This is a genomic window from Taklimakanibacter deserti (genome assembly GCA_003574785.1).
The window spans coordinates 394175-451446 of record QORU01000002.1; the positions used below are offsets into that span (position 1 = coordinate 394175).

Here is a 57272-nt window from a genome sequence, read left to right on the forward strand (position 1 = left end):
CCTCGCCGCGGCGGCCACCACCATCATCAATTCGGAAGAATATGGCCGCGCCATCTATGAACTGGCGCAGCGCCGCAAGCTCATCGACATCGGCACCGATATCGTCAACACGTCTTTCGATACGCCGGTCGACATGTCGGCGCGGGACCTGATCGAGACGGCGGAACAGAGTCTTTACGAGATCGCCGAGACGGGCAAATACGGCCAGGGCTTCCAGGTCTTCGGCAAGGCGCTCACCGAAGCCGTCGACATGGCGGCCAATGCCTATCAGAGGGACGGCGGCCTCTCCGGCATCTCGGCGGGCCTGCGCGATCTCGACGAGAAGATGGGTGGCCTCCAGGCCTCGGACCTCATCATCCTCGCCGCGCGTCCCGCCATGGGCAAGACGTCGCTCGCCACCAACATCGCCTATCACGTGGCCAAGAACTACAAGGCCGACCACCAGCCGGACGGCTCGGTGCGCATCCTCGACGGCGGCATCGTCGGCTTCTTCTCGCTGGAAATGTCGCAAGAGCAATTGGCGACCCGCATCATCGCCGAGCAATCTGGCATCTCGTCCGAGCGCATCCGGCGCGGCAAGATCACCGAGGAGGAATTCCACCGCATCGTCGAAGTGTCGCGCGAATTGCAGGCGCTGCCGCTCTATATCGACGCGACGGGCGGCCTGACCATCGCGCAGGTCGCGGCGCGTGCCCGGCGCTTGAAGCGCCAGCGCGGCCTGGGCCTCCTCATCGTCGATTATCTCCAGCTCCTCGCCGGCTCGCAGAAGCGCGCTTCCGAAGGCCGCGTCCAGGAGGTCACCGAGATCACCGTCGGCCTCAAGGCGCTGGCCAAGGAGCTCAAGGTGCCGATCATCGCCCTCTCCCAGCTCTCGCGCCAGGTCGAGAACCGCGACGACAAGCGCCCGCAGCTCGCGGATCTGCGTGAATCGGGCTCCATCGAGCAGGACGCCGACGTCGTGCTGTTCATCTATCGCGAGGAATATTACCTCGGCCGCACCGAGCCCCGGCCCAACACGCCCGAGCATTTCGACTGGCAGGAGAAGATGAACCGGGTGACCGGCGTCGCCGAGGTCATCATCGGCAAGCAGCGCCACGGCCCCACCGGCATAGTCGAATTGCAGTTCGACGCCTCGCTCACCAAATTCCAGAACCTGGTCAAATCGGACCACCTGCCCGAGCAATTCCAGTAAGGCGCATCGTAGAGCCTCGCTCTTCCAGTTTTTCCCTTCCCCCGCGCACAGCGTGGGGGAAGGTGGCCGAAGGCCGGATGAGGGCTCTTTCGTACAATTCGCGTGGATCTCGACGAGTACTCTTTGCTGAGACAAAGAGCCCTCACCCGCCCTTCGGGCACCCTCTCCCATGCTTCCGCACGGGAGAGGGGGAAGACGCGAACCACTGAAGGGTTGCATCCTCAGCCGTTTACCGCTTTATGCGGTAAGCATTTCCAAGCGAAGTGGGTACCGGTTCGCGTGAAGGAAATGCGGCCAAAGAGAGAACATGACCGCCCATAACGCCCATATCAGCGGCCCGCCCACCGATCTGGCCGGCGCCGTCCTGACCGTCGATCTCGGCGCCATCCAGGAGAACTGGAAGCGGCTCGCCGCCAAGGCGGGCTCGGCCGAATGCGGGGCGGCAGTAAAAGGCAATGCCTATGGTCTCGGCGTCGATCACGTGGCCCCGGCTCTGTGGGCGGCGGGCTGCCGCACCTTCTTCGTGGCGCGGCCCATGGAAGGCGGCGAGTTGCGCCACCTCCTGCCGCGCGAGGCCGTCATTTATGTGCTCGACGGCCTGTTTCCGGGCCAGGCCGAATTCTATGCCCGCGAGGATTTGCGCCCTGCCCTCATCACCATCGAGGAAGCGCGCGAATGGGCCGCCTTCGGCACCGAATATGGCCGCAACCTGCCTTGCGCCATCCATGTCGATACCGGCATCAACCGGCTGGGTTTTTCGCCTTCCGCCTTCGAGGCATTGATCGCCAATAACGAGATCATGGCGCGGCTCAACCTGGCCTTGCTGATGAGTCATCTCGCTTGCGCCGACGAGCCGAACCATCCGCTCAATGCCCGCCAGAAGACGGCCTTCGCCGCCTTGCGCCGGCGGCTGCCCGGCGTCAAGGCAAGCCTCGCCAATTCGAGCGGCATATTCTTAGGAAGCGACTACACCCATGACCTGGTGCGGCCCGGCATCGCGCTCTATGGCGGCAATCCGGTGGCGCCGCACAGCAACCCGATGCTGCCGGTGGCGCATCTCGAAGGCACGGTGCTGCAGGTGCGCGAGATCGCGGCCGGCGAGAGTGTCGGCTATGGCGCTACCTGGCGGGCGACGCGCCAGACCCGCGTCGCGGTGCTGGGTGCGGGCTACAAGGACGGCGTGCCGCGCTCCTTGAGCTCGCGCGCCACCAACGGCCCGGCCCAGGCCTTCATCGGCGGGAGGCGGTGCCCGGTCATCGGGCGGGTCTCGATGGATATGATGGCGGTCGACGTCACGGCAGTCCCGGTCGATCTCTGCCAGCGCGGAACAAGAGCGGAACTGATCGGTCGCAATATTGCCATCGATGAAACGGCAGAATGGGCCGGTACCATCTCCTATGAGCTCCTCACCCGTTTAGGCCAGCGCTTCACCCGTCTATATTCGGGTGGCGAATCGATCATCTCCAAGGCTCCGCTATCGTGAACTTCCTCGCCAATCTGGGCAGCGTCGTGCTCGCCCTCCTCGCCGAGACCGGGCGCATCGCGATCTTCCTCAAGGACGCGCTGCTGCAGGGCCTGACGCCGACGATCTATGTGCGCCAGATCTTCGAGCAGATGCTGAAGATCGGCTACAACTCGCTGCCCGTCGTCGGCCTCACCGCCTTCTTCACCGGCGGCGCGCTTGCCTTGCAGATCTATCTCGGCGGCTCGCGCTTCAATGCCGAGAGCCTGGTCTCGACCATCGTGGCGCTCGGCATCACGCGCGAGCTCGGACCGGTGCTCGCCGGCCTCATGGTGGCGGGCCGCGTCGGCGCCTCGATCGCGGCCGAGCTCGGCACCATGCGGGTCACCGAGCAGATCGACGCCCTCACCACGCTCGCCACCAACCCTTTCAAATATCTGGTGGGCCCTCGCCTCATCGCCGGCGTCATCACCTTGCCGATCCTCGTCGGCATCGCCGACACGATCGGCATCATGGGCGGCTACATCGTCGGCACCCGCTCGCTCGGCTTCAACTCCTATGCCTATATCAAGAACACCGTCGATTTCCTGCAGCTCGACGACGTGACCTCAGGGCTGATCAAGGCCGCGGTGTTCGGCTTCATCATCACTTTGATGGGCTGCTATCACGGCTTCCATTCGAAAGGCGGCGCGCAAGGTGTGGGCCGTGCCACCACCAATGCGGTGGTGAGCTCGGCGATCCTCATCCTCGCCGCCAATTTCGTCCTTACCTCGCTGCTGTTCTCGGAGTGACGCGATGGAGGAAACCGGCCATATCGTCCTCAAGGATGTGCGCAAGGCGTTCGGCCCGAAGAACGTCCTGAACGGCGTCAATCTCTCGGTGCCGAAGGGCCGCTCGATGGTCGTCATCGGCGGATCGGGCACCGGCAAATCGGTGATGATCAAGACCATCCTCGGCATCCTGCGCCCCGATTCGGGCTCGATCACCATTGGCGGCGAGGAAGTGACGGGGCTTCGCGGCGCGGCGCGCGATGAATTCCTGCAGCGCTTCGGCATGCTGTTCCAGGGGGCTGCCCTCTTCGATTCGCTGCCCGTCTGGGAGAACGTCGCCTTCGGCCTCATCCAGGGCCGCAACACGCCGCGCAAGGAAGCCCGCGACATCGCCATGGAGAAGCTCCGGCAAGTCGGGCTCGGTTCGGAAGTGGGCGGCCTCTATCCGGCGGAACTGTCGGGCGGCATGCAGAAGCGTGTCGGCCTGGCGCGCGCGGTCGCCGCCGACCCTGAGATCATCTTCTTCGATGAGCCGACGACCGGCCTCGATCCGATCATGGCCGACGTCATCAACAATCTCATCGTCGATTGCGTGAAGCGCTTGGGCGCCACCACCATCTCGATCACCCATGACATGGTCTCGGCCCGCAAGATCGCCGACCGCATCGCCATGATCCATAAGGGCGAGATCATCTGGCAGGGCCCGGCCCGCGCCGTCGACACCAGCGGCAACCCCTATGTCGACCAGTTCATCCACGGCCGCGCCGAGGGGCCGATCCAGATGGAGATTTTGAAGGCTTAAGGGTACTCCTCAGCTTCTTCACAAGTGATAACTGGAACTTCGATTGTCTCCCCACGTTAAGCTGCACGATGTTTCGATTGTCGGCTTTTCTTTGGGCTTTATTGGTTGCTTCCACAACTCATGCTGAGACCGGGCTCAACCCGACAGCGGTCAACAAGGCGACTTATGCGGAAGGCGCCAAAGAGCTCAGCGGCCCTCTTATGGTCAAGCTTCAGATCCTCCTCGACCGCGCTCATGCTTCACCAGGTTTCATCGACGGCCGTGAAGGCGGGAATGTCAGGAATGCGCTTCGCATGTTCGAGGAACGATCGAACTTGCCTGCCGACGGCAAGCTTGACCCCGACGTGTGGGGCTTACTGCAGCGTGGCACAACAGACGATGTGATCGTCGCCTATGAACTCACGGCCGAGGATGTCAAAGGTCCGTTTGTCGAGAAGGTTCCGACGGATTACGCCGAAATGGCCAAGATGAAGCAGCTTTCCTATGCGAGCCCTCTCGAGCTCCTTTCAGAAAAATTCCACATCCACCCCGATCTGTTGAAGGCCCTCAACGCCGGCGCACAACTGACGGCGGGCAGCCGGATCTTCGTTCCTGACGTGATGGACAATGCACCGGCTGAAAGAGTTGCACGCATCGAAGTCGACAAGAAGCAAAGCACGGTGCGGGGCTACGCCTCGGACGGCAAGCTCGTCGTCTCCTATCCGGCGACCATCGGCAGCGGCGATACCCCGAGCCCTGAGGGAACGATGAAAGTGAAAGGGATCGCGGAAGACCCGAAATACTCCTATCGGCCTGAGAAGAATTTTCAGCAGGGCGACAATACGGAGCCGCTCGAATTGCCCCCCGGACCCAATAGCCCGGTTGGCTCCGTCTGGATCGATCTGACCAAGGAGACCTACGGCATACACGGGACCGATGATCCTGAAGCGATCGGCAAGACGGCCTCACATGGCTGCGTGCGCCTGACAAACTGGAATGCGAAGGAACTCGCCAGGCTGGTGAAGCCGGGCGTCGTCGTTTCCTTCACCGAAGGCAATCCGTAGGCCGAAGCCAAAAAAAGAAGGGCCGCGCGCGGCGGCCCTTCCCGTGAGATGCCTCGATCAGCATCCCGAAACGGGGATCAATCAGAAAAGGCCAGGAGCCTCCGCTGCGATCCGCTCGAGCCTGATCAAAGCAGTGAACTCACTCGACATCGGATCACCTCCTTTCGATTGTTGAAACCGGGGCATAGTGTGGGGGCTTGCGGGGAGAATTTCAAGCGGGCATTTTCGGGTCCCTTTCACTCTGGACCTATCATGCCTTCAGCCGACATCATCATTGTAAACGCCAAGATCCTGACCATGGACCGGGAAAGGCCGCGCGCCGAAGCGCTGGCGATTGCCGGCAACCGCCTTCTTGCGGTCGGCAGCAAGGACGAAATCTCAGGCCTCAAGGCCAAGCACACGCGGGTGATCGACGCCAGGGGCAAGAGCGTACTGCCGGGCTTCATCGAAAGCCACATGCATCTCTTCATGGGCGCGGTCGAGCTCGACAGCCTGATGGTAAGCGGGCTCGAAGGCATCGACACGCTGACCAAAGTGGTGCGCGACTATGCCGAGACGCGTCCCCACGACAGGATCATCGTCGCCAATGGCGCGAGCTATATGGCCATCCGCCCGAGCGGTGCGATCACGCGGCACGATCTCGACCGGATCCTGCCCGACCGCCCCTTGATGCTGGCCTGCTTCGATCATCACACCGTATGGGCCAACACGCCGGCGCTCACGGCGGCGGGCCTTCTCCATGGCAAGGAATTGCCGCCCGGCAATGAGATCGTCATGGGGCCTGACGGCCTTGCCACGGGCGAGCTCAAGGAGCCTGCCGCCCATGAGGCGGTCTTCCGGATGACGCCGACCCAGGGGCGCGAAGGGCTCGGCCTGGCAACCGGCGAGGATCCGGTGCCACCCGCGACCGCTGCCCAGCGCCGCACCGATATGGCGACCCTCAAGCGTGGCCTCGACTACTGCGCTTCGCTGGGCATCACCTCCATTCACAATATGGACGGCAATTTCTATCAGCTCGAGCTTCTCGACGCGCTGCGCCGGGACGGCGATCTCATCTGCCGGGTGCAAGTGCCGTGGCACCAGAAGAACTACTTCCCGCTCGAGCGCGTCGACGAGGCGATCGAGATGCGCCGGCGCTACAATGACGACATGCTCTATTCGGGCCGGGTCAAGATCTTCATGGATGGCGTGCTCGAATCCATGACGGCGCTCATGCTCGACGACTATCCCAACCATCCGGGCGAGCGCGGACAACCGCTCTTCACTCCGGCTGAGTTCAACGAGCTCGCGACCTGCGCCGACAGGCACGGTCTGCAGATCAGCGTGCATGCGATCGGCGACGGCGCGGTCCGGCGCACGCTCGACGGCTATCAGGCGGCGCGCCAGGCGAACGGCCAACGCGATTCACGCCACCGCATCGAGCATATCGAGGTCATCGATCCCGGCGACATCAAGCGCTTCAAGGAATTGGGCGTCACGGCCTCGATGCAGCCCATCGTGGGTTTGGGCGTGCCCGGCATTCCGCTCGAGCCCTGCCGCGAGCGCATCGGCCGGAAACTGCCCTTCGCCTATGGCTGGCAGACTTTGCGCGAGGCCGGCGCCCATATGAGCTTCTCTTCCGATTGGCCGATCTCGCCGCTCGATCCCTTGCTCGGCATGCAGTCGGCGATGACGCAAGTGCCGCTCGAGCCCGACTGTCCGCCGCAACGCCAGGGCCTCATGGACACGATCGCCGCTTTCACTTCCGACGGCGCCTATACCGAATTCGCCGAACACAAGAAGGGCCGGTTGAAACAAGGATTGCTCGCCGATGTGGTCGTGCTCGACGGTGATATCGAGGCGACGCCGGCAGAGCAGATCTCGGCGATCAAACCCAAGCTTACGATCTGCGACGGGCGGATCACTTTCGAACGGAACGCCTGACGCTCTGTTCAATTACCCGTGATCTTCTCGACGGCCGTAACAATGTCCCAGGTCCGGGCGTATTGATCGGCATGGCGGGTGCTCTCGCGCCCTTGCTTACAGTGGAGATCACGCATGGCCTTGGCCTATCCGTCTTTTTCAATGCGTCCGATCTGGCTTTTGGCTGCAGCGGCGGCCCTGCTCGCCGGCGGCACGCTGCTCGACACCCATAGAGCTTTCGCCCAGGAAGGCCTCACGATCCCCGCGCCTGCTCTCGATGAAACGGCGAGCAACGCCAAGTCGGAAACCGCCATCCTCGCCGGCGGCTGCTTCTGGGGCGTGCAAGGCGTGTTCCAGCGCGTCGCGGGCGTGAGCAACGCCGTATCGGGCTATGCCGGCGGCGAGGCGCAGACGGCGCACTATGAGATGGTGGGCAGCGGCGCCACGGGCCATGCCGAGTCGGTCAGGATCACCTTCGATCCGAGTAAGATCAGCTATGGCCGCATCCTGCAGATCTATTTTTCCGTCGCCCATGATCCGACCCAGCTCAACCGCCAGGGACCGGATGTCGGCACGCAATACCGCTCGGCCATATTTCCGTTGAGCGACGAGCAGGCCAAGGTTGCCAAGGCCTATATCGCGGAGCTCGATCAGGCCAAGGTCTATGATGCGGCGATCGTCACCAAAATAGAGCCCGGCCACGACTTCTATCCGGCCGAGGCCTATCATCAGGATTTCCTGACGCTCAATCCGACCTATCCCTATATCGTCTATAACGACCTGCCGAAGGTCGCCAATCTCAAGCGCCTGTTCCCCAAACTCTATCGCGACGACCCGGTGCTGGTCTCGGAAGCGGGTCTGTCGGACTGACATGGGGTGGGCGACAGCCCGGCGTAGCCCTTCCTTGACACCTCGTCTCAGGCTGCTAATCAGCGGGCCCCTCGCCGCTTTTACTCCCGCTGATGCCCTTTCCCGACAAGTTTCCGTGGTTCAAGCCCATTCTCGCCGGCGCGACGCTCGGCGAGCGCCTCATTGCGAGCCTCGGCTCGCTGATCGGCATTGGCCTCACCGGCCTTGTTTGCGGCCTCTGCTTCGGACCCGACCCCGCTCTGCCGCTGATCGTGGCGCCGATCGGCGCTTCCGCCGTCCTGGTCTTCGCCGTGCCGGCCAGTCCCTTGGCCCAGCCCTGGCCCGTCATTGGCGGCAACACGATCTCCGCTTTGATCGGCGTGACGGTCATGCAGGTCCTGCCCGATCCGCTCCTCGCCACGGGCGTCGCGGTGGCGCTCGCCATTCTCGTCATGTCGTTGACCCGGAGCCTGCATCCGCCGGGTGGTGCCGCGGCACTCACCGCGGTGGTCGGCGGCTCGGCCGTCGCCAATGCCGGCTTCCTCTTTCCCTTCCTGCCCGTCGCGCTCAATTCGGTGCTGCTCGTCCTCCTCGGCATCCTCTTCCGCAAGCTCACAAGGCGCGCCTATCCGCATGTGGCTCAGCCGCCCGTCGTGAACGAGCACAAGACCAAGGACCGCCCGGCCTCTTTGCGCGTCGGCGTGCAAAGCGCCGATATCGATGCGGCGCTCGCCAAGACAGGCGAGACCTATGACATCGATCGCCGGGACCTCGACCGCCTGCTGCGCGAGGTCGAGACCCAGGTCCTGTCGCGCATGCACAGCATGATCACGGTTTCCGAGATCATGTCGCGCGATGTGGTCACGGTCGACCAGAGCGCGCTCAGCGAACGGGCAAGGCGCCTGCTTCTCGACCACGACATCAGGACGCTTCCCGTCCTCGGCCAGGCGGGCAGGCTTGCCGGAACGATCGGCCTGCGCGAGCTCGCGGCGGGGGCGGAGCGCATCCGCGACAGGATATCGCCCGCCGTCACGGCGCGGCCCGACACGCCGATCACCGATCTCATTCCGCTCCTTAGCAATGGGAAGAGCCACGCAGTTGTCGTCACCGACCAGGATGGACGGATTGCCGGGATCGTCACGCAGACCGATCTCCTGGTGGCCGTGTCGCGCGCCTTGCTCGCGAAAGACCTGGCCGAGGCGCAAAGCTGGAGACCGCTCACCAGCAATTGGCCGGTCGCGGCGGCGTGAGAACTCAGCGAGGCCGGCTTGGTTCGAGCCTCACCTGTCGATTTCGCCGAAGACGATGTCGAGCGTGCCGATGACGGCCGACACATCGGCCAGCATATGGCCGCGACACATGGCATCGATCGCCTGCAGATGCGCGAAGGACGGCGCCCTGATCTTGCAGCGATAAGGCCGGTTGGTGCCGTCGGCCACGAGATAGACCCCAAACTCGCCCTTCGGCGCCTCGACGGCCGCATAGACCTCGCCCTTGGGCACGTGATGGCCTTCTGAATAGAGCTTGAAATGCTGGATCGTCGCCTCCATCGAGCGCTTCATGTCGGCGCGCAGCGGCGGAACGACCTTGCGGTCGTCGGCCGCGACCGGCCCCTTGCCGTCCGCAAGGTCGAGCTTGTCGAGACACTGCCGCATGATCCTGATCGACTGGCGCATTTCCTCCATCCGGATGAGATAGCGATCGTAGCAGTCGCCGTTCTTGCCGGTCGGAATGTCGAAATCGAGCTCGGAATAGCATTCATAGGGCTGCGCCTTGCGCAGGTCCCAGGCGGCGCCCGATCCCCTGAGCATGACGCCGGAGAAGCCCCAGCCCCACGCTTCGTCGAGGCTGACGACACCGATATCGACATTGCGCTGCTTGAAGATGCGGCTCTCGGTCAGGAGGCCCTCCATGTCGTCACAGCTCTTCAGGAAAGGCTCGCAGAACGCGCCGATATCGTCGAGGAGAGCCTGCGGCAGATCCTGGTGGACGCCGCCGACGCGGAAATAATTGGCATGCATGCGCGCTCCGGAGGCGCGCTCATAGAAGACCATCAGCTTTTCGCGCTCCTCGAAGCCCCAGAGCGGCGGCGTCAGGGCGCCGACATCCAGGGCCTGCGTCGTGACATTGAGCAGATGCGACAGAAGGCGGCCGATCTCGGAGTAAAGGACGCGGATGAGCTGCGCGCGTCTCGGAACAGCGAGACCCAAGAGCTTCTCCGCCGCCAGGCAGAAGGCATGTTCCTGATTCATCGGCGCGACGTAATCGAGGCGATCGAAATAGGGCAGCGCCTGCAAATAGGTCTTGTATTCGATCAGCTTCTCGGTGCCGCGATGGAGAAGGCCGATATGCGGATCGACGCGCCTGACGACTTCGCCGTCGAGTTCGAGGATCAGCCGCAGCACGCCATGGGCCGCCGGATGCTGCGGACCGAAATTCAGCGTGAAATCGCGAAGGGCCGCCTCTGTCATCGTCTTTGCCTGCTTTATCGAACAGCAACCCGCTCGCGGACAATCCTGCGAGAAGCCCGGGCGAGCTATGGCTCGACGCCCGGCATGCGCGAAGGTTCCAATTCCGTGTGCGGATTCATGTGGGGGCCGGTTGCTTCATCACATGTTGTTACGAATTGTTAGCCGGCAGGGGTAACCCCTTGAAGAAAAGCATATTCGGCAAACTCCGTTAAGGAACTGAATGAACGGGCATGGCTTAGCTCCTTGACGGCTTCTTAAATGAAGGAGATTGCCATGCGGCTCAAAGCCATACTTGTCTATTCGATCGCCACTGCGGCGCTGGCGATCATTTCACCATCGGCGACGCCGATTCTCGACATGCCCACGGTCGCGCAAGCAAGAACCAGCGTGTCCATCAGCACCTTCTATGACGACTTGGCGCCCTATGGGAGCTGGACCAACTACGAAGACACCTATGTGTTCGTCCCTGCGGACGTGCCGGCGGATTGGCGTCCCTATACGGTAGGCCACTGGGTCCAAACCAAGCGCTATGGCTGGCTCTGGGTGTCCAATGAGCCTTTCGGCTGGGCGACCTACCACTATGGCCGCTGGGGATATGCTGAAGACATCGGCTGGTATTGGGTTCCCGGCAAACGCTGGGCGCCGGCTTGGGTAAGCTGGCGGCGCAGCAATGACCATGTGGTCTGGGCACCATTGCCGCCCGGCCGCGGCGATGACGTAGACGTCGTGGTCGAGGTCAGCGACATCCCCGACATCTATTGGGTGGCCGTGCCTTCGCGGGATTTCCTCGATGACGATCTGTCGGTCGTCGTCGTCAGTGATGACACCGAGCGCGTCCGCTTCGTCGAAGCCGCCGAGCCCGTCGGCAGTGTGGTTATCCAGAACAATGTCGTCGTCAACAACGTCATCGATGTCGACTATGTCGAGAAGGTGACAGAAAAGAAGGTCGAAACTGTAGAGGTGAAGCAGACCGACGATCCGAAACAGGTCGGCAAGGGAACGCAAGGCGAAGTCGCGGTTTTCAGCGGCGAAGTGACGGAAGACAAGGACGCCAAGCCGTCCCAGGTCAAGGACGTCGAAGAGGTCAAGAAGCAGAAGGCCGAGACGGGCGAAACGCCGCAAAGCCAGCAGCCGGCCACCGAAGGCCAGGGCACGACCCAGGAGCCGGGAACAACGACGACCGAGGGCCAGGAGCAGCCTACAAAGAAGAAGAAGGCCACCGGTACGGAAGAACCTGCCCAGCAGCAGGAAGCTCAGCCCGAAGAAGGCCAGCAGCCGATGAAAAAGAAGCAGCAGAAGGCGAAGGGAACCGAAGAGCCCGCTCAGCAGCAGGAAGCTCAGCCTGAAGAAGGCCAGCAGCCGGTGAAAAAGAAGCAGCAGAAGGCGAAGGGGACCGAAGAGCCCGCCCAGCAGCAGGAAGCTCAGCCTGAAGAAGGCCAGCAGCCGGTGAAAAAGAAGCAGCAGAAGGCGAAGGGGTCCGAAGAGCCCGCCCAGCAGCAGGAAGCTCAGCCTGAAGAAGGCCAGCAGCCGGTGAAAAAGAAGAAGTCCAAGGCTTCGGAGCAGTCCACTGAGCCGGAAGGAGCCCAGTCCGAACGGGGCCACGGCGAGCCGCCGGTGAAAAAGAAGCAGAAGGCGGCGCCTGAAGCGCCGGCGCAAAGCGAACAACCGCCGGCGCAAGGGTGTGATCCGGCCTCCGGCCAAGGCTGCTGAAGGCAGATCGTACAACAATTCAGCGCGTGGTCCTGCCGGATCACGCGCTGACATTTTGAGGGAGACATAAGCGGCGGTAGAGGGTGGAGGCCTTGCCTCCCTCGCCCCGGCACGCCAAATAGGGGCGCATGGCCAAATCAGCGTCCCAATTCGTTTGCCAGTCCTGCGGCGCCGTTTCGTCGAAATGGGCGGGGCGCTGCGACAATTGCGGCGAATGGAACACCATCGTCGAGGAAGCGGCTGCGGCACCCGTCTCGGGCGCCAAGGGTGCCAGCCTGCCGAAAGGCCGCGTGACGCGGCTCGTTGGCCTCAAGGGCGACACGGCGGCGCCGGCGCGGATCGAAACCGGCATCGCCGAGCTCGACCGCGTGGCGGGTGGCGGTTTCGTGCCGGGTTCGGGCGTGCTGGTCGGCGGCGATCCCGGCATCGGCAAGTCCACCCTCCTCCTTCAGGCCATGGCGGCGCTCGCCAATAAGGGCCGCCGGGTGATCTATGTCTCGGGCGAGGAAGCGATCGCGCAAGTGAGGCTCAGGGCCGAGCGGCTCGGCATCGCCGACACCGCCGTTTTGCTCGCCACCGAGACCAATGTCTCCGACATCGTTACGACGCTCAATGAAGGCGATGCGCCGGCCATCGCGGTGATCGATTCGATCCAGACCCTGTGGTCGCCGGTCATCGAGGCGGCCCCCGGCACCGTCTCGCAGCTCAAGGCGGGCTCGGAAGCGCTCATCCGCTTCGCCAAGCAGAAGGGCACGACCATCCTGCTCGTCGGCCATGTGACCAAGGAAGGCCAGATCGCCGGCCCCAAGGTCATCGAGCACATGGTCGACACGGTCCTCTATTTCGAAGGCGATCGCGGCCATCAGTTCCGCATCCTCAGGGCGGTGAAGAACCGGTTCGGCCCGACCGACGAGATCGGCGTGTTCGAAATGTCGGATGGCGGCCTCAAGGAGGTTGCCAATCCCTCGCGCCTGTTCATGGGATCGGGCGAGCATCCGACCCCGGGCTCGGCGGTCTTCGCCGGCATCGAAGGCACACGCCCCCTTCTCATCGAGGTCCAGGCGCTCGTCTCGCCCTCGCCCTTCGGCAATCCGAGGCGGACCGTTGTCGGCTGGGACGCCAACCGGCTCGCCATGGTCTTGGCGGTGCTCGAGGCCCGCGCCGGCGTGCAGGTCGGCAACCACGATGTCTATCTCAATGTCGCGGGCGGGCTCAAAGTGCGGGAAACCGCCGCCGACCTCGCCGTCGCCGCGGCCATTCTCTCCTCGCTCACCGGTACGATCGTGCCGCATGGCACGACACTGTTCGGCGAGATCGCGCTCTCGGGCGCCATCCGCCCGGTGTCGCTCGCGGAAGCACGTGTCAAAGAGGCACACAAGCTCGGCCTGAGAGAGGCCGTGACCGCCGCCCGGCCTGAGCTTTCCGGGCCAAAAGGCTTTAGAATCAAAGCATTGGAGACAATCAGCGACCTTGTGGCCTGGGCCGCCTCACAGCCGAAAGGGCTCGCCCGAATCGCCTAGCCCATGCCACAAAAGCTGCCTATAAGATCGCCGATAAACGCCCTTAATGGACGGACTGGCTAATGCCATTTCAACTGCTCGATCTCATTCTCGCCGGCATCATGATCATCTCGGGCCTGCTCGCGCTGATGCGCGGCTTCACCCGCGAGGTCCTCTCTCTCATCGCCTGGGGCGCGGCCGCGGTCGCGGCCTATTTCGCCATCCACTCGCGCGAGCTTGTCGGCATGGCGGGCCAATATCTCCAGCCCGAGATCGTGGCCAAGATCGCCGTCGGGGGTGCTGTGTTCCTCGTCGTGCTGATCGTCGTGTCGCTCATCAGCGTCAAGCTCTCCGATGTCGTGGTCGATTCCGCCGCCGGCGCATTCGACCGCACACTCGGCTTCTTCTATGGGCTGGGGCGCGGACTGGTGCTGGTCGTCATCGCCTATCTCTTCTATGGCTGGCTCATTCCCATCGACCGGCAAGAAGACTGGGTGAAGAACGCCCGCTCGCTGCCGATCATCCAGTCGGTCGGATCCGTCATTCTGGATCTGGTGCCGCCTGATATCGCCGAAACGCTGACCAACTCATCGATCCTCACCAACCAGACGCCCGCGCAGCAGCCGCCCGCGGCGCAGACCGGGAGCGGCGAGACGCAAGCCTCGCCGAGCGACGAGGAAGGCTACAAGAAGAACGAGTCGCAAGGCCTCGACCAGCTGATCCAGGGAACCCAGGGCAGCCAGGACAACCAGAACAATCAGAACAACCAGAACACGCCGCCTCCCGACAACCAGGAGCAGCCTGATTTCGGCGGCCAGACCAATCCCAATTGAGGACAGACGCAATGACGGCGCCGACGCCTGAATTCAATTTCGATCTCGACGGCGACACGCTGCGTGAGGAATGCGGCGTCTTCGGGATATTCGGGCATGACGATGCCGCGGCTCTGACCGCGCTCGGCCTCCACGCCTTGCAGCACCGCGGCCAGGAGGCGGCCGGCATCGTCGCCTTCAACGGCGAGCGCTTCAATTCCGAGCGCCGGCTGGGGCTGGTCGGCGATCACTTCTCGAACGAAGCGACCATCAATCGCCTCAAGGGACGGATGGCGCTCGGCCATGTGCGCTATTCGACGACCGGCGAAACCATTTTGCGCAATGTGCAGCCGCTCTTCGCGGAGCTCGCGACCGGCGGTCTCGCGGTCGCGCACAATGGTAATCTCACCAATGGCCTGACTCTCAGGCGCGAGCTCGTGGCGCAGGGCGCCATCTGCCAGTCGACATCGGACACGGAAGTCATCCTGCATTTGGTCGCTCGCTCGCAGAAGCCGCGCCTCGTCGAGCGCTATATCGATGCGCTGAGGGCGCTCGAAGGCGCCTATTCCCTGGTCGCCATAACCAATAAGAAGCTCATCGGCGCACGTGATCCGCTCGGCATCAGGCCGCTGATCCTGGGCGAGCTCAACGGCGCTTATATATTGTGCTCGGAGACCTGCGCCCTCGACATCATCGGCGCCCGCTTCGTGCGCGAGGTCGAGAATGGCGAAGTGGTCGTCATCTCCGAAGACGGCGTCGAGTCGCTCAGACCCTTCCCGCGCATGCAGGCGAGGCCTTGCGTCTTCGAATATGTCTATTTCTCGCGGCCTGACAGCATCCTCGGCGGCCGCTCGGTCTATGAGGTGCGCAAGCAGTTCGGCCGCCAGCTGGCGCAGGAGGCGCCGGCCGATGTTGATGTGATCATCCCGGTGCCGGATTCGGGCGTGCCGGCGGCGCTGGGCTTCGCGCAGCAGGCCAAGATCCCCTTCGAGCTCGGCATCATCCGCAACCACTATGTCGGGCGCACCTTCATCGAGCCGACCCAGACCATCCGCGCGCTCGGCGTCAAGCTCAAGCACAATGCCAATCGCGCCGTGATCAGCGGCAAGCGCGTGCTTTTGGTCGATGACTCGATCGTGCGCGGCACCACCTCGGTCAAGATCGTGCGCATGATGTATGAAGCGGGCGCGCGCGAGGTGCATATGCGCATCGCCTGCCCGCCGATCCGGCATCCCGATTTCTACGGTATCGACACGCCGGAGCAGAAATCGCTTCTCGCCGCCACCCACACGCTCGAAGAGATGCGCGATTATATCGGCGTCACATCACTCGCCTTCCTTTCGGTCGACGGGCTTTATCGTGCCGTAGGCTATGACAAGCGCGATCCGATCCGGCCGCAATTCACCGATCACTGCTTCACCGGTGATTATCCGACCCACCTCACCGACATCGTCGGTGAATCGGCCAAACAGCAGCTTTCGCTCCTCGCCGAGGCCGGCTGAGCTTTCATGACCAGAGAACTTGAGAACCGCATCGCGGTCGTCACCGGTGCGTCGCGCGGCATCGGCAAATATGCAGCCATTGGCCTCGCCCGGAATGGCGCCCATGTCATCGCCCTCGCTCGCACCCAGGGCGGGCTCGAGGAGCTCGACGACGAGATCAAGAGCGCGGGCGGCTCGGCGACGCTGGTGCCCGCCGACATCAAGGACTTTCCCGCCCTCGACCGGCTGGGTGCTGCGATCTATGAACGCTGGGGCAAGCTCGACATCCTCATCGGCAATGCCGGGATCCTAGGCAAGCTTTCGCCCTTGGGCCATATCGAGCCCAAGACCTGGGACGAGGTGATGGCCGTCAATGTGACGGCGAACTGGCGGCTCATCCGCTCGCTCGATCCCCTGCTCAAACGCTCCGATGATGGACGTGCGATCTTCGTGACCTCGGGTCAGGCCTATAAGACGACCGCCTATTGGGGACCCTATTCGACTTCCAAGGCGGCGCTCGAGGCGCTGGTCGGCACCTATGTGGCGGAAAGCGCTCAGACGACGGTGAGCGTGAACATGTTCAGCCCTGGGCCGACGCGCACCCGCATGCGGGCGCAAGCCATGCCGGGCGAAGACCCGGAGATCGTGCCGAGCGCCGAAACGGTCGCCGAGCAACTGGTCCAGATGTGCCTGCCGGATTTCCGGGCCGTCAGGGGCGCTACCTACAGATATGCGCCCACGGGGCTGTTCAAGTTCAAGCGGCCTGCGGAACCGGCACAATAGGCTGTTGCTGAAAATTCATTAGGGCTTCCCCCTGGCTCGCGACATAGTCGCGGCGCAAGCGGCCGGCCGGAAGGTATGGAACTTTCCGCCGGTCACGCGCTTCATAAAGATCGATCTGCGCAATTCGCAATCCATCCCTCGGAGGCCATCCATGGACAAAGACGCTCGCGAGCGCCGAAAAGCTCCGCTCGCCACCCCCGGCAATCTGGGTGAGAACGCGGTCAAGGACATTTCCGCCGTCCTCGCTGCACTCCTCGCCGACATGTTCGCGCTCTATCTCAAGACCAAGAACTTCCACTGGCATGTCTCCGGCCCGCATTTCCGCGACTATCACCTGCTACTCGATGAGCAGGCCGCCGAGATCTTCTCGACGACGGACGAGATCGCCGAGCGCGCCCGCAAGATCGGCGGAACGACCATCCGATCGATCGGCCATATCGCCAAATTGCAGCGCGTGGCCGATAACGACGCCGACTTCGTCACACCGGACGACATGCTGGCGGAGCTGCGCGAAGACAATCTGGAGCTCACCCAGCGCATGCGCGAAACGCACGACGTGTGCGACGAGCACGGCGATGTCGCCACCGCGAGCCTGCTCGAGAACTGGATCGATCAGGCCGAGCGGCGCGTGTGGTTCTTGTTCGAAGCGGGCCGGCGGTAGGATCCGATCAGGCACAATCGGCTCAACACCTCACCCTGAGGTGCGAGCGTAGCGAGCCTCGAAGGGTGTGTCGCAGCGTTCTCGCTCTATCCTGATGGATGCTTAGAGGCCCGGCTTCGCCGGGCACCTTCAGCATGAGGGTATTGCTGGATAGATTCACGATCGGTCCTGCAAAGCTGAGACATCTGACCCCCAGTTCAAACATCTGAGGGAATGCAGGGTTTTGCTGAGCGAATCCCGTCAGCTTGCGACGGTCGCGTCTTGCATCAATCAAAATAGGACGACGCGGCGGGAAACGATCGCTCCGTATTGACGCCTTGCGATCAATCGCCTAGCTTTTGTCATACAAATAAACAGCAACATTTCTGCCGTCCGGTAAATCCCCGCGCGGCACTTCAGGGAGGAAAGCATGAAACGTTTGCTCATGGCGGGTGCCGCCTTGGCGATGGCTCTGTCGATGACGATGAGCGCCACGGCGCAAGACAAGAAGACGCTCGCCTTCGTCGTCAATGGCGCATCGGATTTCTGGAAGATCGCCGAAGCGGGCGTCAAGAAGGCGCAGGAGGAGCTCCCCAACTACACGCTCGAGCTCAAATATCCCGAGCAGGCGGCGGCCGCGATCCAGCAGCGCCTGATGGATGACCTCGTCGCCGCCGGCGTCTCGGCCATCATGGTGAGCGCCATCGATCCCAAGACCTCGACCGAAGCGCTCGACCGGGTCGGCGGCCAGGTCCCCCTCTTCACCACCGACAGCGACGCGCCGCAAAGCAAGCGCATCGCCTATATCGGCAGCTCCAATGTCGAACTCGGCAAGAATGCCGGCCAGTTGATGCTGAAGGCGCTGCCTGAGGGCGGCAAATGCGTCGGCTTCGTCGGCCTGCCCGGCGCCGACAATGCGCGCGAGCGCATCGAAGGCGTCAAGGAAGTCATCAAGGGCTCGAAGGTCGAGCTCGTCGACGTGCGCGGCGATGACATCGACCAGACGCGCGCCAAGCGCAATGTCGAGGACGCGCTCGCCGCCATGCCGGACGTCACCTGCATGGTCGGCTTCTATTCGTACAATACGCCGCGGATCTACGAGGTGCTCAAGGAATCGGGCAAGCTCGGCCAGATCAAAGTCATCGGCTTCGACGAGGACCCGATCACCTTGGGCGGCGTGCGCGAAGGCACGATCGAAGGCACCGTCGTGCAGAATCCTTATGAATGGGGCTATCAGGGCATGAAGCTAATGGCGAAATTTCTCGAGGGCGACAAGGCCGGCATCCCGGCCGACGGCCTCATTATCGTGCCCGGCCAGGTGATCGACAAGGCCAATGTCGATGCCTTCGAGACGGAACTCAAGGCCAGGGTCGGAAAGTAGATCCCCGGGGGCTATGGCGGCCGGCAGTTCGGGATGCCGGCCGCAGCCTCACTTGCATCTGCGATGAAATCGTCAGAGGATTCGAAAGCCAGGATCATCGAGATGCGAGGAGCTTGAGCCGGCAATGGCCGCGCCGTTTCTGGAACTCAGCGACATCAGCAAGGCTTATCCGGGGGTCGTCGCCCTCGACAATGTCAATTTCGCCATCGCTCACGGCGAGGTGGTCGGGCTCGTGGGCGAGAACGGCGCCGGCAAATCGACCCTGATGAAGATCCTGGGCGGCGTCGTGGCGCCGGATCACGGCATGATCCGCATTTCGGGCACGGCCCATGCGGTTCTCACCGTCGCCGAGGCGTCTCGCGCCGGCATCGCTTTCGTGCATCAGGAGCTCAATCTCTTCGACAATCTCGATGTGGCGGCCAATGTCTTCATCGGGCGTGAGCCGCTCAAAGGCGGTCCGTTTCGACTCGTCGACAACCGGACCACGCATCTGGAGACGCAAAAGCTCCTCAACCTCTTGGGCGCCGACTTCACGCCCGCGACATCTGTCGCCGAATTGTCGCTGGCGCAGCGCCAACTCGTCGAGATTGCCAAGGCCCTGTCGCTCGACGCGCGTGTCGTCATCATGGACGAGCCGACCTCGAGCCTCACGGTGGCCGAGACCACTCGCCTTCTCAAGATCATCGCCGATCTCAAGGCGTCGGGAGTGAGCATCATCTTCATCTCGCATCGCCTGCATGAGGTGGAACGTTGCGCCGACCGGGTGATCGTCCTGCGCGACGGGCGCAAGGTGGGTGAGCTCGACCGCGACCGGATCACGCATGAGGCGATGATCCGCCTGATGATCGGGCGTAGCCTCAAATCGCTCTACCTGCCGCCCGCCGCACCGCCGCGCGGCGACGCTCTCATTCTCGATGAGTTGCGCACCGCGGCCTTCCCCCACCGCAGTGTCAGCCTCACCTTGCGGGAAGGCGAGATATTGGGCCTTGCCGGGCTCGTCGGCTCGGGCCGCACCGAGCTCGCCCGGGTCCTCTTTGGCATCGATCGCAAGCTCGGCGGCGACATCAGGCTCCATGGCAAGATCCTGACGATCGCATCGCCGCGCGAAGCGATCGATAACGGCATTTTCCTCGTTCCCGAGGACCGCAAGCGCTCGGGTCTCCTGCTCGATGTCTTGATCTCGGAGAACATCTCGCTTCCCGATCTTGCCGCCTATTCCCGCAACTGGCTCATGCAGGCGGTCCCGGAAGCCGAGAATGCCGAGCATCAGCGCAAGCAGCTCAATATCAGGTCGCGTTCGATCCGCACCCTGGCCGGCACGCTCTCGGGCGGCAACCAGCAGAAGGTCGTGCTCGCCAAATGGCTCTCGATGGCGCCTAAGATCATCATTTTCGATGAGCCGACGCGCGGCGTCGATGTCGGCGCCAAACAGGAGATCTATGAGCTGATGCGGGCTCTAAGCGATCGCGGTGTCGCCATATTGATGATCTCGAGCGACATGGAAGAGGTGATCGGGGTCAGCGACCGCATGGCGGTGATGCATGAAGGCCAAATCAGCGGTTTCCTGGCGCGCGACCGGTTCAGCGAAGACAACGTGCTCAAGCTGGCGGTCGGCCAGAGGCTGCAATAGGATAAGCGATGCTGAAAAAAGATCTCGGTCTGTTGGTCTTCATCCTGGTGGTGGGCGCCATTGTCGCCTTCATCAATCCGCGCTTCCTCTTGCCGATCAATCTCTCCAACACCATGAACCTCATCGGCCTCTATGGCCTGTTCTCGATCGGCGTCGGTTTCGTCATCATCACCGGCGGCATAGAGCTGTCGGTCGGCTCGATGCTGGCGCTCCTCGGCGTCATCTTCATCGACTTGCTCTCTACCTATCAGGTGAACTGGGTCCTTGCCTTCCTCGTCATCATCCTCGCCGGCCTCATGCTCGGCTCGCTGCATGGCTTCCTGGTCACCCGGATGAACCTGCAGCCCTTTATCGTCACTTTATGCGGCCTCCTGATCTATCGTGGCATCGCTCGCTTCTATACCGAGGATGCGACAGCGGGCTTCGCCTTCGGCACCAGCTTCCCGACACTCGAATGGCTGGTGGCCGGCCGCACTTTCGGCATTCCGCACAGTTTCATCGCCTTCATCCTCATCGCGATCGTCATGGGCGTGGTGCTGCACCGCTCGGTCTTCGGACGCTATCTCTTCGCCGTCGGCAAGAATGAAGAGGCGGCACGCTATTCCGGCATCCGCACCGGGCGGGTCATCGCCTCCGCCTATATCATCTGCGGCGGCCTGACCGGCCTCGCCGCCATCTTCCTCGCCATGTATACGCGCTCGATCTCACCCGCTTCGCACGGCAATTTCTACGAGCTCTATGCCATCGCCGCCGCCGTTCTCGGCGGCTGTTCCTTGCGTGGCGGCGAAGGCTCGGTGCTCGGCATCGTGCTCGGCACGATCCTGCTGCAGGTGCTGCAGAACCTGGTCAACCTGCTGGGCATTCCGAGCTCGCTCAATTTCGCCGTGATCGGCACCGTCATCCTCATCGGCGCGCTGGCTGACCAGCAGATCGTGCAACGCGGTGGCTTCGGCCAGGTCTTCAAGCGCACGCGCCCTTCGGCGCAGCCGGTGCCCGAGAAGCAGGTCTGAGGCAGCACCGTTACCGTTCGCGCGCCAGCAACTGGTTGCCGATGCCGCGCAGGCGCCATGCGAAGGCGATGAGGGCCACGCCCACGACCAGGGCCGCAATGCCGATCAACAGCGCAACCGCAATGACGCCCCAGACCCAGTTGGCGACGATCGCGGCGCCGAACAGGATGGAGATGATGGCCGCTATGGCGAGCCATATCTCGCCTTCGAGTTCTTTGCGCAGCACGATGGCCGCCACGAGCTGCAGCACGCCCATGGCGATGTTCCACAGGCCGATGAGCAGGATGAGGTAGACCGCGATCTGGCCCGGGATGATCAGAGCCGCAAGGCCGACGATGGCGCTGATGACGCCATTGATCATCAGCAGGACACGGTTCGATCCTTCCGCCTTGGGCGACAGCGCGCTCCAGATCGTAAGCAGGCCGTCGATCAGCGCATAGGCGCCGAAGGCCAGAGCCAGGAACTGAAGGAACTGTGCTGGCCAGAAGATGGCAAACAGCCCGAACAGGACGCTCACAATCCCGCGCGCCAAGATCGCGGACCACATGGCAACAAGGATCTCTTTCATGTTTCACCCCAGCCAGCGCACAAAAGATCTTGATAACACGAAATCGCGCCAGCCTCGATATGATCGGAACTGTTCTCCTGGAAAGCGCGATGGAGATCCCTCTTGCAATAGCGGGCCAAAGGGTGAGATTTGGGAAATGCCAGACTGGGAGATGGTGCCCCGGGCGCGGAGATCAAAAGTTGAGTCCCCTGTTCCTGGAAATTCTGAATTCCCTGCTCCGGAAAGCTAAGCCGTTGATATTACTCAGGCGGAGATTCTTTTACGAAAATTCCCTGATAATCCCTGATAATCCCTGATATTCGCTGTTTTCGCCGCTGGGCGCCTAAACCGAGAAACCGAGCCCGCGCAGATCGCGCGCCAGTGCCTCGGGCGAGGTGAAGTGCAGGGCATGCATGCCGGCGGCGCGGGCGCCCTCGACATTGTGCTTGCTGTCGTCGATGAAGACGGCGCTCTCCGGAACGACGCCATAGCGCTTGAAGAAGATGTCGAAGATCTCCCGCTCCGGCTTCAGCAGGCCTTCATCGCCCGACACCACGATGCCGTCGAAGCTGTTGAGGAAATCGAAGCGCTGGAGCGCCTCGCGGAACTTGTCCTGGTTCCAGTTGGTGATGGCATAGACCGGCACCCCGCTCGCCTTCAGCTTCTTGAGGATGGCGACACTGCCGTCGATCGGCCCTGAGATCGTCTCGTGCCATTCCTGATCGAATGCGCGGATCATCGGATGCCACTCAGGCGGATGCTCTTTGACCAGAAGCTCGACCGCTTCGCTAAAACTCCGCCCGCGATCCTGCTCGACATTCCAGGCGGGCGTGCAGACATTCTTCAGGAACCACTCCATCTCGTCCTCGCGGCCTGAGAAATAGCGGCGATAGAGATGGCGCGGGTCCCAGGCGACGAGGACATTGCCGATATCGAAGACGACGGTGGTGAGGCTTTGAGTCATTTTCTGTCCTTGTCGAACGGATTGCGTCCGCCGCGGCGGTTGAAGCGCAAGGGCGTGCCCCAGAGGTCGAAATTTTCCCTGAGGCCATTCATCAGATAGCGCACATAGCTTTCGGGCAGGTTGTCGAGCTGGTTGCCGAAGAGCGAGAAGGTCGGCGGCCGCGCGTTGACCTGCGTCATGTATCTGATCTTGATGCGCCGGCCCGAGGGCGCGGGCGGTGGATTGCGCTCCAGCATGCCTTCGAGCCAGCGGTTGAGCTGGCCCGTCGAGATGCGGGTATTCCATTTCTCGGCGGCGGCAAAGACCGCCTCCATCAGCCGGTCGAGCCCCTTCTCCTGATGGGCGGAGACCGGAACGATGGTGACGCCCCTGATCTCCGGTAGGATTTCCGCCATGTCCTCCTTCACATCCTTGAGCCGCTTTTGCTTGTCCTCGACCATGTCCCATTTCGACAACGCGATGACGACAGCCCGGCCCTGCTGGGCGGCAAGGTCGGCAAGGGTCAGGTCCTGGCGCTCGATCTCGAGGCCGGCATCGATCAGCACGATGACCGCGTCGGCGAAGCGTATGGCGCGCAGGCCATCCGCCACCGCGAGCTTCTCGACCTTGCCCGTCACGCGCGACTTGCGCCTGATGCCGGCCGTGTCCCACAAGATCACCGGCTTGCCGCGCCACGACCAGTCGATGGCGATGGCATCGCGGGTGATGCCGGCCTCGGGCCCGGTCAGGAGACGGTCGGCGCCCAGAAGCGCATTGACCAGCGTCGACTTGCCGGCATTGGGCTGGCCGATGACCGCGAGCTTGAGCGGCCTGTTCTCCGCCTCTGCCGCCTCGGCCTCGTCATCCGCGTCGTCCTCTTCGCCTTTCACGAAGGGGACGAGCGCATCGTAGAGCGCATCCATGCCCTCGCCATGCTCGGCCGATATGGCGATCGGATCGCCAAGTCCCAGGGCATAGGCCTCGAGGACGCCCGCCTCGCCGGCGCGGCCTTCCGACTTGTTGGCGAGCACCAGCACCGGCTTGCCATGGCGCCTGAGCTTGCCGGCGAATTCGCGATCGACCGGCGTCACGCCGGCGCGCGCATCGATGACGAAGAGGCAGACGTCGGCGTCGGCGATGGCCGCTTCCGATTGGGCGCTCATGCGGTCCTCGAGGCTGCCGCGCGGGGCGGCATCGAGGCCGGCGGTGTCGAAAAGACGAAAGGTCAGATCGGCAAGGCGGCCCTCGCCTTCGCGGCGGTCACGCGTGACGCCCGGCTGGTCGTCGACCAGCGCCAGCTTGCGGCCCACCAGCCGGTTGAACAGCGTCGACTTGCCGACATTGGGCCGGCCGAGTATCGCGACTTTCGCGGTCATAGGGGATGATTAGCGCAGAGCGATCAGCTCGGCATCATCCGAAAGCAGATAGACCGTGCCATTGGCGATGACGGGCGCGATGTAGAACGCATCGCCGATCTTCGTCGTGTTGAGGATCTCGCCCGTCTGGGCGGAGATGCTGGCGAGCTGGCCGTCAGAGCTGACGGCGAGAAGCCGGCCGCCGCCCAAAACCGGCCCGGCCCAGACCTTGCCCGGCAAATCCTTGCTCCAGCGCACGCCGCCGGTGCGGCGCGACAGCGCCATCAAGGTCTTGCCGTTGACGATGACGAAGACATGGTCGCCCGCGACCCAGGGCGTCTGCGAGCCGGAAATATCGCGCGCCCATTGCCGTTCGCCGCTGCTCAGGTCAAAGGCGGCCATGCGGCCGGCATTGGAGATGGCAAAGACCTGCTTGCCGTCGATGACGGGCCGTCCGGCAACGCTGCCGATATTGGTGGCGGTGGCGGTCGGGTCGCTCGAGGTCAGGGCATCGCTCCAGGCTTCAAGGCCGTCGCTCGCGGTGAAGGCGACGATCTCGCCTGCCGTCGTCGGGATCACGACGAAGCCCTGGGACACGGCGGGGCTGGGGCTCGAGGCGATCGTGGCACGCCCGCCCGCACCCTGATATTTCCACAGCTCGCCGCCGTCGCTGGCACGGAGCGCGAAGACTTCGTTGCTCGAGCCGGTGAAGTAGATCGCGCCATTGGCGACCGTGGGTGCCGCGCGCACCGGTGCTCCGAGCTTCTTGCGCCACTGGATGGCGCCGGTCGAGGCATCGAGCGCCAGCGCTTCGCCGAAGACCGAGGTCGCATAGATGCGCTGGCCGTCGGAAGCGAGGCCGCCGCCGAAAGCGCGGGTGCTCTTGCCTTCCGGGATGAGCGAGACTTGCCAGAGCTGGCCGCCACCCGAGGTGCGGATCGCCGTCACATTGCTGCGCGAGTCGAGCACATAGGCGGTGCCGCCGACGACGATCGGGCTTGCCACGATGCGGCCTTCGCTGGTCGTGCCTTCCCCGGCACTCGCCGCCCAGGCGCGCGACAGCGTGGCGCCGGCCGACAGATTGCCGAAGGAATTGGTCGCCTGGCCGCCCGGCTGCGCCCAGCTCGAATTGGTCTCCGCCGTCGGGATGACGATCGGCTCGCTCGACGTCAGATTCTGGCCGGCGGTCGAGTCGTTCGGAGAGAGGACGCTTTCGCGCTTGCCGGGCAGCACGACATCCTTTTCGCCCGCGACATTCTCGAGCAAATCCGAGGCCGTGCTGCAGCCTGATAGGAAGATGGAGGTTGCCAGGATCGGCCAGAGCCTGTTGGTTCGCATGATCGGCGTTGTTCCTTTTCCGCGTGGTCCTGCCCGAAAAGTCCGGCAGTTTCGCGACCACGCCTTACTTTTTCGTACTCAGAAGAGGTGTGATCACTTCCAGCAGCGTTTGCGCGCGCTGGCGCAGTTCCAAGGCTACACCCTGGTCGGCAATGATTGCGTTAAGATAGCGGTCGGCCATGGCATAATCACCCGTCCGGTAGGCCGCGAGGGCAAATATCTCGCGCGCGAGGCCGCGCCAGGGACTCTGCTCGTTGTCGAAGGCGCCGAGCCGGTTGATGAGCTCGGCCGGGGCCTGCTTGTCGACCAGTATATAGCCGGACCTGATGCGGGCCAGGTCGCGAATGGATTGCTCGTTGTTCTGGTCGTTGGCCAGGGCGTCGTAAAGAGCGACCGCCTCATCCTTCTTGCCTTGGCCGTCGAGGGCCGCGGCACGGCGCAAACTGCCGAGCTTGGCATAGCCCGTGTGGTCGATCGCGGCGAAGGCCGCCTCAGCATCCGCCGTCTTGCCCTCTTCCAGCTTCGTCACGGCGTCGGCAAAGACCCGGGCCGCCTTTTCCGACTGGCTGAGCTGCCAATATTGCCAGCCTTTGAAGCCGGCGACGAGGACGACCACCAGCACCGCCATGGCGGTGAAATAGTTGCCGTACTGCTTCCAGATTTTCTTGTATTGTTCCTGGCGGACTTCCTCGTCCACTTCTCTGAATAGCGATTCGTCGCTCACTTGTATGGGGCTCCCACCTTGGATTCTATAAGGCTTTGATGGAGCTGCTAATTTAGCCGAACGGCCAAATCAAGGCAAAAGCTTACGCAGTCACCTCGAAAGAGGTGATGAGGCCCGAATCGACCCGCTCGGCAAAGGCGCTCTGGATGCCCCATTCGCCGGGATTATCGGCCACGAAGCCCAGTTTCGCCTGGGCGCCCGCCGGTATGACCACCGTGTCGCGCCAGGGCTGGGGCTGGTCCTCGATGATCTTCCAGACATGGCCATGGATATGGAGCGGCTGGTCGAATTTGGTCCGGTTGTCGACGTCGAGGACCACGCTCTCCCCCTCCGTAAAGGTCTCCCAGGGTTGGGCGGCGAGGCCTGCCGTGCCATTGATCGCCCAGGCCATGCCTTTTTCGAGCAGGGCCCTGAGATCGAGTTTCTCTCCGCCATAGAGCGCCCCGGTCATGCCGCCCTTCTCGCCCCCTTCCAGGGTCAAGGGGACGGTCCTGGCCTTGTCCAGGTCGAGGTCCGTCGAGATGGGATTGGGCGGCAGCGCGAAATTGTCCGGCAGGGCCACGGGTTGGGAAGCGCCTCTGCGGTTGAGATAGGCGGCTTCGATGATATCCTCGAACAGGTTGACGGCAAGCGTCAGGGTCTCCTCGCCTTCTCCGACCAGGAGGTCGCTGCGCTGTCCGGGAGCCAGGATGAGGCCCTGACGGCTGAGCTCGCGCGGGGGAACCGGCTGACCGTCCTCGGCGATGACCAAGGGATCGGCGCCCTTGAACACGATCGCCATGGTGCGGACATTGGCGGCATTGAGGATGCGCAGGCGTACGAGGCCTGCCGACATGTCGATCTTCGGGCGGTAGGCCCCGTTCACCGTGAACCAGTTGCCGAGGCGCCCCTGGCCGATGGCATCCTGCAGATTGCCGAAGGTCGAGGCGTCGATCTGGCCGTCATCGGTCAGCTGCCAGTCGTCGAAGATGAGCGGAATTTCGGCGAATTTCTCCGCCAGCTCGCGTTCCTCGACCACCACCAGCGCGTAAAGCCCCATCTCGCGCTGGCGCGAGACGTCGGCGACCGGCGATAGCCAGAATGTCCCCGCATCGGGCGGCATGAAGACGCAGTCGAACGCGTTGTCCTTGCCCGGCGCCACGCTGATGCTCATCAGATCGGATGGCCCGCGCAGGCCGTACCAATGCAAGGCGACAGGGCGGTCGAGCTCGTTGACGAAGCGCACCTTGAATTCCTCGCCCTGCCTGGCGCGCAAGACGGGCGGCGGCCAGGCGCCGGAAAGGCTCTCGAGCTTCGTCGCCGGCCTGTCGCTCTCCATGAGCCGGGCATCGACCGGGCGCATGGTCAGGAGGGTGAAGCCGTCCTCCGTCTGCTCGGCCAAAACCTTCGCGGGCACTGCCGCCAATGCCGCACCGCCGAGCATGAAGGACCGCCGTGAGAGGATCATCGACTTCCCATGATTCGTAGGACTGTTATAGCAAGCCGGGGCGACGATGCCTTCGGATTGTTTCAATCCAAAGTCGGCAGCAGACGGTCTACTTCTTGTCTTCGTAGACGTTGGCCGAGCCCGGAAAGCTCCGTGCACGGACTTCCGTCGCATAGGAGCTGATCGCCTTTTCTATGGCCCTGCCGACCTCGCCGAATTCGCGCACGAATTTGGGCACCCTGGGGGAGAGGCCGAGCATGTCCTCCATCACGAGGATTTGACCATCGCACTGAGCCGAGGCGCCGATGCCGATGGTCGGGATGGGAACGGACTTGGTGATCTTGACCGCCAGCGGCTCGACCAGCGCCTCGAGCACCACCGAAAAGGCGCCCGCTTCCGCGACAATGCGGGCGTCTTCCTCGATTTCCGCCCATTGATCGTGCTTGCGGCCTTGCGTCTTGAAGCCGCCCAGAACATTGATCGACTGCGGCGTCAGCCCGATATGGGCCATTACCGGAATGCCCCTTTCGGAGAGGAAGCGAATGGTCTCGCCCATGCGCCGGCCGCCTTCGAGCTTGATGGCGCCGCATTGGGTCTCCTTCACGACACGGGCGGCATTGCGGAAGGCCTGCGCCGGGCTTTCCTCGTAGGAGCCGAAAGGCATGTCGACCACGACGAGGGCCCGCTTGGCGCCGCGCATCACGGCGCGGCCATGCATGATCATGAGCTCGAGCGGCACCGGCAGGGTCGTCTCGAAGCCGTGCATCACCATGCCGAGCGTATCGCCGACGAGGAGGAAATCGCAGTATTTGTCGGCGATCGCCGCAGTATGGGCATGGTAGGAGGTCAAGGCGACGATCGGGTCGCCTCCCTTGCGCGCGGTGATTTCGGGAGCGGTGAGACGCTTCTGGTCGGTGTGCAGAGACATGGCGGGCAAACTATCGCGGTCGCGGGAGGGGGGCAACCCGCTCAAGGGATTGCGGGGCAGCCCTGCATATCGGACAATCCAGGGCCGCCCGTACCTGCCGGCATCGAAACCATGACGGCAAGGCACTGGACCCCGGGCCGATCCAACCCCATCTATGGGCAAAACCGAACAGGAGGACGGAAATGAACACCTACCGGAAGAACCCCGAGGCGCTGTCCTGCCTCACGCCCGAGCAGTACCGGGTGACCCAGGAGGACGGCACCGAGCGTCCTTTCGCCAATGAATACTGGGACAACAAGAAGCCCGGTCTCTATGTCGACGTGGTCTCGGGCGAGCCGCTTTTTGCCTCCGTCGACAAGTTCGACAGCGGCAGCGGCTGGCCGAGCTTCACCAAGCCCGTTGACGTCAAGAATATCGTCGAGAACCGCGATATGAGCCATGGCATGGTGCGTACCGAGGTGCGCTCGGCCAATGGCGACAGCCATCTGGGCCACCTATTTCCCGATGGCCCGCGCGAGGCGGGTGGATTGCGCTATTGCATCAATTCGGCCTCGCTCCGCTTCGTCCCGCTCGCCGAACTGGAAAAGCAGGGCTACGGCGAGTACGTTAAGTTGTTTGCCAAGGAAGGAGCGCAAGGATGAGCGCCAAGACTGAACGTGCCGTGCTGGCGGGAGGCTGCTTCTGGGGCATGCAGGATCTGATCCGCCGCTATCCGGGCGTACTCTCCACTCGCGTCGGCTATTCGGGCGGTGATGTGAAGAACGCCACCTATCGCAACCATGGCAGCCACGCCGAGGCGATCGAGATCATCTTCGATCCCACCAAGACCGACTTCCGCACGATCCTGGAATTCTTCTTCCAGATCCATGACCCGACGACAAGGAACCGGCAGGGCAATGACGTGGGAGCGAGTTACCGTTCGGCGATCTTCTACACCTCCGAGGAGCAACGGAAGGCAGCAGAGGACACGATTGCCGATGTGAACGCCTCAGGGCTCTGGCCCGGCAAGGTCGTCACCGAACTCGCCCCCGTCGGCGATTTCTGGGAAGCGGAGGCCGTGCACCAGGATTATCTCGAACACTATCCGAACGGCTATACTTGCCACTTCGTCCGCCCGAACTGGAAGCTGCCGAAGCGCTCGAACGCTGCGTAGCTCAGGAAAGCGTAACGACCGGGACGCCGGTGAAGAGCGCATGCAATTGCGCAACGACACCGTAGAGCGCCACCCCGATCACGATCGAGATGACGTCATGACCTTGGCGCACGACGGAGCTTGGGCGAATGCCATTGGCGGTCCCCAGCGCCAGATGCGCCAAGGCATAGATCAACATGCCGCCGAACAGGATGAGGCTCGCCAGATCGCCATTGGCGAGAAGATGGCCCAGCGACCAGAAGACGACGGCCCAGGCGAGCGGGAAGCGCAGGCGCTGGCGCAAGCTGCCGCGGAACAGGAAAACGCCGAGGCAGAGAAATGCCAGGAGCACCAGGATGAATGTCGCGATCCTGCCCCAGGATGGCGGCTCATAGGCCGGGACGAAAGGCGACATCCGCCAGCCCAGGATGATCAGCACCAGGGGAATGAGCGAGAGGAGCCCGAAACCCGGGCCGTAATATTTGCCGAAGCGCCGGCGCAACGCGTCATGCGCCTGCGGCACCGCCAGGGTGAGATGACAGAGGGCGAAAAGGACGACGCCCAGGCCAAGCAGGATCATGCGACGATCGGCAGCTTCAGAATATAGGGATGGAAGCCGAACAGGAAGATCAGATAGAGGATGACGCCGATGATGACGGCCCTCACATCGGATTTGACCTGCGGCTCATGATGCGGAAGCTTGCCGCGCAGGCTCGAGAGAATGATGTCGAGCACCGCGAGAGCGAGGAACGAGGCGAAGAAGATGACATCCGGCCGCTCGCCATTGGCGAAAAGATGGGCAATGGCCCACAGGCCGATGCCGATCGACATCGGATGTTTCAGCCATAGCTTCAGATAGCCTTTGCCATGCGAGGCGCCGATGAAGATGAAGGCGAGGAGGACGAGCCCCATCGCGGCATGGCGCGTCCAGGGTGCGGGCGCATAGAGATAGTCGTCGGGCTCGAGCGCGCCGCGCGTCGTGTAGAAGCCATAGATCATGAGGCCCAGGCCGACCGCCGAAACCAGCGAGAACAGGCCCTTGTAAGGGCCCTCCCCCAGGCGCTCCAGCAGCCGGTCGCGCGGTCCGGTGAAGAACATGGCCAGCAGATGGGAGCCGATGAAGATCACTATGCCGATAAAGAGTAGTGTCATGATCTGTCACTTTGCTAACGGGGATAATAGCGGCAATGCCATCCCTTGCTTGTCCAGTTGATGAACTGGGTGGTGGTGTCGAACTGCTCGCGGCATAGGCTCCAGGCGTCGCCGCGCGACATCGGCGGGCGGCCCTTCTTGCCCTCGCCCAGGCAGGTCGCGGTCTCGGGGTCATCGCCATTGAGCACCTTGATGGGCGCCCGGCTGTACAAGGTCGAGCAAGCCCAGGCGTGATCATAGATCTTGTCGCCACGGGCGGCGGCGGCCTCGCCCGTGAATGACGAGAGGGCTGCCGCCAGGAAGAACGCAGCCGCCGTGAGACGCATCCGACGGTGATTCTCGGGGAAACGATTCATCGGCGGATACTGCCATCAATAACCGTCCGAATGAAGTGCGTCACTTCCGTCCGCAAAATCCCGCCAGGACGGTCTTGTATGTCCTGGCCATGGTCAAGAGGTCGGTGACCCGAACCGACTCATCATCGGTATGGAATTGCTTCGGACTGCCCGGTCCCCAGGTGACCGTCTCGACGTCGTGAGCCGCCAGATAGCCGGCATCGAGCGCGCTGTGGGAAAGATAGTAATCAGGCATGGCCGCATCCGCCGTGGCCAGAGCCCGTTCAAGACGCGCCACGAAGGAGGATGTGCGCGGGAGGTGAGCCCCCAGCATATGAGGTCCCTTCGTCACGCGGAGCGTGAGCGGGGTCGCCGCCCGGAAGGCGGAAGCGATGTCCTCGAAGACCTCATCGACGTCTTCCGACGGCAACAGGCGGCGATCGAAGATCATAAGCGCGCGCGATTGGATCGTATGGGTTGCCTCCGGCCAAGTCCTGATCGCGGTGCAGGTCAAGGTCGCAGGTCCCAGCTCCGCGGCGGCCTGACCGTCGCCGGACAGGCGCTGGGCGACATTCAGGATCGCGGCAATGCCGGCCGTCACATCGCGTCCCTCCCAGGGCGTGCTGCTATGGGCGGCCATGCCTTCGATCGTGACGTCGATATCGAGCCGGCCGCGATTGCCGAGCGAGATTTTCATGTCCGTGCCGACGGCGAGGATGGCGTGGCGCGGCTTGTCGGCAAGGCTTGAAAGGGCGGCTTCTATCGCATCGTGCCGGCCGGTCTCGCCGGCGGTGAGCAGGATGAAGGCCACGCGTGCCGACAGGCGCTTGGCGGAAGCGGTGTCGATGAATGCAGCGAGGGCCGCGGCCAGGGCCGCTTTCTGCTCGCTGACGCCCCTGCCCCGCACGGATGTCTCGCCGTCGATCTCGACGAGGTCGGCCGCGAAGGGATCGCGCATGGTGGAACGCGGATGGGTCATCGCATAGCCGATGAGCGCCATTTCGATCGGCGCCGTCGCCGGTCCGATGACGGCGGCGAGATTGCCCATGGCATCGATCCGGCAGGCGATGCCGAAACTTTCGATCAGCGGCCGAACGCAATCGGTGACGAAACCGCGCACCGCCGGATCGTTTTCCATGAGCGCGCTCTGCTCGCTCGGCCAAGCGGCAAAGCGCCTGGTCCAATCGACGATCATATCGTCCGTGATGCGCGCGAAGGCTTTCAAGCGCTGCTTCCGGCAAGCCTAGAAGCGGCCATAATACCGACATTCCCATTTGCCGCTCATCTTCACGATGGGAGACATGGTCAATATCTCGCCTTGTACCGGCACCGCCAGCCTTTCTTTGTCTTATGCACCAAAGCCTGGGTTGCGCCGAACTGCTTCCGGCAGGCTTCCCAGGCCTCGGCATGCGTCATCTCCCGCACGACCTGCCATTGGCAGGTGAGCGTGCCGTCCTTGTTGATGATGACATTGGTGACCTTCTTGCCATATCTGGCGCGGCAAGCGGCCATGGCGTCGTCACGTGTTGGAGTAGCTGCCTGCGCGGTCGCTGCCCATTCGCCTGCGGCCAGCGATGACAAGGCAGCCACCATGGCAAGCCTCAGGCCTGCCGTCCTGCTGAGTGTCATGAGGTTCCGTCCCCGGTTGCAATCGCGCAACCAGACTAGGGGCAAGCGGAACTTTATTCAACCAAATGATAAAATTGAGGAAAATCAGTGATTTGGCGTTTTTGCCCGCCGCCACAAGGCTTTCTAGAGGAAAAAACAACATGCCAGTAAGCGAAAGCTATTCCTTCCGGCCCCGCTCCCCAGTAATGTCCCCCGCGCTGGGCGCGCCGGCTTTCGCCGAAAATCTGACCTTCAAAAGGATAGATCATGACGATGACCCAGCCTGCCCAATTCGACGCGTGGAGTGCGGGCCAGAACTACGAACACTATATGGGGCGCTGGAGCCGCCAGATGGCGAGCGAGTTCCTGCGCTGGCTCTCGCCCCCGCGCCGCGCCGACTGGCTCGAGATCGGCTGCGGTACAGGGGCCTTGACCGCCACGCTCCTCTCCGACTGCAATCCCAAATCCATTCTCGCCATCGAGCCCTCCAAGGATTTCATCGCTTATGCGCGCTCGATGGTGACCGACAAACGCGTCACCTTCGAGATGGCCGATGCCGGCAAGCTGCCGGCGCCGGATGCCGTCATGGACGTCGTCACGTCCGCTCTCGTCCTGAACTTCATCCCCGACAAGCTCGCCGCTCTCGCCGAGATGAAACGGGTGCTGAAGCCCCAGGGCCTCCTCTCCTTCTATGTCTGGGACTATCCCGGCGGCGGCATGGGCTTCATCGATGAATTCTGGAAGGCGGCAGGCGCCATCGATGAAAAGGCGAAGGGGCTCGACGAGGCCAAGCGCTTTCCCTTCTGCACGCGCGAGGGATTGGCCAACCTGTGCCGGGAGGCCGGATTGCCGTCGCCTGCCATCGAGCCGCTCGAGATCGAGACGGTGTTTGCGGACTTCGAATCGTTCTGGCGGCCCTTCACGCTCGGTGCCGGCCCTGCCCCCGGCTATTGCCTGTCGCTTCCCGAAGACCGGCGCGCCTGGCTGAAAGCGCGGCTTGCCGAAAACCTCGGCAGGGAAGTCCCCATCCGCCTCATGGGCCGGGCCTGGGCGGTCAAGGCTTTGGCTCAGCCGTGAGGAAGTCGAAATCGCAGCCCTCATCGGCCTGCAGGATCTGCTCGTCATAGAGCTTCGCATAGCCGCGGCGCGCCGGTGCATCGCGCGCCGGCCTTTCGGCCTCGCGGCGGTCGAGCTCGCCCGCGTCAACAAGAAGCTCGATCGTCCTCTCCCGTACGCTCAGCCTGATGCGATCGCCATTGCGCACCAGCGCCAGTGGCCCGCCGGAGGAAGCGTCTGGAGTCACATGCAGGACGATCGTGCCATAGGCCGTGCCGCTCATGCGCGCATCGGAGATGCGCACCATGTCCATGACGCCGGCCCGCGCGAGCTTCGCCGGTATCGGCAAGTAGCCGGCTTCCGGCATGGCCGCTTCGCTCGCCGGTCCCGCATGTTTCAAGACGAGGAAATCCTCCGCCGTCACATCGAGAGCGGGATCGTCGACGCGAGCGGCGAGATCCGTCAGGCTTTCGAAGACGACCGCTCTCCCCTCACGCTCGAACAGCGTCGGGTCGGCGGCCGACCGTTTCAAGATCGCGCCACGCGGCGCCAGATTACCGAACAGCGCGACGAGGCCGCCATTCTCGCGCACCGGATCGGCACAGCTTCTGACATAGCTGCGATCCACCCACTCAGGCGCCGCGGCCACGCGATCGCCGATCGTCTCTCCCGTCACCGTCAGACAATCGAGATGAAGCAAGGAACGAAGCTCGCGCAGCACCGCCGGTATGCCGCCTGCCGCATGCAGGTCCTCCATATAGCCGGCACCGGTGGGCTTGAGATCGATCAGCACCGGCGTCGTGTCGCTGAGCGCATTGAGTTTCCTGAGGTCGACCTTGACGCCGAGACGGCCGGCAATGGCCGCGAGGTGAATGATCGCGTTGGTGGAGCCGCCCAGGGCCAGGAGAAGCCGCAAGGCGTTCTCGAAGGCCTTCTCGGTCAGGATCCGGCTCGGCCGCAAATGCTCGGCGCCGATCAGCGAAACGGCGATCCGGCCGGTGTCCTCGGCCATTCTGAGACGATCGGCGTCGACGGCCGGGATGGTGGCGGCGCCCGACGGCATCAGGCCCAGCCCCTCGGCGAGCGCTGCCATGGTGCTGGCTGTCCCCATGACGGCGCAGGTTCCAGCGGTCGAGGCGAGACGCCGCTCGACCATGTCGATCTCCTGCCGGTCGACGTCGCCGGCGCGGTACTTCGCCCAGAAACGACGACAATCGGTACAGGCTCCCAGGCGTTCGCCGCGGTGGCGCCCGGTCGACATCGGCCCCGCAACCAGCTGGATCGCCGGCACATCCGCCGATGCCGCCCCCATGAGCTGGGCCGGCACCGTCTTGTCGCAGCCGCCGAGCAGCACCACCGCATCCATCGGCTGGGCGCGGATCATCTCCTCGACGTCGATCGACATGAGATTGCGGAATTTGAGGCTGGTCGGATTGAGGAATACTTCGCCCAACGAGATCGTCGGGAACTCGACCGGCAGCGCGCCCGCGGCCAGGACGCCACGCTTCACCGCCTCGATCATCTCCGGAAAATGCCGATGGCAATTGTTGAAGCCGCTCGCCGAATGAGCGATCCCGACGATCGGGCGATCGAGCATCTCACGGCTATAGCCCATCGAGCTCGCAAACGACCGCCTGAGATACAGGCTGAAATCGCGGTCGCCGTAATTGGTGAGGCCGCGCCTCAGTCCCTTGGCGCTATCGCCCGTCATGGTTTTTCAGCCTCATGTGTGCCTCATCTTCACATACCTGGCTTCGAGATAATCGAGAATACCGAGCTGCCCGCCTTCGCGGCCGAAGCCGCTCTCCTTCACGCCGCCGAAGGGTATCTCGGCGGAGGCCAGCATCATGTCGTTCACCCCGACCATGCCGACATCGAGCGCATCGGCCGCTCTATTGGCCGTCGAAAGCGAGCTCGAGAACACATAGCCCGCGAGCCCGAAGGGTGTCGCATTGGCGCGTCCAATAGCTTCATCGAAGCTCTCGAAGCTCGCGATCGGCGCGATCGGACCGAAGGGCTCTTCGCGCATCACCCTCGTCGCCTCGGGCACCATGTCGAGCACGGTCGGCTGATAGAAAAAGCCGCGATTGAATTCGGAAGGCCGCGCTCCGCCGGCCAGGACCTTGGCGCCATGGCTCACGGCGTCGGCAACCAGGCTTTCGACGCGCTCGCGTCCACGTGCATTGATCATCGGACCGCAGGTGGTTTGAGGATCTAGGCCTGAGCCGAGCCGCAGCGCCTTGGCGCTCTCGGCCATCGCGGCCGCGAAGGGCGCGTGGATCGAGGCATGGACATAGAAGCGGCTCGGCGAAATGCAGACCTGCCCGCTATTGCGGAACTTGGCCGCGGCACAGGCCTTTGCCGCGGCAACGGGGTCGGCGTCGGCGAAGACCAAGACCGGAGCATGTCCGCCCAATTCGAGGCTCAGCCGCTTCAGTCCGTCGGCACAGAGCTTCATGATCAGCTTGCCGACCGGCACCGAGCCGGTCAGGGACACTTTCCGGATCACCGGTGAGGCGATGAGATGGCGCGATATCTCGGCCGGCTCGCCCGTCACGACATTGAGCACGCCATCGGGCAGGCCCGCCTTCCTGGCGGCGTCGGCGAAGACGAAGGCGCTCGACGGCGTCTCTTCAGACGGCTTGAGGACGACCGTGCAGCCCGCCGCCAAAGCCGCGGCAATCTTGCGCGCAGGCAGGAGGGCGGGGAAGTTCCAGGCGGTGAAGGCCGCGACCGGTCCCACCGGCCGGTACTGGACGGTGAGCTTGGTCCCGCCGTCGCGGCCGGCGAGCGTATGCCCGAAGATGCGCCGCGCCTCGTCGGCATACCAGTCGAACTGGTCGATGGCGGCCAGGAACTCACCCTTCGCCTCGGCCAGCGGCTTGCCGCATTCGCGCACCATCATCGCGGCAGCGGCTTCGACGCGCTGGCGCAGATCATCGCTGATCCGCCGCAAAAGCTTCGAGCGCTCCCAACCGGGTGTCGCGGCCCAGCTGCTTGCCGCGTCGGCCGCGGCGCGCAAAGCCTCGTCCAGATCCTGCGGTCCGGCATGCGGAACGACGCCGATCCGCTCCTCCGTTGCCGGATCGATCACCGCTATGACGCGCTTGTCCCGCGCCTCGCGCCATTGTCCATCGATGAAGAGACCATAATTTTCGTACATCGCACCAAATCCAGCAGTAAAACGGGACAATCCGGTCAGATCACCTGATCCGCATAGAGCTTCTCGACGTCAGGCACCCAAGGTCCGACGTTCCATCGTCCATAGCTGCCCATGCCGCCAATGACGGCCTCGCCCCAATAGACCGGCACATGGACCACTGACAGGCCGTCATGCGCATAAGCCGCTCTCAGGGCCTCGCGCAGTTCATCGGCCGTCCGTCCGCCATGGAAGCCCTTCACGCCGGCGACGGCGTTGGCCATGGCGACGAAATCCACAGCCACATCATCATTGGTGCCGAAGTCGTTGCCGAACTGCGCGCTTTGCAGCGAGGAGATCGCCCCCATGCGGCGATTGTCGAACACCACCACCATGGCACTGAGCTTGTGGACGGCGGCGTCGATGAGGATCTGCGGGTTCATGATAAATGAGCCGTCACCGGAAAAGGCGATCATGTAGCGCGGCTTGTCGGCCGCGGCCGCGGCGAGGAGCGAGCTTGCGGCGAAGCCCATGTAGGACGCACCCGATTCCGTCACCGTCTCGAAGGGCGTGTCGTCCTCGACGACCTGGAAACCGGTAGCCTGCACGTCCCCGGCATCGAAGACCTTGAGCGCGCCGACCTCGCGTGCAAAACGGGCGACGGCGGCGACGGCGGCGGGCTGCGCCAGTATTTCGGCATCCCACGCGGCATCGAAGACAGCGGCGGCGGAAGTCCGCTCAGCGCGCAGGGCCAGCCATTTCGATTTCTGTGCGGCGCATTCCTTAAGCCATGCCGCAGAGGCGTGGGCCGTCGCATCGGAGCGGGCGGCATTGCCGAGCGTATCGAGCAGGCGGGCGACGACCGCATCGATGTCGCCGGTCAAGGCGGTGGTGCGGTTGTAATGCGTCGCATCGGCGATCTCGCCATTGAGATTGATCACATGGCGCACCTTCGGATAACCGGTGCCGGAACAATCCGACTGGCAGACCGCGCGTGAGCCGATCACGATCAAGAGCTCGGCTTCCGCCATGGCGAAATTGCCGGAGATCGAGCCCTTGCTCCCGCCGACATGCATGTTGAGCGGATGCGCATCCGCCAGCACGCCGGTGGAGTTAGGCGACAGGATGACCGCAGCGCCGATCCGCTCGGCGAGACGACGAACAGATTCGGCGGCCGTGCGAGCGCCGCCGCCGGCTTTGATCGCTATGCGGGCCGAGGACAGAATGAGATCGGCCGCCTTCCCGAAGACCGCATCATCGGCCGGCGCCGTCCGCGGAACCGACAGCCGGTCGGGAAGGCTTTCGAGATTGAGCTCGGCGATGAATTTGGGCTGCGTGTTGATCGGCAGGCACAGATAGAAGGGACCAGCAAAATAAGGACGGTGGACGGTCTGCGTACCGCGGCGCAGCGCGTCGCGCAAAGCCTCCGGCGTATGGAGCACGAAGGAACGGCCGAGAATGTCGGTGAGCCGGCCGAACTCGCCTTGGCGCGCACTTACGACCTGCTGCATGTTGTAGCCTTCGCCATGCGTGGTTTCATCGCCATAGAGGTGATAGACGCCGACACCGTTGGAGGCCGCGGCGAGGGAGCCGGCATAGGCTTGCAGCGCGCCAGGCCCGATCGAGCACAGGACCGCGGGCGTCTCGCCATAGATCCAGGCCAGCGCAGTCGCGGCATGGGCCATGGCGATCTCATTGCGGCAATGGAGGAAACGCAAGGCCCCCTCTTCGCTGTAGATCCTGAGGATCTCGCCGATGTCGGTATTGCCGTGCCCTAGCACGGCGAAGAACTTTCGGACCCCTTGCTTCAGCAGGCCGAGCACGACTCCTTCCGAAAGCGACACGTCGATGCGCGGCGCGAGCGCGCCCGATGACAGCGCTGGTGAAATCCCTCCGGCAGACGCAATAGCTCGTGCTCGTGCGCGTATTGCACGCTCACTCATCAATACCTCCAATACTGGCGTGTCGGACCGCTCAGGCCGTGGCCAGGCTTTCCGTTTGTTGTTCCGCCGGCGGCAGCGACCCGTCCCAGCCGAGCCGCATCGAAAGCTCTTTGGCGATGTCGCGCAGGAACGGCTCCCATTCGGACAGGCGCGCATCGGTCATGCGCGGGCTCGGGCCGGAAATGCCGATCGCGCCGCAGACCGTGTGGTCATAGCGGAATACCGGCGCTGCCATGCAGCGCACGCCAATGCTGTATTCCTCGTCGTCGAAGGCCATGGCCTGCGCCCGCACATTGTTCAAATGACCGGCGAGCACCTCGGCGCTGGCCATCGTCCGGCGCGTGAACAGCTCGAATGTCATGCCGCCGATCAGTTCCGCCTTGATGCTCTCGGGCTGGAAAGCCAGCAGAATCTTGCCGAGAGCGGTGCAGTGCAAGGGGGCGAGCGTGCCGATCGGCGCATCGACGCCGACGCCTTTCTCGGGCGCGGCCTGATCGATATAGAAGGCCCGGCGGTCGGCGAGGATCGCGAGATGCGCGCATTCACCAGTCTTTTCCGCGAGCCGCTCGAGCAACGGACGCGCGGCGCCGCGCAGATCCATGCGCCGCAGGGCCTTGTAGCCCAGCACGCCCACGGCGAGGCCCAGCGAATAGCGCTGGGTGACCGGATCCTGCTCGACATAGCCCGACTGCTCGAGCGTGCGCAGCATGCGCGACACTGAGCTCTTGTCGATCTCCACCATGCGCGCGAGTTCGGAGACGCCATAGACACCGTTGCCCTCGCCGAGCGCATCGAGAAGACGAATCGCCTTGGTAACGGAACGGATTTCCAAATGCGTGATTCCTAAACGGGATCGATGGCAACATCTTACATATTGATGCAGAATGGTCAACACCGTTGCATAAATCATCTCGGCAAATAGCCATTCACCTAATGGATTGTCCTTCTATAAACGAGCTCACCTGCGGGCTATGGCGCAAACCGTGGAAATCCGAGATTTTGTCTCACATTGATCATCAATGTTGACTAATACGAACCGAAGAGCTTAAAAACTGATGGCCGGAACGGCTATGGCGTTGCTAAACCAATAACCCATGCGGCGATCCGGTGTTCAGGGAAGCGGCATTCCGCTTCATTTTGGGAGGATTGGACATGAAATTCGCGCCTAATCGCCGTGCCGTCATTCGTTCGGCCGGCTTAGCGGTGGCCCTCGCCACAGGTCTCTTTTCCGCAACATCGTTGACATATGCAGATTCGGTGAAGATCGGCGTATCGATCCCCACTCTCGACAACCCCTTCTGGGTCAATGCCGTGAAATTCGCCGAGCATGCCGGCAAGGAACTCGGCGTGGAGCTGACCGTCGTCGGCGCCGACAACCGCGAGGACAAGCAACTCGCCGACGTCCAGTCGATGCTGTCGGCCGGCGTCAACGCGCTCGTGGTCACGCCGCAATCGACCGCCAGCGCCCCGGGCCTCATCAAGCTCGCCAACCGGGCCAACCTGCCCATCGTGATCGTCGATCGCTATCCGGGCTTCGACCCCAAGAATGCCGATGCCCCCTATGTCGCCTTCATCGGCCCCAATGACGTGACTGCCGGACGCGACATTGCCCAGTTCCTCGCCTCGCAAGGTGCCAAGAAAATGGTCGGCGTCGGCGGCCTGCCCGGCTCGTCGGTGGCCGAAGGCCGCGAGAAGGGCCTGCGCGAAGGCGTCGCCGCCGCGAGCGGCGTCGAGCTCGTCCAATATGTCAGCGGCGGCGGGGAATCCGAGGACAATGGCTATCAGACCATGCAGAACCTGCTCTCCGCCCATCCCGCGGGAAGCATCGATTCGGTATGGTGCTACAATGACGCGCTGTGCCTCGGTGCGTTCCGCGCCATCAAGCAGGCGGGCCGCTCCGATGAAATCAAGCTCGGCGGCATGGATCTCGTACCGCAAGTCCTGGAGCTCATCGAGCAGAAGACCAACATGGTGTTCTCGACCGGCGGTCACTGGCTGCAGCTCGGCTTCGGCGTGATGATCGCCTACGACAAGGTGAAGGGCCATGATCCGATCAACGATGTCGTTCGCCTCGATCTGCTCGGGGTCAACAGCGCGAACTTCGCCGCCTTCAAGCAGCAGTTCATCGACAATGCACCGCCCTACGACGTCAAGGAGTATACCTTGACCAACAACCCGGCGACCAAGAGCCAGACCTTCCCGCTGGCGACGAAATAAGTCATCGTAACGACGGGCGATCGCCGGCGGCGGTCGCCCACGGCGATTGCCCGCATCACTCAGGCAGAGGCCCAATGGCATCATTCAGATTGGGCGAGTTCCTTTCTCGCTATGTCGCCTATCTCGCACTCGTCGCCGTCGTGGCGGTTTTCGGCATGTTGTCGCCCGACCGCTTCCTCACCTTCGGCAATCTCGGCGTGATCTTGCAGAACTCCGCGGTCCTGGCGATCGTCGCCACCGGCGTCACCTTCATCATTATCGGCGGCAGCATCGATCTGAGCGTCGGCTCGGTCATGGCGCTGGCCGGCGCCGTGGCCGCCAGTTTCGCCGGCGACTGGGGCGCCTTCGCCATCGTGCTCGCCCCGCTCGTCGGCCTGGCGCTCGGCGCCATCAATGGCGCGATCTTCGTCCTTGCCCGCATTCCCTCCTTCGTCGTGAGCCTCGGCATGCTGTCGATTGCCAGGGGCGCCACGATCATCTTCACAGGCGGCAGCCCCGTCTCCATCCCGCTCACCAGCAGCTTCGAGATCTTCGGCATCCCGCCGATGCCGTTCTGGATCGCCGCCGGTGTCGCGGTGGTCATGGGCGCCCTCCTCGCCTTCACGACCTTCGGGCGCTACACTTTCGCCATCGGCGGCGATGAGGAGAAGACCCGGATCCTCGGCGTTCCGGTCGACAAGGTCAAATTCGCCATGTTCGCCTTGTCCGGCGCCCTGGCCGGCCTCGGCGGCGGCATCCTCACCTCGCAGCTCGGCTCCGGCAGCCCGACCGTCGGCACCGGCTTCGAGTTGCTCGCCATCTCGGCCGTCGTGATCGGCGGGACGCCGCTCACCGGCGGCTCGGGCTCTATCCTGGGCACGGTGGTGGGCAGCCTCGTCATAATGACGCTCGCCAATGGTCTCGTGATCATGGGCGTCTCCTCGAATGTGCAAACCGTGCTGACCGGCCTCGTGCTCATCGTCGCCGTCATGATCTCGATCCGGCGCGGCAAGCTCAGGATCATCAAGTAGCAACACCTCGTCTCATTGGAAGAGCCTGCAAATGTCCTCACCCAAGATCAAGATCGGCCTCATCGGCGCCGGCGCCATCATGCGCCTCAGCCATGCGCCCACCATCAAGGCCAGCGCCTGCGCCGAGCTCGCCGCCGTCTTCGACACCGATCTGAAGCGCGCCGAAGCGATCACCGCCGATTTCGGCGGCAAGGCCCATGATCATCTCGAGAGAATGCTCGATACGCCGGGGCTCGATGCCGTCATCGTGGCGACGCCGAACCGCTTCCATGAAGACGGCGTCATGGCGGCGGCCAAGAGGGGCAGGCACGTGCTTTGCGAGAAGCCGCTCGCCGTCGACGCCGCCGCGGCCCGGCGCATGGTCAAGGCCTGCGAGGAGGCCAAGGTCATCCTCCAGGTCGGTTTCAATCAGCGCTTCTGGGCGCAAGTCGAGATCGCCAAGCAGCTCATCGATGCGGGCTTCATCGGCAAGATCCACCAGATGCGCTCGATCTATTCGGAGAAGTCGACCGCCTATCCGGCAAGCACGCGCTACCGCTATGACCTCGCGCAGTCGGGCGGCGCCACGATCATCGACCTCACCATCCACCGCATCGATCTGGCACGCCACCTGATCGGCGACTTCTCGGGCGTTTTCGCGGAACTGGTCCATAGCGAGTTGCCGGAGCGCGTCGATGACAACGTCTTCCTGCTGACGCGCTTTGCCAGCGGCGCCCGCGGCAGCCTGGCCGGAAACCGCTATTCGCCCAATATCGGCGACGGCACCGATCTCTACGGCACTGAAGGAACCATCCACATTGCCAGCGAAACGGCATCGCCCTTCGCCTCGGCGCCGCTTGCGGTCTATACCGAGCGCGCGGCGGCCGACCTGCCCGACGTGCTGCGCGAGGCGCACTATCCCGATGCGTGGTGGAAGGGCTTCGAGGGCGGCTGGATCACCGTCAAGCCGCCGCGCCGCAGTCCCTATCGCGCGCAGCTCGAGGCTTTTTGCGACAGCATCAAGGAAGGCAAGCCCGCCCGGATCACCGGGCTGGACGGCTTGCGCGCGCAGGAATTCGTGCAAGGCGCCTATCTCTCGATGCGCTCGGGCAAATGGACCGATCTGCCGCTCGGCGAGGACGCGCCCTTCACGATCCCCGACTACACATGAGGCCCTAGATGAAATCCTGCTTCCACAGTGTCGGCTTGCCGTCGCGCCCGCTGCACGATGCCGTCAGCCTCATCGCCGATGCCGGTTATGAAGCCATCGAGCTCAATGCCGAGACCCTGCCCTGGGCGCCCGCACATATCACGCCCGCCGCCGGCCTCGCCGAACGCAAGGCGGTGGCGGAGGCCTGCCGGGCCCGTGGCCTCGCGATTCCGGCGGTCGGCGCCCATATCGGCATGGTGAGCGAGGACCCGGTCGAGCGCGTCACGGCGATCAACTTCGTCAAAGGGTGCATCGATATCGCGCGCGATGTCGGATCGCCTTTCGTCCATATCCTGTCCGGCCCATTGGCCGCCAATATCGATCGCGACCAGGCCTGGGGCTGGTTCACGTATGCCGTCGAGCTGACCACGATCCATGCCGGCGAGCGCGGGATCGGTCTCGGCATAGAAGCGATCGCCGGCCACCTCTTCCACGAGGTCGATGACTATCACCGGATACGCCGCGACCTGCCCGGCGTTCCGTTCAAGGTGAATTTCGATCCGAGCCATCTCGAGGTCCAGAAGGAAGATCCACGCCGGGTCGTCGATGAGCTGGGCGATCTCATCGCCCATGTCCATCTCAAGGACGGCAAAGGCCTGTTCCCGCAATTCGAATTCCCGCCCTTGGGAGAGGGCACCATCGACTTCCGGTCGCTGATCGACGGCCTGCGCCGCCACGGCTTCGATGGCGCGCTGTCGATCGAGTACGAGGCGCAGGTCTATGGCTATAGCGAGAGCGAGGAGCAGATCCTGAGCCACGGCAGGAGTTTCTTTGATCGGCTGATCGCATGAGAAGAGAAGCGGACGCCATGATGACGAATGCGCAAGCCACGCCTGACGCGGGCGGCACGGACTGCTTCCTCAGCCTTCGCGGCGTGACCAAGCGATTTGGCGGCCTGCATGCGCTCGACGATGTCAGCCTCGACATAAGGCGCGGCGAGGTGTTGGGGCTCCTCGGCGACAATGGCGCGGGCAAGACGACGCTCGTCAAGATCATTGCCGGCGTATATCAGCCGACCTCCGGTGAAATCCTGTGTAACGGCATGGTCGAGCGCATCACCTCGCCGGACCGCGCCCATCATCTCGGCATCGAGACCGTCTTCCAGGACCTGGCGCTGGTGCCCAACCTCGCCGTCGCGGACAATTTCTTCATCGGCCGCGAGATGACCTATGACATCGTTCCCGGACTGATCCGCATCCTGCGCAAGCGCAAGATGGAAACCGATGCCGCCGAGACGTTGAAGCAACTCGACATCCACATCCCTTCGCTCAGGGTCAATGTCGATTCTCTTTCCGGCGGCCAGCGCCAGGCGATCGCGATCGCCAGGGCCATGAGGTGGAAGGCCAATCTCGTCATCCTCGACGAGCCGACGGCGGCGCTGAGCGTCCCTGAGCAGAACAAGGTTCTGGAGCTTGCGCGCAAGCTGGCACGCCAGGGCGTCGCCGTCATCTATATCACCCACAATATGAACGACGTGATGGCGGTGACCGATCGCATTGCCCTGCTCTATCGCGGCAGGCTGGCCGGCGAATTGCTGACGAGGCAGACCAACCAGAATGAGATCGTCAGCATGATCATGTCGGGCAAGCCACCCGCTTCCGCTCAGCGCGCCTGACCGCTGCGCCGTTTCGCAAGCTCCATCGCGACCGCCGCGACGATGGTGAGCGCGATCAGGATGAGGCCCAGCGCATTGACGGCCGGCGTCAGGCCGGTTCGAACCTTCGTCGCGATATAGACGGTGAGCGGTGTCTCGGTGCCGCGCACGAACAAGGTGGTGTTGTAATTCTCGAAGGATTGCAGGAAGGCGATCAGCATGGCGGCGAGCAAGGAGGGCCTGAGATAGGGCAAGAGGATGCGCCGGAACATCATGAAGCGCGAGGCGCCGAGACCGACCGCCGCCTCCTCCAGCGTGCGGTCGAAGCGCTGCAGCCGCGCTGCCACCATCAGCATGACATAGGCCGAGATGAAGCTCGATTGCGCGAGGATGATGAGGAAACTGCCGCCGCCGATGCCGGCCTGGCGCCAGAGGATCAGCGTCGAAATGCCGATCGCGACGCCCGGCGTCAGCAAAGGCGAGACCATGACCGCATAGAGGAAAGTCCGTGCCTTCCCTTGCAGGCTCATCAGGAAGAGCGCCGCGGCAGTGCCCACCGGCAGCGAGATCGCGATCACGCAGAAACCGATGAAGACCGACAAGCGCAACGCCTGCCACATCGCCTGATCGGCCCACAAGGCGTTGAACCAGCCGAGCGTCGTGCCGAGCCAGGGCGTCACCGTCGGGAACTTGCTGGTGTTGAAGGTCGCCGCCGTCATGACCAGCAAGGGCAGGAACAGATAAGCGAAGAACAGGATCATGTAAGCGGCGAAGATGAGCTGCGGCAGCCGGTCGGCGAGCGCCGTCGTCCCGCCCCTTGGCGTCCGCACGCCCGCTTGCATGCCGGCATCGAGTGCCAACGTCATTTCGCCACATCCGCGAGATTGACGCGGAACAGGCGCAGCGCCGCCATAACCACCATCATGCACAGGACGAGCAAAACGAGTGCGTATGCGGCGCCGCGATTCCAGTTCCCGCCCTCGAAGAACCAGTTGTAGATGATCTCGGTGAACCAGCGGCTCCCGGGCGATCCGAGCAGCGCCGGCGCCACATAGCTGCCGGCGGCCAGCATGAAGGTGAAGACGCAGCCCGTCGCGATGCCGGCCTTGGCATGGGGAATGACGATGCGGCGGTGGATCCTGACCGTCGAGGCGCCGAGATTGCGCGCCGCTTCGATCTGTGCCGTCTCGAGCGTCGAGATCGAATTGTAGATCGGAAACAGCATGAACAGGATATAGGCATAGACCATGCCGGCGAGCACGCCGAAATCGCCGAACCAGCGCACCGGCTCGGCGATGATCCCTGTGGCGATCAGCACGGCATTGAGCGGCCCGTTGAAGGCCAAGAGGATGTACCAGGCGAGCGTGCGCAGCACCTCATTGATCCAGAAAGGGATGATGAGCGCCACGAGCGCCAAGGCGACACCGGTGGGGCTCGCGCGCTTGGCCAGCCAATAGGCCAGAGGATAGGTCGTGACGAGTGTCGTCGCCGTCACCAGGGCGCTGGCCCAAACGGTCTTGAAGAAGATGGCGCGATGCACCGGATCGCTGAACAGCGCCACGAAATTGGCGATCGTGTAGCGATCCGCCGGCGTTCCGACCTGGCTCGGCATCAGATTGGGCCGAAACGAGAAATCGAGCATCATCAGATTGGGCGCCAGCACGAGCCCCACGAGCCAAAAGGCGACGATCAGCACGATCAATCCGCCGAGCCCCTTGCCGAACCGCTCGATCAGGCTAGACATAAGCGAGGACCAGCGCCTCCGCCGGCGCGAAGGAGAGTTGGATGGGGCCGCCCGCCAAGGGCGCCTCATCGAGGCGGCGATTGGCGATCGCCGCCAGGACAGGCGCGCCATCATTGGTTCTGGCATGCAGCATCGCGACCGCACCTTCGAATTCGAGCCGGTCGGCCAATGCCGCGATGCGGTTGCCCGGCGCGCCGACGCTGAGCGAAACAGCCTCGGGGCGCACATAGAGGGCGGCCTCGACACCGCTCTTCACACCCGGACCGGCGCGGCCTCTCAGCATGCCATGCCGGGTTTCGACCGCGGCCAGTCCGTTCGCGACATCGCGCACCCGGCCAGTGAATTCATTCGTCTCGCCGACGAACCGGGCCACGAACGACGTCGCCGGATTGGCATAGAGCTCGCGCGGCGTCGCGATCTGCTGCAATTTGCCGGCGCTCATCACCGCGACGCGATCCGACATCGCCAGGGCTTCGGACTGGTCATGGGTGATGTAGATGAAGGTGACACCGGTGCGCTTCTGCAGCGCCCGCAATTCGGCGCGCATATGTTGGCGCAGCTTGAGATCGAGCGCCGAAAGCGGCTCATCGAGCAGCAGGACCTCCGGATCGACGGCAAGGGCGCGCGCTATGGCGACGCGCTGCTTCTGGCCGCCGGACAATTCATGGACCATGCGATCGCCAAAGCCCGGCAGTGCGATCAGCTCGAGCAATTCATCGGCGCGGCGGCGGCGCTGCGCCTTGGAAACGCCCCTGACTTCGAGGCCGAAAGCGATATTCTCCCACACCGGCATCAGCGGGAACAGCGCCAGGGACTGGAAGATCATCGAGGTCGGGCGCTGATGCGGGCCCTGCCCCGTCACGTCCTTGCCGCCGATGACGATCCGGCCGGATGTCGGCTGGATGAAGCCGGCGACGAGCCTGAGGACCGTCGTCTTGCCGCAACCCGAAGGGCCGAGGATGGAAAAGAACTCGCCGCCCTCGACCGTCGCCGAGAATTTTTCGACCGCGCGCACGGCGCCGAAGATCATCTCGATGCCGGCAAGCTCAACCGAATGTGACATGGCAATCCATCAAAGGAACGGCGGGAGCGCTGTCGCGCCTCCGCCATCCGGTTGCATCAGGCCGACAGGAACTTGTCCTGATATTCGTTGCGGATGGCGACGAACCAGTTGTCCTGGATCGGCCACCACCAGAGTTTCTCCAGGGCATCGCCCGGATAGGCGGCGGCGAAGAACGCCTTCGAGGCGTCGGACAGGAGCTTGTCGGCGCCGACCGCGGTCGTGTTGATCGACGTATGATTGGCATAGAGGGCGCCCGCCTCGGGCGTCAGCATCCAGTTCACGAAGGCATAGGCCTGCTCGACATTCTTGGCGCCGACCGGAAGCGAGACGCCTTCCATCCACGTCAGGGCGCCTTCGACCGGCGCCACGAAGCCGATCGGCAGGCCCTCTTTGGCGAGGCCGGCGGCGGATGAATCCCAGGTCTGCCCGATCACCGCGCCATTGGTGCGGAAGGCGCCTTGCGCCTCGTTCTCATTCGACCAGAACTGGACGATATTGCCCTTGCGCGCCACCGCCTCGGCGAGGATGACGTCGTAATTGGCGCGCATCGTCGCTTCGTCCTTGAAGCTGTCGCGCATCGGCTTCGGCAGCTTGCCCTGGGCTTCGAGCCACAGGCCAAGGCCGACGAGACCGGAATGGCCGCGGATCGTCGCCTTGCCTTTCATCTCGGGCTTCCAGATGTCGCCATAGGAGGCTTTGCCATATTCAAGCGGCGATGCGTTCTTGTCGAAGGACAAGGCTTCCGTGCCCCAATCGGTCGGCACCTGGTAGCGCTTGCCCCCGACAACGGCGCCGAGCGTCTCCGAGCCCTTGACCGCGCTGGTCAGCGCCTTGTCCCAAGCGACCTTGGCCTCGTCGATCGGCTGCAGCAGGCCGAATTCGACATAGTTCGGCACCCGGTCGACGGCCGGCCAGATCACGTCGTAGCCGGCGCCGTTGCTCGCTCGCATCTGATTGAGCAGCTCATCATTGGTGCCATAGGGCGTGTAGACGGGCTTGATGCCGGTCGCCTTCTCGAAGGCCGCAAGCATCTCGTCCGAGATATAGCCGGCCCAGGCGAAGATATTGAGCGTGCCCGATGATCCGGCGGCATAGGATCCGCGCGCGATGAAGGGGGCCGCAAGGGTCACGCCGGCTGTGGCGGCCGCGCTCTTGATGAGCGTCCGGCGATTGATGGACGACATGTGAGGTATCTCCTGTGTTCGATTCTGCGACCGTTGGTAAGGTCGAGCTTGCTATCGCCGCTGTGTGACAGGCATGCGAAGACGGGCGGAGCGCAAAGGCAAGCTCACGGATTTGTAATCTTGCGCGTGCTTCGCCGCTCTCGGAGCGTTATAATCGCGCCTTGCCCTGCGGATGTCGGAGGCTTGGATGCCCAAAGGAAAGACGATCGGCCTCTTATTCATCGAAGGCTGTGCCGATTGGGAGTTTGGCCTCCTTTCGGCGGCGATAGGCGGCGGTGAGGAATGGTTCGATGGACGCGTCGTCGCCCTGTCGCCCGAAGGCAAGCCGGTCAAATCGATCGGCGGGCTCAGGCTCGCGCCCGAGCGCGGCACCGATCCCGAAGCCAACCAGGATCTCGACGGCATCGCCGTCATCGGCTCCGACGGCTGGTTGCAGGCGGCGCCCGATGTAACGCCGCTGCTCACCTCCGTCGCACGCCGCGGCGGCGTGATCGGCGGCATCTGCGCCGGCACGCTCGCTCTGGCCCGCGCCGGGCTCTTCGCCAAGGCGGCGCATACCAGCAACAGCCGCGAGTGGATCACCCATTGCGTCCCCGATTATGACGGCCAGGAAAATTACCGCGACGTCCCGCATGCCGTCGCCGACGGCAGGATCGTCTCGGCGCCGGGCACCGCTCCCCTCACCTTCGCGGCGGAATTCGTCAGAACCCTCCACCCCGATCAAGCGGGCAAGGTCGCCGAGATGACGGCAGCATTCACCAAGGAATATCGCGGATAGACGGATGGGCGTTCATGTCCGTGCCACCGATATGCCGCCATCGACGAGAAGCGCGCTGCCGGTCATGAAGCTTGACGCATCGGAAGCAAGATAGAGGGCGGAACGGGCGATCTCTTCCGGCTCCGCCAGGCGCTTCAGCGCATGCAGGCCTTCGACGAATTTGCGCATCTCCGGCGTGCTGATGACGGTGCGGCCCGCGGGCGTATCGGTGCCGCCGGGCAACAGGGCGTTGGCCCTGATGCGCTGGGCGCCGAATTCCGCGGCGATGACCTGCGCCAGCCCGATGAGCCCCGCCTTGCTCGCCGCATAGGCGCCGAGGCCCGGGAAGCCGATCGAATAGCCGACGAAGGTCGAGGTGAAGATGAGCGAGCCCCCACCCCGCTCCACCATGGCCGGGATCTGATGCCGCGCATTGAGGAAGGCGCTGGTCAGGTTGGTGGCGAGGGTCTCATCCCAGCCGGCGACGCTGATGTCGGGGACGGAACCCATCTCACCCGTGGCGCCGGCATTGTTGAAAGCGACGTCGAGGCCGCCGAACCGCTCCTTCGCCACATCGACCAGGCGGCGAGCGGTCGCTTCGGCCTTGATATCGCCCGCGACCGCAATGGCGGCGGCGCCCGCTTCTTCGATCTCGGTGACGAGCTCATCGAGCTCAGCTTGGCGCCTGGCGCTAACCACGAGCTTGGCGCCCTCCGCGGCGAAGAGCTTCGCTGCAGCACGGCCGATACCTGAGCTTGCGCCGGTGACGATGGCGACTTTATTGGCAAGAGATGACACGGTGAAAACCTCTCCGATAAGAACACTGCCGGTTCTTATTGGTCATCGCGTCGTCGCGCGCAGCCCGTTTCTTGCGCGTCCGTCATGAAAGAATGCCTAAGGCTTGAGCACCATTTCCGCGAGCCTGACCCAGTAGCTGACGCCGACCGGGATGATCTCGTCATTGAAGTCGTAGTCGGGACTGTGGCAATAGGCCGTGTCGCCGTTGCCGAGATTGATCATGGCCCCCGGCCGCGCCTCGAGCATGAAGGCAAAATCCTCTGCCCCCATGATCGGCTTCGCCTCGGTCTCGATTGCGCCTGTGCCCATCACTTCGCGCGCGGCCGCTATGGCAAGCTGCGTTTCCGCCGCATGGTTGACGGTGACGGGATACTTGCGGACATAAGTGAGCGTCGCCTCGCCGCCCAGAGCTTTGGCGACATTCTCCACCGTCTCGCGGATTCGCGTCTCTGCCGCATCGCGTATCTCTTTCGACAGCGTGCGCACCGTGCCGGCGAGCTCGGCCACCGGCGGGATCACATTCATGGCATCGCCGGCATGGAATTTGGTGATCGAGACCACGAGCGACTCGACCGGATCGGTGTTGCGCGAGACGATGCCCTGGAGCGCGGTGATGATCTGCGCGCCGATGAAGATCGGATCGATCGTCTGATGCGGCATGGCGGCATGGCCGCCGCGCCCTTTCACCTGGATCGTGATCTCGTCATAGGCCGCGAGCATGGCGCCGGTGCGGATCGAGAACCGGCCCGCCGGAATGCCGGGCTCATTATGGAGTCCGAAGACCTGGGTGATGTCGAAGCGTTCCATCATGCCGTCGGCCACCATTTCACGCCCGCCGCCGCCGCCTTCCTCCGCCGGCTGGAAGATGACCGCCACGGCGCCGCGGAAATTCCGCGTCTCGCAGAGATGGCGGGCCGCGCCAAGCAGCATCGCCATATGTCCGTCATGGCCGCAGGCATGCATGCGGCCATGAATCTGCGATGCATAAGGAAGCCCGGTCGCCTCGACGATCGGCAGCGCATCCATGTCGGTCCTGAGGCCGATCACTGGTCCCTCGCCATGGCGGCCACGAATGAGGCCGACAATGCCGGTCCGGCCGATGCCGGTCACCACCTCGTCACAGCCGAAGGCGCGCAATTTCTCGCTTACGAATTTCGCCGTCTCATGCACATCGAACATGAGCTCGGGCCGGCTGTGCAGCTCTTGCCGCCAGGCGGCGATCTCGGGCTGGGTTTCGGACGCGGTGTTGAGGAGAGGCATTTCGAGGCTCCTGTAGCGAGCGGGGTGTCCTGAACTCAGTGTAGTCGCCGCCGGCACTCCTGGGAATAGATGCGTGCCGGCGGCGCGCCAGGGCTTGCTTCAGATCTTGCTGCGCGCCGTCTCATTGCGGGCGTCGCGCAGGAAATCGACGAAGTCGGTGCCGCCGGTGCCCTTCTCATCGGCGGCGAGGCCGGAAGGTTTGAGGATATAGTCGTGCGCCAGCCCGATATGGCGGCGGCGGAACGTATCCACTTGTTCCACCGCCTCATTATAGGCGGCCTTGAGCGCAGGTGATCCTGCCCTCGCGCGCGCCCGCATTTCCGACAGGCGTTCGACATCGGCGATGAAACGGCGATGGCCGACCGGCATGTAGCGGCGCATGTCGCGCAAATAGATGCCGGCCCGGCTGGTGCCGTGATCGATGCCGAGCGCTGCATCGAGCACCTGGATCAACGAACTCTGGCCGGCGCTGCCACCGACATGGACCCGTGGGCTCTCGGACACCCCTTCATAGACGGCGCCCAGCGCGGGCCAGCCGGCGAGATAAGGGCGGACGCGGTGAAAGAAGACATGCGGATCGCACCATGCCCGCATGCGCGCGAGAGCCGCGAGCACCGGCTCCATGCCCGCCGCCACCTGCTCGAGATCGGCGGCCAGTTCCGCGTCGCTTCGGCTCTGCGTCGCCCCGATCGTCTGATGGATGATCCGCAACAAGGGGGCGCCGGCCAGCTCCACGCCCAGTGAGGCCATGAAGAACCAGTCTTCATCCACACCGCCCAGGAACTGGATCTGCATGCGCGCATTGTCGGCTGAAACAGGCTGTACCGGATCGAGCTTGCGCCAGTTCCTGAGCAGCATCGAGGCATAGTGAACGAGCGGCGGCCGGTCGAGCCGTTCCGCCAGGGCGCAAAGCGGCACGGCAATCGGCGCTGGAATCCTGAGATGCGGCTCGCTCCCGCCCCACACCCAGCCGTTGGCGAAGACGGTGAGAATGAGCATTGCGCGCTCGCGCGATGGCTCATCGGCAAGACCGGACGTATCGAGCAACGGGAAAGCTTCGAGCCTCGATCGCAAGCCGCGCGTCCGGATGAGGCCCGAGATATCGGGAACGATATCTTCCCAGGCATCGAAGATAGGCGGCAGGCGCCGCAGCGGCTCGCCTCGCGGCACGAAACCGGTGACCTCGTCGATGCCGTAGGCGGCGAGCTCTGCAAGGCACATGATCTTCCTCAAGCGACGCGACAATCCGGACCAAGGTCGCTATTCCGGCGTCATAAGTCAAACGCCGCCTCTCTGCACAAAAATGCATTCCCAAGTGCGAACCTTTCACTTCCGCCTGGCTATGCCTCCAGCACGACCTTGACGCTTTGGCTGCGATCGAGAGCGAGACGGAGCGCCGCCGGCGCATCGGCGAGCGGGCGGCGTGCCGTGATGAGCTGCTGCACGTCGATCTTGCCTCTGACGATCAGTTCCACCGCCTGCATGAATTCATGACCGAAGCGGAAGGAGCCGCGGAAATCGACCTCCTTGGCCATGATGGCATTGGCCGGCACGGAGATTTCACCGCCCGGCAGATTGCCGATCTGCACCAAGACACCCCCGCGGCGCACCGCGCCGATGGCCAGCGCCAGAGCCGATGGCGCGCCTGTCACTTCGAACACGACATCGAAAGGCCGGTCCATCGCCGCAGCCAGCAGCGCATCGCTTTCGCCGGAAATGTCGAATACCTCATCCGCGCCGAGTCTCGCGGCAAAGCTGAGCGGCTGGCGCGCAATGTCGATCACGGTCAGATGCCCCGCACCGGCGAGCTTCGCGGAAAGCATGGTCAAGAGCCCGATCGGCCCGGCCCCGAACAGCGCGAGACGCTTGCCGGCAAGATCGCCGGCCCGAGCCGTGGCATGCAGGCAGACGGCGAACGGCTCGGCGAGCGCGGCCGAAGCGAAAGACAGGTCCTTCGGCACCACAATGCACTGCTCAGGCAGTGCATCAAAGAACGTGGCGAAGCCGCCTTGCATATGCGGCGTCCTGGAGGCCGAGCCCATGAAATAGATGTTCTCGCACAGATTGACGCGACCTTCGCGGCAACGCGCGCACTGTCCGCACCAGCGCGATGGATTGACCGCCACACGGTCGCCGACCTTCAGACGGGTGCCCGCTACATTGAGCTCGGCCACGGTGCCGGCGATTTCATGGCCGAGCACCAGCGGCGATGTCACCACGAAGTTGCCGGTGCGGGCGTGGCGGAAATAATGCATGTCCGAGCCGCAAATGCCGGCGGCACCGAAGGCGATGCGCACCATGCCTGCGGCCAGCGGTCCGAGCGGCTGCTCCACCATGCGCAGATCCTCAGGCCCGAACAAAGTGGCTGCAACCGCGACGGCGCTCATATTCGTCTCCCTAACGGATGAGCCCCACCTGCTGCGGCAGCCACAGCGTGATCATCGGCACGAAGGTGATCAGCAGAAGCGCCAGCAGCAGCGGTATCAACCAGGGCAGGATAGCCATGGTGGTGCGCTCGACCGACAATTTCGCTACCCGCGACAGCACGAAAAGAACCATGCCGAGCGGCGGGTGAAGCAGACCGATCATAAGGTTCAGCGTCATGATGAGGCCGAAATGCACGGGATCCACTCCATATCTCGCCGCCACGGGCAGCAGGATCGGCACCAGGATGGTGATGGCGGCGATCGTGTCGAGGAAGCAGCCGACCACCAGCATCAGGATGTTGACCAGGATCAGAAACACCCATTTGTTGTCGGTGAGCGCAAAGATGAAATTCGAAAAGACGGTCGCCGCCTGGCTCACCGTCAGAAGCCAGGCGAAGATCGAAGCCGCCGTGACGATGAACAGCACAGAGGCCGTCGTCTCGATCGTATCGAAGCTCGCTTTGGTGAGGGTTCTGAGGGTCATGGTGCGGTAGCGCACCAACCCCAGGAACAGAGACCAGATCACGGCGGCCATCGCCGCTTCCGTCGGCGTGAACCAGCCCATGGTCATGCCCCCGATCAGGATGACCGGGGTCATCAGCGCCATCACCGCCGAGAAATCGAAATACCAGTCGAGCGCCACCAGGACAACGAGCGCGATCAGCACGGCGACATTGATCGAGAGGCCGGTGAGGATGAGCAGATAGACGGCGAGCGGAAACAATGCGACGACCACGATCTCGAGGCCTGCCTCACCAAGCTTGGCCAGCGAGAACGGCGTATCGGAGCCCCAGCCGCGCCTGTAAGCGAAGAAGGCCACGGCGATCATCATCAGGACCGTCATCACGACGCCCGGCACGATCCCCGCCATGAACAGCGCCCCGATCGAGACATTCGCCATCATGCCGTAGATGACGAAGGGCAGCGAGGGCGGGAAGATCGGCCCCAGTGTCGAGGAAGCGGCGGTGACGCCGACGGCGGCATCGACCGGATAGCCATGGTCCTTCATCGCCTTGATCTCGATCGTGCCGATACCGGCGGCGTCGGCGAGCGCCGTTCCGGACATGCCGGCAAAGATGACGGAGCCGATGATGTTGACCTGCGCCAGGCCACCCTTCATCCAGCCGACCAGCGCCAGCGCGAAAGAGTAGATGCGGCCGGTGACGCCGGCAATATTCATGAGGTTTCCGGCGAGGATGAAGAAGGGCACGGCCAGCAGGGGAAAGCTCTCGACGCCGGCGATCATGCGCTGGGCGGCAATGAGGTCGGGCGCCACGCCATAGATCAAAAGATAAGCGACCGATGCCACCGCCATGGAGATGGCGACCGGCACGCCGAACAACATCAGGACAAGGAAACCACCAACCAGAAGCAGCATGGATCAGGCTCCCGGCGTGTCGAATTTTTCGGGATGTTCGAGCACGGAATATCCGCGTCGCTGATTCTGGACGAGCACCTGCACGGAGCGCAAGAGCATCAGCACGAAGGCGACAAATACGAGGTAGAAGAACCAGCTGCGCGGCAAGTTGACCGTCGTCATGCGCTCATCCGCGACGATCGCCACATAGCGCCACATGAGCCAGGACGCATAGGCGAAGAAGCCCACGCGAATGACGTCGACGGCGAGTGACAGGCGCTTCGCGGCGCCCGCGGGCAAATAGTGGTAAAGGACATCGACCTGGATATGCCGCGAGGTCCGCACGCACATGGCAGCACCCATGAAAACCACCACGACCAGCGTGTTGCTGGCGATCTCTTCGGTCCATGCCAGGCTGTTGTTCAACGCATAGCGCGTGAAGAACTGCAGGAAGACGCATCCGACCATCAGCCAGAACAAAGCAAGGGTGCCCCAGTCCTCCCAACCGTGATGCGAAAGATCGACCGGCGCCGCCTCCTCTTCGAAGGCCTGCGCCAGCTCCTCGGCGGTGACCTGCGTATGGTGCTCCTGCTGGATCATGGATGACTCCTCCCCCTTCCATTCATTTCCCCTTCTCCCCGCGAGGGCATGCGTAGGAGAAGGGGAAATAGCGCCAGCTATTGGATCGCCTTGATCGCCTCCCAGTCGGCCTTGTCATAGCCGAAGTCCTCGAACTTCGTCTTCTCGAGCACGTTCTTCTCGAAGTCGGACTTGTCCACGTCCGTAACCATCAGGCCTTTGTCCTTGAACACCTGCACGAGCTCCTTCTCGCGGGCGACGATCTTCTGCGTGGCGCGTGCCGCCGCCTCCTGCATGACCTCGGCGAAGATCTTCTTGTCTTCGTCCGAGAGGCTGGCCCAGCGGGTCTTGGAGACGATCGTGTTCAGATGATCGACGATATGGCCAGTAAGCACGATGTTCTTCTGCACCTCGAAGAACTTCTTCGCCTCGATCGTGGTCAGCGGGTTTTCCTGTGCTTCGACGGTCCCGTTCTGCAGAGCGAGATAGACTTCGGCGAAGGCGATCGGCGTCGTGTTGGCCCCGCAGGCGCGCGGCATGGCGAGATAGGCCGGCACATCCGGCACACGGATCTTCAGGCCCTGCATGTCGGCGCATTTGGAGATCGCCCGATTCGACGTCGTCTGGCGCGTTCCGTAATAAGTCGTCGCGACGATCTGGTTGCCGGTCTTGCCGGCGTAGCCTTGCGTCAGCTTCTTGTAGGTGTCGCTCTTGGCGTATTTCAGCAGATGATCGGCATCGCGGAAGATATAGGGGAAGTAGGTCACGCCGATGGGCGCATATTCCTTGGCAGCGAAGCTCGAGCCGGAGATGATGATGTCGACCGTGCCCAGCTTCAGGCCCTGATTGATGTCAGCCTCCTTGCCGAGCTGCGAGGCCGGGTAGACTTCGATCTTGTATCGGCCGTTGGTGCGCTTGGCGATCTCCTCGCCGGCCCATACCGATTCGGTATGGAAGGGTTCCGTCACTTCATAGACATGCGCCCATTTGAGCACTTCCTGGGCTTGCGCCGTGCCCGCCATCAGAAGACC

55 protein-coding genes (1 of these 55 cut by a window edge) are annotated in these 57272 nt (G+C 63.5%); 26 read left to right on the forward strand and 29 right to left on the reverse strand.

Annotation, left to right across the window (positions count from 1 at the left end; all coding sequences use genetic code 11):
- From DS839_RS05115 to DS839_RS05150, 8 genes are all read left to right on the forward strand, one after another.
- On the forward strand, nt 1-1192 hold the 3' portion of the coding sequence (locus DS839_RS05115; RefSeq protein ID WP_119269198.1) for a replicative DNA helicase. It extends 308 nt beyond the left edge of the window; 1192 of the gene's 1500 nt are visible here — the last part of the coding sequence; its start codon lies beyond the left edge, outside the window; the stop codon is at nt 1190-1192.
- A gap of 307 nt (nt 1193-1499) precedes the next feature.
- Nucleotides 1500-2675: an alanine racemase gene (gene alr, locus DS839_RS05120; protein WP_119269199.1), complete on the forward strand. Its 1176-nt coding sequence runs from the start codon at nt 1500-1502 to the stop codon at nt 2673-2675.
- A complete protein-coding gene (locus DS839_RS05125) occupies nt 2672-3445 on the forward strand; it encodes an MlaE family ABC transporter permease (RefSeq protein ID WP_119269200.1) in 774 nt (257 codons plus the stop codon). Before alr ends, DS839_RS05125 begins: the two co-directional genes overlap by 4 nt.
- Nucleotides 3446-3449: 4 nt before the next feature.
- On the forward strand, nt 3450-4226 hold the full coding sequence (locus DS839_RS05130; protein WP_119269201.1) for an ABC transporter ATP-binding protein: 777 nt from the start codon (nt 3450-3452) through the stop codon (nt 4224-4226).
- Nucleotides 4227-4426: 200 nt separating this feature from the next.
- The gene (locus DS839_RS05135; protein ID WP_368911198.1) at nt 4427-5269 is read left to right on the forward strand and encodes a L,D-transpeptidase family protein; all 843 of its coding nucleotides are present in this window, start codon (nt 4427-4429) and stop codon (nt 5267-5269) included.
- Nucleotides 5270-5521: 252 nt separating this feature from the next.
- Entirely contained in the window at nt 5522-7192 is a 1671-nt protein-coding gene (locus tag DS839_RS05140; protein ID WP_119269203.1) for an amidohydrolase, read from the forward strand.
- Between the two features lie 114 nt (nt 7193-7306).
- Nucleotides 7307-8041 carry a peptide-methionine (S)-S-oxide reductase MsrA gene (gene msrA, locus DS839_RS05145; protein WP_119269204.1) on the forward strand — a complete coding sequence of 245 codons (735 nt, stop codon included), beginning with the start codon at nt 7307-7309 and terminating at the stop codon, nt 8039-8041.
- Nucleotides 8042-8133: 92 nt separating this feature from the next.
- Nucleotides 8134-9270, forward strand: coding sequence for an HPP family protein (locus tag DS839_RS05150; RefSeq protein ID WP_119269205.1), 1137 nt, complete (start codon nt 8134-8136; stop codon nt 9268-9270).
- A 30-nt stretch (nt 9271-9300) separates the two neighbouring features.
- Here DS839_RS05150 and DS839_RS05155 read toward each other — a convergent pair whose 3' ends face one another.
- Nucleotides 9301-10491, reverse strand: coding sequence for an NADH-quinone oxidoreductase subunit D (locus tag DS839_RS05155; protein ID WP_119269206.1), 1191 nt, complete (start codon nt 10489-10491; stop codon nt 9301-9303).
- 273 nt (nt 10492-10764) lie between these two features.
- On the opposite strand from DS839_RS05155, the gene DS839_RS05160 reads away from it, so the two are divergent.
- From DS839_RS05160 to DS839_RS05200, 9 genes are all read left to right on the forward strand, one after another.
- On the forward strand, nt 10765-12201 hold the full coding sequence (locus DS839_RS05160) for a DUF6600 domain-containing protein (RefSeq protein ID WP_119269207.1): 1437 nt from the start codon (nt 10765-10767) through the stop codon (nt 12199-12201).
- 128 nt (nt 12202-12329) lie between these two features.
- Nucleotides 12330-13721, forward strand: coding sequence for a DNA repair protein RadA (radA, locus tag DS839_RS05165; protein WP_119269208.1), 1392 nt, complete (start codon nt 12330-12332; stop codon nt 13719-13721).
- A gap of 62 nt (nt 13722-13783) precedes the next feature.
- Nucleotides 13784-14533: a CvpA family protein gene (locus DS839_RS05170; protein ID WP_119269209.1), complete on the forward strand. Its 750-nt coding sequence runs from the start codon at nt 13784-13786 to the stop codon at nt 14531-14533.
- An 11-nt stretch (nt 14534-14544) separates the two neighbouring features.
- Entirely contained in the window at nt 14545-16014 is a 1470-nt protein-coding gene (purF, locus tag DS839_RS05175; protein ID WP_119269210.1) for an amidophosphoribosyltransferase, read from the forward strand.
- Between the two features lie 6 nt (nt 16015-16020).
- Nucleotides 16021-16776 carry an SDR family NAD(P)-dependent oxidoreductase gene (locus DS839_RS05180; protein ID WP_119269211.1) on the forward strand — a complete coding sequence of 252 codons (756 nt, stop codon included), beginning with the start codon at nt 16021-16023 and terminating at the stop codon, nt 16774-16776.
- Nucleotides 16777-16927: 151 nt separating this feature from the next.
- Nucleotides 16928-17437 (forward strand): Dps family protein, encoded by a 510-nt coding sequence (locus tag DS839_RS05185; RefSeq protein WP_119269212.1) that lies wholly within the window; start codon nt 16928-16930, stop codon nt 17435-17437.
- 409 nt (nt 17438-17846) lie between these two features.
- Nucleotides 17847-18797 carry a sugar-binding protein gene (locus tag DS839_RS05190; RefSeq protein WP_119269213.1) on the forward strand — a complete coding sequence of 317 codons (951 nt, stop codon included), beginning with the start codon at nt 17847-17849 and terminating at the stop codon, nt 18795-18797.
- Between the two features lie 124 nt (nt 18798-18921).
- On the forward strand, nt 18922-20427 hold the full coding sequence (locus DS839_RS05195; RefSeq protein ID WP_119269214.1) for a sugar ABC transporter ATP-binding protein: 1506 nt from the start codon (nt 18922-18924) through the stop codon (nt 20425-20427).
- 8 nt (nt 20428-20435) lie between these two features.
- A complete protein-coding gene (locus DS839_RS05200) occupies nt 20436-21437 on the forward strand; it encodes an ABC transporter permease (RefSeq protein ID WP_119269215.1) in 1002 nt (333 codons plus the stop codon).
- A 10-nt stretch (nt 21438-21447) separates the two neighbouring features.
- Here the strand turns inward: DS839_RS05200 and DS839_RS05205 are convergent, their stop codons facing one another.
- The 7 genes from DS839_RS05205 to panB all read right to left on the reverse strand — a co-directional run bounded on the left by DS839_RS05205 (nt 21448) and on the right by panB (nt 28698).
- Nucleotides 21448-22005 (reverse strand): HdeD family acid-resistance protein, encoded by a 558-nt coding sequence (locus DS839_RS05205; protein WP_119269216.1) that lies wholly within the window; start codon nt 22003-22005, stop codon nt 21448-21450.
- A 322-nt stretch (nt 22006-22327) separates the two neighbouring features.
- A complete protein-coding gene (locus tag DS839_RS05210) occupies nt 22328-22948 on the reverse strand; it encodes an HAD family hydrolase (protein WP_119269217.1) in 621 nt (206 codons plus the stop codon).
- Entirely contained in the window at nt 22945-24303 is a 1359-nt protein-coding gene (gene der, locus DS839_RS05215) for a ribosome biogenesis GTPase Der (RefSeq protein ID WP_119269218.1), read from the reverse strand. The genes DS839_RS05210 and der overlap by 4 nt, the downstream gene beginning before the upstream one ends.
- Nucleotides 24304-24312: 9 nt before the next feature.
- Nucleotides 24313-25620 (reverse strand): outer membrane protein assembly factor BamB family protein, encoded by a 1308-nt coding sequence (locus DS839_RS05220; protein ID WP_119269219.1) that lies wholly within the window; start codon nt 25618-25620, stop codon nt 24313-24315.
- A gap of 64 nt (nt 25621-25684) precedes the next feature.
- Entirely contained in the window at nt 25685-26344 is a 660-nt protein-coding gene (locus DS839_RS05225) for a tetratricopeptide repeat protein (protein WP_119269220.1), read from the reverse strand.
- Between the two features lie 82 nt (nt 26345-26426).
- Complete coding sequence (locus DS839_RS05230; RefSeq protein ID WP_162918315.1) at nt 26427-27791, reverse strand: multicopper oxidase family protein; 1365 nt, start codon at nt 27789-27791, stop codon at nt 26427-26429.
- 88 nt (nt 27792-27879) lie between these two features.
- A complete protein-coding gene (panB, locus tag DS839_RS05235) occupies nt 27880-28698 on the reverse strand; it encodes a 3-methyl-2-oxobutanoate hydroxymethyltransferase (RefSeq protein ID WP_119269222.1) in 819 nt (272 codons plus the stop codon).
- Between the two features lie 182 nt (nt 28699-28880).
- Here panB and msrB point away from each other — a divergent pair, with 182 nt between their 5' ends.
- Both msrB and msrA (DS839_RS05245) read left to right on the forward strand, forming a co-directional pair.
- Nucleotides 28881-29339: a peptide-methionine (R)-S-oxide reductase MsrB gene (gene msrB, locus DS839_RS05240; RefSeq protein WP_119269223.1), complete on the forward strand. Its 459-nt coding sequence runs from the start codon at nt 28881-28883 to the stop codon at nt 29337-29339.
- Nucleotides 29336-29851 (forward strand): peptide-methionine (S)-S-oxide reductase MsrA, encoded by a 516-nt coding sequence (gene msrA, locus DS839_RS05245; protein ID WP_119269224.1) that lies wholly within the window; start codon nt 29336-29338, stop codon nt 29849-29851. The genes msrB and msrA (DS839_RS05245) overlap by 4 nt, the downstream gene beginning before the upstream one ends.
- Nucleotide 29852: 1 nt before the next feature.
- Here msrA (DS839_RS05245) and DS839_RS05250 read toward each other — a convergent pair whose 3' ends face one another.
- The 6 genes from DS839_RS05250 to DS839_RS36315 form a co-directional block, all read right to left on the reverse strand.
- A complete protein-coding gene (locus DS839_RS05250; protein ID WP_119269225.1) occupies nt 29853-30410 on the reverse strand; it encodes an NnrU family protein in 558 nt (185 codons plus the stop codon).
- A complete protein-coding gene (locus tag DS839_RS05255; RefSeq protein WP_119269226.1) occupies nt 30407-30982 on the reverse strand; it encodes an NnrU family protein in 576 nt (191 codons plus the stop codon). Before DS839_RS05255 ends, DS839_RS05250 begins: the two co-directional genes overlap by 4 nt.
- 14 nt (nt 30983-30996) lie before the next feature.
- On the reverse strand, nt 30997-31338 hold the full coding sequence (locus tag DS839_RS05260; RefSeq protein ID WP_162918316.1) for a hypothetical protein: 342 nt from the start codon (nt 31336-31338) through the stop codon (nt 30997-30999).
- A gap of 40 nt (nt 31339-31378) precedes the next feature.
- Nucleotides 31379-32542, reverse strand: coding sequence for a M20 family metallopeptidase (locus DS839_RS05265; RefSeq protein WP_119269228.1), 1164 nt, complete (start codon nt 32540-32542; stop codon nt 31379-31381).
- Nucleotides 32543-32622: 80 nt separating this feature from the next.
- The gene (locus DS839_RS36310; RefSeq protein WP_162918317.1) at nt 32623-32946 is read right to left on the reverse strand and encodes a hypothetical protein; all 324 of its coding nucleotides are present in this window, start codon (nt 32944-32946) and stop codon (nt 32623-32625) included.
- Nucleotides 32947-32999: 53 nt separating this feature from the next.
- On the reverse strand, nt 33000-33194 hold the full coding sequence (locus tag DS839_RS36315; RefSeq protein WP_162918318.1) for a hypothetical protein: 195 nt from the start codon (nt 33192-33194) through the stop codon (nt 33000-33002).
- On the opposite strand from DS839_RS36315, the gene DS839_RS05275 reads away from it, so the two are divergent.
- Nucleotides 33193-34002, forward strand: coding sequence for a class I SAM-dependent methyltransferase (locus DS839_RS05275; protein WP_368911202.1), 810 nt, complete (start codon nt 33193-33195; stop codon nt 34000-34002). The genes DS839_RS36315 and DS839_RS05275 overlap by 2 nt on opposite strands.
- On the opposite strand, the gene DS839_RS05280 is transcribed toward DS839_RS05275, so the two are convergent.
- Genes DS839_RS05280 through DS839_RS05295 form a run of 4 tightly spaced genes read right to left on the reverse strand, consistent with a single transcriptional unit; the run spans nt 33980 to nt 39895 of the window.
- Nucleotides 33980-35692: a dihydroxy-acid dehydratase gene (locus tag DS839_RS05280; RefSeq protein WP_119269230.1), complete on the reverse strand. Its 1713-nt coding sequence runs from the start codon at nt 35690-35692 to the stop codon at nt 33980-33982. The genes DS839_RS05275 and DS839_RS05280 overlap by 23 nt on opposite strands.
- Before the next feature lie 12 nt (nt 35693-35704).
- The gene (locus DS839_RS05285; RefSeq protein ID WP_119269231.1) at nt 35705-37144 is read right to left on the reverse strand and encodes an NAD-dependent succinate-semialdehyde dehydrogenase; all 1440 of its coding nucleotides are present in this window, start codon (nt 37142-37144) and stop codon (nt 35705-35707) included.
- A gap of 35 nt (nt 37145-37179) precedes the next feature.
- The gene (locus tag DS839_RS05290) at nt 37180-39063 is read right to left on the reverse strand and encodes a thiamine pyrophosphate-dependent enzyme (protein ID WP_119269232.1); all 1884 of its coding nucleotides are present in this window, start codon (nt 39061-39063) and stop codon (nt 37180-37182) included.
- Nucleotides 39064-39094: 31 nt separating this feature from the next.
- On the reverse strand, nt 39095-39895 hold the full coding sequence (locus DS839_RS05295; RefSeq protein ID WP_162918319.1) for an IclR family transcriptional regulator: 801 nt from the start codon (nt 39893-39895) through the stop codon (nt 39095-39097).
- A 320-nt stretch (nt 39896-40215) separates the two neighbouring features.
- On the opposite strand from DS839_RS05295, the gene DS839_RS05300 reads away from it, so the two are divergent.
- The 5 genes from DS839_RS05300 (at nt 40216) to DS839_RS05320 (ending at nt 45094) form a co-directional block, all read left to right on the forward strand.
- Entirely contained in the window at nt 40216-41280 is a 1065-nt protein-coding gene (locus DS839_RS05300; protein WP_119269234.1) for an ABC transporter substrate-binding protein, read from the forward strand.
- A 74-nt stretch (nt 41281-41354) separates the two neighbouring features.
- Nucleotides 41355-42290: an ABC transporter permease gene (locus tag DS839_RS05305; protein ID WP_119269235.1), complete on the forward strand. Its 936-nt coding sequence runs from the start codon at nt 41355-41357 to the stop codon at nt 42288-42290.
- A gap of 31 nt (nt 42291-42321) precedes the next feature.
- Nucleotides 42322-43440, forward strand: coding sequence for a Gfo/Idh/MocA family protein (locus DS839_RS05310; RefSeq protein ID WP_119269236.1), 1119 nt, complete (start codon nt 42322-42324; stop codon nt 43438-43440).
- An 8-nt stretch (nt 43441-43448) separates the two neighbouring features.
- Entirely contained in the window at nt 43449-44270 is an 822-nt protein-coding gene (locus tag DS839_RS05315; protein ID WP_119269237.1) for a sugar phosphate isomerase/epimerase family protein, read from the forward strand.
- Nucleotides 44267-45094, forward strand: a complete 828-nt coding sequence (locus DS839_RS05320; RefSeq protein ID WP_368911205.1) for an ATP-binding cassette domain-containing protein — start codon at nt 44267-44269, stop codon at nt 45092-45094. The genes DS839_RS05315 and DS839_RS05320 overlap by 4 nt, the downstream gene beginning before the upstream one ends.
- Here DS839_RS05320 and DS839_RS05325 read toward each other — a convergent pair.
- Genes DS839_RS05325 through DS839_RS05340 form a run of 4 tightly spaced genes read right to left on the reverse strand, consistent with a single transcriptional unit; the run spans nt 45082 to nt 49064 of the window.
- On the reverse strand, nt 45082-45939 hold the full coding sequence (locus DS839_RS05325; protein ID WP_368911206.1) for an ABC transporter permease: 858 nt from the start codon (nt 45937-45939) through the stop codon (nt 45082-45084). The genes DS839_RS05320 and DS839_RS05325 overlap by 13 nt on opposite strands.
- Nucleotides 45936-46817, reverse strand: a complete 882-nt coding sequence (locus DS839_RS05330) for an ABC transporter permease (RefSeq protein ID WP_119269238.1) — start codon at nt 46815-46817, stop codon at nt 45936-45938. The genes DS839_RS05325 and DS839_RS05330 overlap by 4 nt, the downstream gene beginning before the upstream one ends.
- Nucleotides 46810-47880, reverse strand: a complete 1071-nt coding sequence (locus DS839_RS05335; protein WP_119269239.1) for an ABC transporter ATP-binding protein — start codon at nt 47878-47880, stop codon at nt 46810-46812. The genes DS839_RS05330 and DS839_RS05335 overlap by 8 nt, the downstream gene beginning before the upstream one ends.
- Nucleotides 47881-47936: 56 nt before the next feature.
- A complete protein-coding gene (locus tag DS839_RS05340) occupies nt 47937-49064 on the reverse strand; it encodes an extracellular solute-binding protein (protein ID WP_119269240.1) in 1128 nt (375 codons plus the stop codon).
- A gap of 187 nt (nt 49065-49251) precedes the next feature.
- Here DS839_RS05340 and DS839_RS05345 point away from each other — a divergent pair, with 187 nt between their 5' ends.
- Nucleotides 49252-49842 carry a DJ-1/PfpI family protein gene (locus tag DS839_RS05345; protein ID WP_119269395.1) on the forward strand — a complete coding sequence of 197 codons (591 nt, stop codon included), beginning with the start codon at nt 49252-49254 and terminating at the stop codon, nt 49840-49842.
- A 12-nt stretch (nt 49843-49854) separates the two neighbouring features.
- Here the strand turns inward: DS839_RS05345 and DS839_RS05350 are convergent, their stop codons facing one another.
- The 7 genes from DS839_RS05350 to DS839_RS05380 all read right to left on the reverse strand — a co-directional run bounded on the left by DS839_RS05350 (nt 49855) and on the right by DS839_RS05380 (nt 57263).
- Complete coding sequence (locus DS839_RS05350) at nt 49855-50619, reverse strand: SDR family oxidoreductase (RefSeq protein ID WP_119269241.1); 765 nt, start codon at nt 50617-50619, stop codon at nt 49855-49857.
- Between the two features lie 96 nt (nt 50620-50715).
- Nucleotides 50716-51879: a M20 aminoacylase family protein gene (locus DS839_RS05355; RefSeq protein ID WP_119269242.1), complete on the reverse strand. Its 1164-nt coding sequence runs from the start codon at nt 51877-51879 to the stop codon at nt 50716-50718.
- A gap of 99 nt (nt 51880-51978) precedes the next feature.
- Entirely contained in the window at nt 51979-53100 is a 1122-nt protein-coding gene (locus tag DS839_RS05360; protein WP_119269243.1) for a PrnB family protein, read from the reverse strand.
- A 119-nt stretch (nt 53101-53219) separates the two neighbouring features.
- Entirely contained in the window at nt 53220-54266 is a 1047-nt protein-coding gene (locus DS839_RS05365; protein WP_119269244.1) for an L-idonate 5-dehydrogenase, read from the reverse strand.
- 10 nt (nt 54267-54276) lie between these two features.
- On the reverse strand, nt 54277-55683 hold the full coding sequence (locus tag DS839_RS05370) for a TRAP transporter large permease (protein ID WP_119269245.1): 1407 nt from the start codon (nt 55681-55683) through the stop codon (nt 54277-54279).
- A 3-nt stretch (nt 55684-55686) separates the two neighbouring features.
- Nucleotides 55687-56259, reverse strand: a complete 573-nt coding sequence (locus DS839_RS05375; RefSeq protein ID WP_119269396.1) for a TRAP transporter small permease — start codon at nt 56257-56259, stop codon at nt 55687-55689.
- Between the two features lie 80 nt (nt 56260-56339).
- Nucleotides 56340-57263, reverse strand: a complete 924-nt coding sequence (locus DS839_RS05380; protein WP_438816497.1) for a sialic acid TRAP transporter substrate-binding protein SiaP — start codon at nt 57261-57263, stop codon at nt 56340-56342.
- Nucleotides 57264-57272: the final 9 nt, after the last annotated feature.

Coding starts and splice junctions, on each gene's coding strand:
- alr (WP_119269199.1), top strand. CDS start 1,500: ATGACCGCCCATAACGCCCATATCAGCGGCCCGCCCACCGATCTGGCC.
- DS839_RS05130 (WP_119269201.1), top strand. CDS start 3,450: ATGGAGGAAACCGGCCATATCGTCCTCAAGGATGTGCGCAAGGCGTTC.
- DS839_RS05135 (WP_368911198.1), top strand. CDS start 4,427: ATGGTCAAGCTTCAGATCCTCCTCGACCGCGCTCATGCTTCACCAGGT.
- DS839_RS05140 (WP_119269203.1), top strand. CDS start 5,522: ATGCCTTCAGCCGACATCATCATTGTAAACGCCAAGATCCTGACCATG.
- msrA (WP_119269204.1), top strand. CDS start 7,307: ATGGCCTTGGCCTATCCGTCTTTTTCAATGCGTCCGATCTGGCTTTTG.
- DS839_RS05150 (WP_119269205.1), top strand. CDS start 8,134: ATGCCCTTTCCCGACAAGTTTCCGTGGTTCAAGCCCATTCTCGCCGGC.
- DS839_RS05155 (WP_119269206.1), bottom strand. CDS start 10,491: ATGACAGAGGCGGCCCTTCGCGATTTCACGCTGAATTTCGGTCCGCAG.
- DS839_RS05160 (WP_119269207.1), top strand. CDS start 10,765: ATGCGGCTCAAAGCCATACTTGTCTATTCGATCGCCACTGCGGCGCTG.
- radA (WP_119269208.1), top strand. CDS start 12,330: ATGGCCAAATCAGCGTCCCAATTCGTTTGCCAGTCCTGCGGCGCCGTT.
- DS839_RS05170 (WP_119269209.1), top strand. CDS start 13,784: ATGCCATTTCAACTGCTCGATCTCATTCTCGCCGGCATCATGATCATC.
- purF (WP_119269210.1), top strand. CDS start 14,545: ATGACGGCGCCGACGCCTGAATTCAATTTCGATCTCGACGGCGACACG.
- DS839_RS05180 (WP_119269211.1), top strand. CDS start 16,021: ATGACCAGAGAACTTGAGAACCGCATCGCGGTCGTCACCGGTGCGTCG.
- DS839_RS05185 (WP_119269212.1), top strand. CDS start 16,928: ATGGACAAAGACGCTCGCGAGCGCCGAAAAGCTCCGCTCGCCACCCCC.
- DS839_RS05190 (WP_119269213.1), top strand. CDS start 17,847: ATGAAACGTTTGCTCATGGCGGGTGCCGCCTTGGCGATGGCTCTGTCG.
- DS839_RS05195 (WP_119269214.1), top strand. CDS start 18,922: ATGGCCGCGCCGTTTCTGGAACTCAGCGACATCAGCAAGGCTTATCCG.
- DS839_RS05200 (WP_119269215.1), top strand. CDS start 20,436: ATGCTGAAAAAAGATCTCGGTCTGTTGGTCTTCATCCTGGTGGTGGGC.
- DS839_RS05205 (WP_119269216.1), bottom strand. CDS start 22,005: ATGAAAGAGATCCTTGTTGCCATGTGGTCCGCGATCTTGGCGCGCGGG.
- DS839_RS05210 (WP_119269217.1), bottom strand. CDS start 22,948: ATGACTCAAAGCCTCACCACCGTCGTCTTCGATATCGGCAATGTCCTC.
- der (WP_119269218.1), bottom strand. CDS start 24,303: ATGACCGCGAAAGTCGCGATACTCGGCCGGCCCAATGTCGGCAAGTCG.
- DS839_RS05220 (WP_119269219.1), bottom strand. CDS start 25,620: ATGCGAACCAACAGGCTCTGGCCGATCCTGGCAACCTCCATCTTCCTA.
- DS839_RS05230 (WP_162918315.1), bottom strand. CDS start 27,791: ATGATCCTCTCACGGCGGTCCTTCATGCTCGGCGGTGCGGCATTGGCG.
- panB (WP_119269222.1), bottom strand. CDS start 28,698: ATGTCTCTGCACACCGACCAGAAGCGTCTCACCGCTCCCGAAATCACC.
- msrB (WP_119269223.1), top strand. CDS start 28,881: ATGAACACCTACCGGAAGAACCCCGAGGCGCTGTCCTGCCTCACGCCC.
- msrA (WP_119269224.1), top strand. CDS start 29,336: ATGAGCGCCAAGACTGAACGTGCCGTGCTGGCGGGAGGCTGCTTCTGG.
- DS839_RS05250 (WP_119269225.1), bottom strand. CDS start 30,410: ATGATCCTGCTTGGCCTGGGCGTCGTCCTTTTCGCCCTCTGTCATCTC.
- DS839_RS05255 (WP_119269226.1), bottom strand. CDS start 30,982: ATGACACTACTCTTTATCGGCATAGTGATCTTCATCGGCTCCCATCTG.
- DS839_RS05260 (WP_162918316.1), bottom strand. CDS start 31,338: ATGAATCGTTTCCCCGAGAATCACCGTCGGATGCGTCTCACGGCGGCT.
- DS839_RS36310 (WP_162918317.1), bottom strand. CDS start 32,946: ATGACACTCAGCAGGACGGCAGGCCTGAGGCTTGCCATGGTGGCTGCC.
- DS839_RS05275 (WP_368911202.1), top strand. CDS start 33,193: ATGACGATGACCCAGCCTGCCCAATTCGACGCGTGGAGTGCGGGCCAG.
- DS839_RS36315 (WP_162918318.1), bottom strand. CDS start 33,194: ATGATCTATCCTTTTGAAGGTCAGATTTTCGGCGAAAGCCGGCGCGCC.
- DS839_RS05280 (WP_119269230.1), bottom strand. CDS start 35,692: ATGACGGGCGATAGCGCCAAGGGACTGAGGCGCGGCCTCACCAATTAC.
- DS839_RS05285 (WP_119269231.1), bottom strand. CDS start 37,144: ATGTACGAAAATTATGGTCTCTTCATCGATGGACAATGGCGCGAGGCG.
- DS839_RS05290 (WP_119269232.1), bottom strand. CDS start 39,063: ATGAGTGAGCGTGCAATACGCGCACGAGCACGAGCTATTGCGTCTGCC.
- DS839_RS05300 (WP_119269234.1), top strand. CDS start 40,216: ATGAAATTCGCGCCTAATCGCCGTGCCGTCATTCGTTCGGCCGGCTTA.
- DS839_RS05305 (WP_119269235.1), top strand. CDS start 41,355: ATGGCATCATTCAGATTGGGCGAGTTCCTTTCTCGCTATGTCGCCTAT.
- DS839_RS05310 (WP_119269236.1), top strand. CDS start 42,322: ATGTCCTCACCCAAGATCAAGATCGGCCTCATCGGCGCCGGCGCCATC.
- DS839_RS05315 (WP_119269237.1), top strand. CDS start 43,449: ATGAAATCCTGCTTCCACAGTGTCGGCTTGCCGTCGCGCCCGCTGCAC.
- DS839_RS05320 (WP_368911205.1), top strand. CDS start 44,267: ATGAGAAGAGAAGCGGACGCCATGATGACGAATGCGCAAGCCACGCCT.
- DS839_RS05325 (WP_368911206.1), bottom strand. CDS start 45,939: ATGACGTTGGCACTCGATGCCGGCATGCAAGCGGGCGTGCGGACGCCA.
- DS839_RS05330 (WP_119269238.1), bottom strand. CDS start 46,817: ATGTCTAGCCTGATCGAGCGGTTCGGCAAGGGGCTCGGCGGATTGATC.
- DS839_RS05335 (WP_119269239.1), bottom strand. CDS start 47,880: ATGTCACATTCGGTTGAGCTTGCCGGCATCGAGATGATCTTCGGCGCC.
- DS839_RS05340 (WP_119269240.1), bottom strand. CDS start 49,064: ATGTCGTCCATCAATCGCCGGACGCTCATCAAGAGCGCGGCCGCCACA.
- DS839_RS05345 (WP_119269395.1), top strand. CDS start 49,252: ATGCCCAAAGGAAAGACGATCGGCCTCTTATTCATCGAAGGCTGTGCC.
- DS839_RS05355 (WP_119269242.1), bottom strand. CDS start 51,879: ATGCCTCTCCTCAACACCGCGTCCGAAACCCAGCCCGAGATCGCCGCC.
- DS839_RS05360 (WP_119269243.1), bottom strand. CDS start 53,100: ATGTGCCTTGCAGAGCTCGCCGCCTACGGCATCGACGAGGTCACCGGT.
- DS839_RS05365 (WP_119269244.1), bottom strand. CDS start 54,266: ATGAGCGCCGTCGCGGTTGCAGCCACTTTGTTCGGGCCTGAGGATCTG.
- DS839_RS05370 (WP_119269245.1), bottom strand. CDS start 55,683: ATGCTGCTTCTGGTTGGTGGTTTCCTTGTCCTGATGTTGTTCGGCGTG.
- DS839_RS05380 (WP_438816497.1), bottom strand. CDS start 57,263: ATGGCGGGCACGGCGCAAGCCCAGGAAGTGCTCAAATGGGCGCATGTC.